We start from the raw sequence: 54,613 nt of genomic DNA, 5'->3' as shown, positions 1-54,613 counted from the left end.
GCACGACGTGGTCGTGCAGCTGGGAGCTGATCAGCTCCGCCGCGGTGCCTCGGGCGATGACGGTGCCGCGCACCACCACGGCCAGGCGGTCGCAGAGGCGTTGGGCCTCGTCCATGAAGTGGGTGACCAGCAGGACCGTCGTCCCCCGGGCCCGTACGGCGTCGACGAGGTCCCAGGCCACCCGGCGGGCGGCCGGGTCGAGACCGGTGGTCATCTCGTCGAGCACGACAAGCTTCGGGTCGGCGACGAGGGCCAGGGCGACGAACAGTCGCTGCTGCTGGCCTCCCGACAGGTCTCCGAACGCCGTGTTGCGCTGCGTGGCCAGCCCCCACTCGTCGAGCAGCTGCCGCCACGGCGGCCCGCCCGGACTGATCGCGGAGAACAGCCGCAGCGCCTCGGCCACCCGGAGCCGGTCGGGGAGCGCGGAGTCCTGGAGCTGGGTGCCGACGATCCGCCGCACCCGCGAGGTGTCCCTGCCCGGGTCCAGCCCGAACACCGAGATCCTGCCGTCGTCGGCCCGGCGCAGGCCCTGGACGCACTCGACCGTGGTGGTCTTGCCCGACCCGTTGGGGCCGAGCAGTCCGAAGATCTCGCCTTCGTCCACGCGGAACGACACGTCCGCCACCGCCAACGTGGCGCCGTACTGCTTGCGAAGGCCGGACACCTCCACGGCCGTGCCCATGCCCGCCATGGTCGTGACGGCGGGGGTACATGCCCCAGAGCCGAAGGTCCCGGTGCGGCCGGGACATCCCCGTCGGCGCCGCTCCGGGGAAGAACCGCGCGCGCACGTTGTTGGGGCAGGCATGAAGAAGATCGGCTTCCTGTCCTTCGGGCACTGGTCCGACTCGCCGCACTCGCAGACCCGGTCCGGCTCGGACGCGCTGCTGCAGTCGCTGGACCTGGCGGTCGCCGCCGAGGAGCTCGGCGTCGACGGGGCGTACTTCCGGGTGCACCACTTCGCCCGGCAGCTGGCCTCGCCGTTCCCGCTGCTCGCGGCGATCGGGGCACGCACCGGCCGGATCGAGATCGGGACCGGCGTGATCGACATGCGCTACGAGAACCCGCTCTACATGGCCGAGGACGCCGGTGCCGCCGACCTGATCGCGGGCGGCCGGCTCCAGCTCGGGATCAGCCGCGGGTCACCAGAGCAGGTCATCGACGGCTACCGGTACTTCGGCTACCAGCCGGCCGAGGGATCCGACCACGCCGAGATGGCCCGCCAGCACACGGCGGTCCTGCTCCGGGTGCTGGAGGGCGAGGGGTTCGCCGAGCCCAACCCGCGGCCGATGTTCCCCAACCCGCCCGGGCTGCTGCGGGTCGAGCCGCACTCGCCGGGCCTGCGGCGACGGGTCTGGTGGGGCGCCGGGTCGCGTCGTACGGCGGAGTGGGCCGGTGAGCAGGGCATGAACCTGATGAGCTCCACCTTGCTCACCGAGGACACCGGGGTGCCGTTCCACCAGCTCCAGGCCGAGCAGATCCAGCGGTTCCGCGATGCCTGGGAGGCCGCTGGCCACGACGGCGAGCCGCGGACCTCGGTCAGCCGCAGCATCTTCCCGATCGTCAGCGACCAGGACCGCACCTACTTCGGCCACGAGACCACCGGCCAGGACCAGGTCGGGTTCCTCGACGGCGGCACCGCCCGCTTCGGCAAGACGTACGCCGGCGAGCCCGACCGGCTGGTGGAGGAGCTGGCCGCGGACGAGGCGATCGCCGCCGCGGACACGCTGCTGCTCACGGTGCCCAACCAGCTCGGCGTCGACTACAACGCGCACGTCCTGGAGAGCGTGGTCACCCACCTGGCGCCGGCGCTCGGCTGGCGCTAGGCAGCAGCGGTGCGCGGCGCCGGCAGCAGCACCCAGGCGCCGAGCCAGAAGCAGACGGCGCCGAGGAAGGTTCCGGAGTTCACGATGGCGAGGTTCAGCACCTCGCCGGTGGTGTCCAGCGTGAACGCCGCGAGGGCGGAGGCCATGAAGAAGATCGACCCGACGTAGTTCAGGAGCGCAGACCACCAGTCCGGGTCCGCGCGGTCGACCGCCCAGAGCTTTCCGCAGGTCGCCACCCAGGCGAGGTGGCTGGCGACGAGGAACGCGATCGACCCGAAGAAGTCCGGCGCCCACACCAGCTTGTTCTCCTGCTGCACGGTGAAGGTCGTGACCATGGCGTCGATCGTGTTGATGTTGAACAGCACGGTGCCGACGAGCTGGACGGCACAGGCCCACCAGAGCTTCCCGTGGTCGGTCGGCGCCCACACGCGGATGCTCCCGGACACCTGCACCAGCTGGCTGAACCCTGCGCTGGTGAAGAACAGCGAGCCGACGACGAACGTGATGCCGACGGCGCGCGGGTCCATCAGCTGCGCGTACGGCGGGAACGAGCCGAGCGCGAACAGCGACGACCCGACGATGAACAGCATCGCCACCCGCCAGCCGAGGTCGCCCGGCTCCCACGCCACCTCCCGGCGCCAGTGCACGACGTAGGGCCGGGTCGCTCAGGTGTGGCTGAAGCCGGCCCGCGGTGCCGCCTTCGCCGGAGGGTTCGCGTCGAGGTGTGCGACGGCCGTCGTGATCGCCCCGAGCAGCAGGTCACCCAGATCGCGGCTGAACCCTTCGCGCACCACGATCCGCAGCACGGCGACGTCGGTCGCGTCGTCGGGCATGGTGTACGCCGGCACCTGCCAGCCGCCCTTGCGGAGCTCGTCGGAGACGTGGAAGACGGTGTACGCCGACACGTCGTCGGCCATCCGGAACGTCACCACCGGGATCGCGGACCCGTCGCTGACCACCGTGAACCGGTCGAGCGCGGCGATGCCCTCCGACAGGTGCAGCGCGGTGTCGCGCAGGCTCTCCATGATCCGGGTGTAGCCCTCGCGCCCGAGCCGCACGAAGTTGTAGTACTGCCCGATCAGCTGGTTGCCGGGGCGGGAGAAGTTCAGCGTGAACGTCGGCATGTCGCCGCCGAGGTAGTTCACCCGGAAGATCAGGTCCTCGGGCAGGTCCTCCTGGTCGCGCCAGACCACGAACCCGATGCCGGGGTAGGTCAGGCCGTACTTGTGGCCGGAGACGTTGATCGACTTCACCTGCGGCAGCCGGAAGTCCCACTCCAGGTGCGGGTGCAGGAACGGCGCCACGAACCCGCCGCTGGCCGCGTCGACGTGGATCGCCACGTCGGTTCCGTGCTCGGCGTTCCAGGCCACCACCCGGTCGTGGATCTCGCCGATCGGCTCGAACTCACCGGTGTAGGTCGTCCCGAGGATCGGCACGACCCCGATCGTGTTCTCGTCGACACGGGCCATCGCGTCGTCCGCGGCGACGGTGTACCGGTCGTGCGCGACCGGGACGTAGCGCGGCTCGACGTCCCAGTAGCGGCAGAACTTCTCCCACACCACCTGCACGTTCGAGCCCATCACCAGGTTGGGCCGGTCGGTCGACAGCCCGGCCGCCTCGCGGCGCTGCCGCCAGCGCCACTTCAGGGCCAGCCCGCCGAGCATCACCGCCTCGCTGGAGCCGACGGTCGAGACGCCCACCGCGTCGCCGTGCGGCGGCGCGTGGAACAGGTCCGCGACGATGTTGACGCAGCGACGCTCGATCTCGGCGGTCGAGGGGTACTCGTCCTTGTCGATCATGTTCTTGTCGAACGACTCCGCCATCAGCACCTGCGCCTCCGGCTCCATCCACGTGGTCACGAACGTGGCCATGTTGAGCCGCGAGCTCCCGTCGAGGAGCAGCTCGTCGTGGATCAGCCGGTACGCCGCGGGCGGCGGCGCCTCGGACTCCGGCAGCTTGTTCTTCGGGATCGGCCCGGTGTCGAACCGTCCCGCGTAGGCGGGCGAGAGCGAGTCGTCGTTCGTGACGTGCTTGTGGACCACGGGAGCCTCCCCACTGCGGCCGCCGGACAGGTTCCGGCGACGGGCCGTCCTACGCGGCATTCAAGCGTGCCGCCCGGGCGAGCGTCTTCACCCGGGAAGGGTGAGGGCCGGCCCGGACCGGTCAGGTCCCGGCGTCGAGGTCCGAGGTGCGGGTCGCGGCGTGCAGGTGCCAGCCGGCCCAGGCCAGCACGCCGACCGGGATCGGCAGCCAGAACGACACCAGCCGGTAGAGCAGCGTCCCGATCACCGCGGTGTCGGCGCTGACCCCGATCACCACCAGCAGCGCGGTGAGGCCGGACTCGACGAAGCCGAGGCCGCCGGGGGTGATCGGGATCATCGCGAGCGCCTGGGCCACCACGTAGGCCAGCAGCACCTCGGACGGGCGGGCGTGGGCTCCGAACACGGTCAGCGCGGCGACCAGGGCGGCGTAGTCGAACATCCGGTTCGCCGCGGCCGCGAACACCGCCCGCATCCAGCGTCCCGAGTACGTCGCCCTGACCCGGGCGCGCTGGACCAGCAGCTGGTCGGACACCGAGTCCGGCGTCAGCGACCGTTTCATCGGGTGCGCGATGCGCCCGGCGAGCCGCCCCACGAACGCGACCGAGCGCGGCCAGGTGAGCGCGGTGACCCCGAGTCCGACGATGACGACGGCCAGCACCATGGAGACCACCAGCCCGAGCTGGAGCTCGTGCGCGGGAGGGGGACCGATGACCAGCGCCGGGACGGTGATCACGGGCAGGGTCAGCAGCACCGCGGTGGTGAGCAGCCCGACCCCGGTGAGGGCGGAGGCGACCACGGCACCGGGCAGCCCGTCCGCGATCAGCAGCTTCCCCTGCACGACCCCGCCCGCGGCGGGGCCTCCCGGCACCACCTTGCTCGCGGCGTTGCCGGCCAGCTGAGCGGAGGCGATGGTCGCCCACCGGACCGGCGGCAGCGGGTCGCCCGGCAGCTCGGCCAGCTCGGGGTCGGGCTCCAGTGCCAGGCGGGTCAGCCACCACAGCGACGCGAAGCTCCCGAGCTCGAGCAGGGCCAGGAAGACGAACCAGCGCAGGCGTACGTCGGCCAGCCGCGGCCACGACCCGAACAGGGTGAGCAGGCTCGGCATCACGACGTACAGGCCGATGCCGGTCAGCGTCAGCGCGACCGCGCGGACGCCCCACCTGCGCACCCACGCCCCGGTGATCGCCGCCATGCCCTGCGTCCTCCCTCCGCTGCTGACGGTAGCGCCGCCGGGCCACCGTCGGGTCCTACGGTTCGGGTGGCCGCTCGGCCGCGGCGCGGACCCGCGCCAGCATCCGGCGTACGGCGAGCACGTGCAGCCGGGACCGGATGACCAGCGTCCGGTAGACCTGCCCGCTGACCCCGGGGAAGGCCGCGAGCGTGCGGGCCCGGATGCGGGTCCCTCCGGTCGGGGCGTCGTCGAGCACGAGCTCGAGGCGGTAGCGGGAGAACCGGTGCCGCCCGTCGAGCGCCAGCCGCCGACCCGGCTCGCGGACGGCCACCCCGAACCCGCCCGGCGGGTCGGTGCCGAGCAGGCGGGCGACGGTGCCGCCGGCGGCGTGCGCCAGCACCCGGTCGGCGTACTGCTCGAGGGCCGCCCAGACCCGGTCCGGAGGTGCGGCGGCGGTCGTCGCGTGCTCGTCGACGAAGGGCGGAGCGGCGTCGGTGCTCACCGGACACACGATGCCGTATCGGGCGACATGCTCGAATATCGGTGTGTCGTGCCCGATCTCGTGGGAAAGTTTGCCGCGCATGACTGAGCTTCCGGGATTGTGGGCCCGGGGGTCAGGCGGGGGTCGGGGGGACTCGATGCATTCACAGCTGACGATCGTGCTGGCCGGCGTGCCGCGAGCGGTGCGCGCAACCGAGCACGAGCCGATAGCCCGCGGGGACCGGGCGCCGCAACGGGCGATGCGGATCGACTTCGACGTGCCGCAGTGCGACCACGCGGCGTTGGGTCGACAGCTCCACCGGGCGATGGACGAGTCCTCGATCCTGGACGCGGACGGCACCGCGTGGACCGCGGTGACGATGTCCTCGACGCTGCTGGACGACAGCCTGGACACCCGCCGCTTCGTCGTGGAGCTGGTCGAGGCGAGCTGACCCGGTCGATCCCTCGCGCTCCGCCGCGGGTCCACGCGGCCGAAACATGGGGTGCCGCTCCCGATGTACCGGGACCGCGGGGACCGGAGTCTGGAGGGACAGCCGACGGCACCGGGTCGTCGGCCACACCGAAGGAGCAGCCATGCGTCGTTTCATCATCGAACGCGAGATCGAGGGGGCGAGCGAGCTCACCCAGGAGCAGCTGGCCGGGATCGCCTCGACGTCCAACGCGGCCGCCGCCTCGCTGGGGGTCCCCTACCACTGGGTGCAGAGCTACGTCGCCGGCGACAAGCTCTACTGCGTGCACGTGGCCGAGGACGAGGAGACCGTCCGGGAGCACGCCCGCCGCGGGGGCTTCCCGGCGAACCGGGTCACCGAGGTGGCCACGGACTTCGGTCCGCACACGGCCACGTCGGTCGCGGTCGCCGTACGCTGAGCGGGTGGACCTCCTGGAGCGGGACCACGAGCGCGGCGTGATCGGCGCCGCGCTCGTGTCCGCTGCCGCCGGACAGGGTGCCGGTGTGGCGGTGGTCGGCGACGCCGGTGCCGGCAAGTCCGCGCTGCTCGGGTCGACGTACGCCGCTGACGGGCTGCGGGTCCTGCGCGGCGGCTGCGACCCGCTCCGCACCCCGCGGCCGCTGGGACCGTTCCGCGACGTCGCGGGGGAGGCCGGGTTCGGCCCGCTGCTGCACGGCGAGGGCGCCTCGCTGGCCCACGTCTGCGACGAGCTCTACGACGCTCTCCGGACCCGGCCGACCGTGCTCGTCGTGGAGGACCTGCACTGGGTCGACGCGGCCTCCGTCGACGTGCTCCGGTTCCTCGCTCGTCGGGTCGGGTCGATGCCGCTCGCGCTGCTGGTCAGCTACCGCGACCACGAGATCGGCCTCCGGCACCCGGTGCGTCCCCTGCTCGGCGACCTGGCCCGGCTCGACGGCCTGACCACGCTCCACCTGTCGCCGCTCTCGGTCGCCGGGGTCGGCCAGCTCGTCGCCGGCACGGGCCTGGACGCCGACAAGGTGCACGCGATCACCGGCGGGAACCCGTTCTTCGTCACCGAGGTCGCCAAGGACCCGGGCCGGCCGCTGCCGGTGTCGGTGCGCGACGCCGTCCTGGCGCGCACCGTGGACGTCGACCCCGAGGACCTCGAGGTGCTGCAGCTGGTCGCCACCGCCCCCGACCGCCTCGACGACCGGGTGCTGCCCGCGCTCGGTGTCGACCTGCCCACGCTGCGCCGGCTGGAGGCGACCGGCCTCCTCGACCGCGCCCGGGGCGGCCTGGTGTTCCGTCACGAGCTGGCCCGGCAGGCGCTCGAGAGCACCATCCCGGGCGGCGGCGCCCCCCGCCTGCACGCCCGGGTCCTCGACGGGCTGGAGCGGATCGGTACGACGGAGCCTGCGGTCCTCACCCACCACGCGGTCGCCGCGCGCGACGCCGACCGGGCCGTCCGCTACGCCCGGGCCGCGGCCGAGGAGGCGATCCGGGCCGGGTCCCACACCGAGGCAGCGGACTTCTTCCGCACCGCGCTCGACCACCTCGACGATGCGCCACCCGCGGAGCGTGCCGAGCTGCTCCTGCGGCTCAGCTTCGAGCAGTACATGACCAGCCGGCTGACCGAGGCCATCGAGACCGTCCGCGCCACCTTCCCGCTGTGGCGGGACGCCGGCTCCGACGTGGGCCTGGCCGCGGCGCACGAGACCTGTGCGGTCTACGAGTACTACAACGCCCGGCGCCACCGGGCCGAGGCACTGGTCGATCGGGCGGCGGACATCGCGGCCGAGATCGGGAGGGGCACCGGCACCGGCCCGCCCACGGGCGCGGCGGCGGACCCGGCTCAGGGAACCGCCTGGGCGACGCGGGCCTTCCTCGCGTACATGCGCAACGACGTCGACCGGGCCCGGCGCGGGCTCGACGACGCGGCCCGGGTCGCCGCCACCGGCGACCACGCCCAGCTCGCGCTGCGCACCGACCTGGTCCGGTCCCTGACCGCGCTGGTGGAGGGCGACGTGACCGCCCGTGGTCGCCTCACCGACCAGGTGGAGGCGGCTCGGGCTCACGGGTGGGACGAGCTGGCCTCGACCGGCTACTCCCAGCTGGCCAGCCTCGACGTCGAGCAGCGCCGCCTCCGGGCCGCGGAGCAGGTGCTCGACGCGTCGCTGCCGTTCACGGTGGAGCGCGACATCCCGATCTGCCGGCACTGGCAGACGGCGGTCCGCTCCCGCCTGCACTTCGCGCAGGGTCACTGGGGCGCGGCGCTCGAGGACGCCGAGGACGTGCTGGAGCGTGAGGGGATGCCGGTGGCCCGGCTGTGGCCGCAGCTGGTCGCCGCGCTCGTGCCGCTGCGGGAGGGCGGCACCCCGCCCCGCCGGCAGCTCGACACGGCGTGGGAGCTCGCCTCCGAGATCGACGAGCCGATGCGCCGGCTGCCGGTGCTCTCGGCGCTGGCGGAGTCGATGTGGATGACGGGGGAGACGGATCCGCGCGTCACCGAGGACGCGGTCCGCGAGGTCGCCCGCGCCGCGGACACCACCGGGATGGAGTGGGGCGTGGGCGACCTCGCGGCCTGGCTGGTCCGGCTGGGCTTGCTCGACGCCTGGCCGGCGCAGGTTGCCGAGCCGTTCCGGATGTCCGCCGAGGGTCGGGCCGAGGAGGCGGCGTCGTGGTGGCAGCGGGCCGGTGACTCGTTCAACGCGGCGATGGCGCTCGGCGACTCGACGGACCCCGCGCACCGCACCCGCGCGGTGGAGATGCTCGACCAGCTCGGAGCCGGCGCGACCGCGGACCGGCAGCGCGTCGTGCTCCGCGCCGACGGTGTCGGCCAGGTCCCGCCGCGACCGCGCGAGAGCACCCGGGCCAACCCCTCGGGCCTGACCAACCGGCAGCTCGACGTGGCCCGGCTGGTCGCCCGCGGCTTCACCAACGCCGAGATCGCGGCGCGGCTCTACATCTCGCCGAAGACCGCCGACCACCACGTCTCCGCGGTGCTGGCCAAGATGGGCCTGTCCAACCGCCGTGCGGTGATGGTCCGCGCCGAGGAGCTCGGGCTGGTCTGAGCTCGGTCTGGGCTCGGTCCTGGGAGACGCCTCGTGCCCTCCTGCGTCACGCGGGCTCGAACGCCGAGGCCCACAGGTCGTTGTCGGCGTACAGGGCCCGGACCTCGTCCAGCTCGACGTCGGCACCGTGCGGGGCGCTGTCGGCGACCCACCAGTCCGCTCCAGGGAGTCCGGCGGACGCCCACACGCGCGACCCCGGCTCCTGGGACCGGTACGACGGTCGCGTGCGGGCGACGACCTCGCCGTGCGCCGGCTCCCACAGCCGGACGGAGCCGTCGCTCCCCGTGCCCAGCACGACCGCGTCGAACCACCGCCACACCACGACGTCGGCGCCGCCCGGACCGGTGGCGATCGCGACCAGGTGACCGGGAGACACCCGCTCGACGCGCGGGGTGGGGAACATCGGCGCGAAACCGACCGAGCCGTTCCCGTCCTCGCTCCACACGTCGCAGCGGTGTTCCTCGATCCGGGTCACGCGGGCGGTCCGGAGTCGGGGAGTGGTGAGGGCGTCAGGAGAGGAGGACATGTGGCGGAGTCTTCCGGATCGACGGCGCGCTGCGAAACCGGATTTCGCCGCGGTCATCGGGCGACGTACGACGGGTCCGCCTGCAGGTAGCCGTCCTCGAGCACGACGGGGATCGGGTCCATGATCTCGAAGGCCAGCACCCCCTTGGGCTCGGTGTTCCGGAACCCGACCAGCGCCCAGCCGCCGTCGCGACGGCGCACCAGCGGCGCCGCGAAGAGGTCGGGCTCGGCGAGGAACGGCCGGGCCCGGTCGATGTCCCACGGCCCGAACATCGAGTCGCCGGGCACCGACCAGGTGCAGAAGTCGCCCGTGCGCTCCCGGCGCTCGGCGGTCATCTCCTGCGGATGACAGGTGAACACCAGCACCCACTGGCCGTCGACCTGCTGGACCTGGGCCACCTCGAGCTGTCCGAAACCGGCGCCGGGCTCGCACAGCGGCGGCCCGCACTCCCAGGTGACCAGGTCCCGGCTGCGGGCATGGGCCAGGACGCCGTCGTCGTTGGCTGCGGCACCGGCCGCCCGCGCGCACACCAGCATGTGCCAGCCGTCGCCGTCGGGGTCGCGGAAGACCAGCGGGTCGCGCCACGTCTCGCTCGCGGACGGGTCCTCGTCGAGGGACTTGTACCAGCGGGTGTCGACGTCGAGCACGGGCCCGTCCAGGACCCGCCGCCACGAGGTGAGGTCGTCGGAGACCACCATCCCGACCCGCTGGTCCTTCAGGACGTGACCGCGGCGGGTGTTGATCGCGGTGTAGTACATCCGCCACAGGCCGTCGTCGTCGCGCACCACCGACCCGGTCCACAGCGCGAGGTCGTCCCAGCCGTCCGGGTCGGGGGCCAGCGCCTCCGGCTGCACCTCCCAGCTGACCAGGTCCGGCGAGGTGGCGTGGCCGATGGTCGCGTTCGTGTGCCGGAGGCCGGCGTCGCCCAGCGAGCGGGGCGCCCGGAGGTAGTAGAGGTGGTAGAGGTCGCCGTCGTCGGCGATCCAGCTGTCCCAGACCCAGTCGTCCTCCAGCCGCAGCATGCCGGCAGCGTAGCGAGGTCAGCGGGTGGTGCGCGCGTGCAGCCGCACGTGGGTGCCGGTCCGGTCGGCGCCCACGTCCACGGCCGTGCACAGCTGCCGGGCCAGCCACAGGCCGTAGCCGTGGTCGGCAGGCTCCACCGGCGGCAGCAGCCCCGCCAGCGGGTCCATCGGTCCGCGTCCGCCGTCGTGCACGTGGCACACCCAGGTCGGCCCCGCGTCGTACAGGTGGAGGCGGGCCGGTGGTGCGCCGTGCACGAGCGCGTTGGTGAGCACCTCGGTCACCGCGAGCGAGACGTCGTCGACGGTGTCGGGGTCCAGTCCGGCGGCGACACCGGAGGAGCGGACGAGACCCCGGGCCGCCGCGACGTCGGCGGGCTGCCGGCAGTCGAGGGTGGCGGCCCCGGCGGGTGGCGGTACGACGGCCGCGAGCGCGGTCAGCGAGACCAGCGGGTCGTGGAAGTGGTCGTTGGCGCACGGGTCGCCGTCCTCCAGCAGCACCCCGTGGTTGCGGAGCCCGATCTCGAGCAGGTCGTCGGCCAGACCGGCCCCGTCGTAGGGGCAGAGAAGGTCGACGGGGTGCGCGGCGAAGACCAGGTTGATCGCGGCCTCGAGCCGTCGGTAGTCGAGCACCTCGGCGGGGACGCGGGTGGCGAGCCGCTGCTCGGCGACCACGCAGCAGCGCACGCCCGGCGCCTTGGCCGCGAAGTCGAGGAGCACCCGGTAGCAGTTCCACTGGGGCGCGTAGCCGATGCTGTCGTCGACGAAGGTCACGGGGTCCGCCTCGGCGCCGAGATGGGCACGGAGCCGGGCGATCCGGTCGGACGGTGCGATCACCAGGGCACGGTGACCGCAGGCCAGGCCGTCGCGGAGGAACCCGCCGACCTCGCGCGCGTACTGGTCGGGGTCGTCGTAGACCAGCGCCGAGTGGGTGGCGGGCGCGGTCGTCGTGGTGAGGGCGGCGGTCATGGCTCGAGCCTCATCCGCTCGTGCCCGAGGCCGGCGACGGCCAGGGCCCGTCGTACGACGGGCGGGGCGTCGCCCAGCACCAACCACCCGTCACCGGGGAGGCCGGCCGCGACGCCGTGCAGCCGGGTGAGCGTGCCGACGTCCGCGAACGTCATCCCGGCCAGGTCGACGCGCAGGCGCGGGGCGACCACGGCCCGCGACCGCAGCACCCGCACCAGCGCGTCGCGGTTCGAGAGGTCGACCTCGCCGAGCACCCGGAGCCCCCACGGGTCGCCGACCGGGACGAACGTGGCGAGAGGTGCATCCGCCTGTTCCGGTGAGAGCCCGTCGTGCTCGCCGACCAGCAGCCCCACCAGCTCGTCGTCGGTCAGGCGCAGGTCGTAGTGGCAGACCGAGCTGACCCCGATCTCGCGCTGCAGCGCCGTCGACGCCCGCTCCCAGCGCAGGACCTCGGCGGGGGAGCCGAGCAGGTCGACGAGCCCGTCCATCCGGGCGGCCACGCGCAGCGCCGGGAACCCGTCCTCGCGGGAGCGCTCGGCGGCGGCCCGGAAACCGTCCGCGATCGCGACGAGGTCGCCGGGCCGCCGGGTGCCGTAGGCGTCGGCGAACGACCGGACCAGCAGCTGCCCGCTCGCCAGCGCGTCGTCGACCGGTACGTCGTCGGCGAGCGCGGCCAGCAGACCGTCGACCTGGTCGTCGGAAGCGACGTACAGGAGCTGGTCGCCCGCGGCCAGGGCCTGGCCGACGAACGTGCTCGACGACCGCACCAGCTGGCCGTCGTCGCGGTGGAACGCGCACAGGTGCGTGCCCGGCTCGAGCGAGCCGAGGTCGACCGATGAGTGCTGGGAGCCCGGACCCATGGGGTCACTGTAGGTCCGCAGGCCTGGCTCGGCCTACCCCTCGGGCAGAGCCCGGGGTGGGTCAGTAGTCGCCGCTCATGACGTTGGCCAGCGGCTCCCGGCCGGCGTACCGGTGCAGCTGGTCGCGGACCAGCCGGTGCGCACGCGGCCACATGGCGCTGGAGGCGCCCCCGACGTGCGGAGAGACGAGCAGCCCAGGCGCGTCCCAGAGTGGGTGTCTGGCAGGCAGTGGCTCCTCCTCGGTGACGTCGACCGCCGCGGTGATCCGCCCGGCGTGCAGGGCCGCGACCAGGTCGTCGGTCACCACGACGGCGCCGCGGGCGACGTTGACCAGCAGCGCGCCGTGCTTCATCCGGCCCAGGAACGTGGCGTCGACCAGGCCGCGGGTGGCGTCGGTCAGCGGCAGGACCAGCACCACCACGTCGGCGTCCGGGAGCAGGTCGGGCAGTTCGTCGATCGCGTGCACGCCGTCCCGGGCCCGGCGCGCCACCGGGACCACCTCGGCCTCGAACGGCCGGAGCCGGGCCTCGATCGCGGCCCCGATCGCGCCGTACCCGACCAGCAGCACCCGCTTGTCCGCCAGCGCCGGCCGCCAGGCGAACTCCCACGAGCCGCGGTCCTGGGCCCGCACGAACTGCGGGATCCCGCGCAGCGACGCCAGGATCAGCGTGAGGGTGAGCTCGGCGGTCGAGGTGTCGTGGATGCCGCGGCCGTTGCACAGCGTGACCCCGTCGGGCACCCGGCCGCGGACGTTGTCGACGCCGGCGGACAGGGTCTGCACGACCTCGAGCCGGCTCATCCGCGGGAGGACGTCGGCCACCCCCGGCCCGACGGCGTACGGCGTGACGTAGAAACGGACGTCCTCGACGGAGCCCGGGACGTGCGCGGTGGGGTCGACCACCTCGTAGCGCAGGCCCCCCGGCGGGTCGCCGAGCAGGGCCGGGTCGAAGGGCAGCCAGACCAGGGGATCGCTCACGGAGACGAGATTAGGGAGTGCGGCAACCCGGGCGTAACCCGTACGACATTGTCCCGCCATGAAAGTCGTGCATTCTTGTGGTGTTAGGACAGGTGGCCCGGAGGGACCGGGCCTCGGAGGAGGGGGAGAGCATGGAGCACATCGACCCGAGCGAGATCGAGCTGGACCGTCGACTCGAGCAGATCAGCAAGCGGAGCAAAGGGCTGACGGACCTGATGACCCAGCGTCAGGACCTGCACGGCGTGAGCGCGCGTGCGGACTACCTGGCCGAGTCCGTCAGCTGGAGCGTCTGAGCGGCGGCCGGGCCGGGCCGCGCCACCGTGTCCCGGCCCGGCTGCCATGATGCGGCCATGGACATCGCGCGGCCCATCGAGACCTGGCTGACCGACATGGACGGCGTCCTCGTGCACGAGGAGGACCCGATCGACGGTGCCACCGACTTCATCGAGGCGCTCAAGGCCTCGGGCAAGAAGTTCCTGGTCCTCACGAACAACTCGATCTTCACGCCACGTGACCTCCGGGCCCGGCTGCTCGGCAGCGGCATCGACGTGCCGGAGGAGGCGATCTGGACCTCGGCGCTGGCCACCGCGGACTTCCTCGACGACCAGCGACCGCACGGCACGGCGTACGTCGTGGGCGAGGCCGGGCTGACGACCGCGCTGCACGACATCGGCTACGTGATGACCGACCGGGACCCGGACTACGTGGTGCTGGGGGAGACCCGGACCTACTCGTTCGAGGCGATCACCCGCGCGATCCGGCTGATCGACGCCGGAGCCCGGTTCATCGCGACCAACCCGGACGCCAGCGGCCCGAGCATGGCAGGCAAGCTGCCCGCGACCGGATCCGTCGCGGCGTTGATCAGCACCGCGACGAACCGCAAGCCGTACTTCATCGGCAAGCCCAACCCGCTGATGATGCGCAGCGCGCTCAACCGGCTGGAGGCGCACTCGGAGACCACGGTGATGGTCGGGGACCGGATGGACACCGACATCATCAGCGGCCTCGAGGCCGGCCTGCGCACCATCCTGGTGACCACCGGCTCGACCCGGCCCGACCAGGTCGAGACGTTCCCGTACCGCCCGACCAAGGTGGTCGACTCGGTCGCCGAGCTCGTGGACCTCGCGGGCCGGCAGGACGAGGAGCGCCCCGACTAGCCCTGTGGCTCCGACGGGGGATCGGGCTCCTGGTCGCCCGACCGCTCGCGATGCGGGTGCCGGTGCTTCCGGAGCCAGTTGGGTGTGTCGACCTGCTGGACGTAGCCCTCGGGGGTCATGTCGTAGGTGTGCAGGTCCTCGCCGGTGGGGCGACCGTCGTCGTCCGGGTGGATCGGGGCGAGGTCGTGCAGGCGGGACGAGTAGTCGCCCGCCTCGGACGCGGTGCCGGACGGAGGCGGCTGGTCCGTCTTGCGGTGGAACCTCACTCCTCGACGGTACGGCGGGTGGCGGTGACGGTCCATGCCCCGGACGGGACCACCCACGGGCAGGTGGGCGGGCCCGACCGGTCGCAGCCGAGCTCAGCGTCGAGGAACGCCTGGGCCGGCGCGGGGTCGACGCGGAACTCCAGGTTCGGCCCGTCGCAACGGTGGCTGAACGTCCAGGCGTTGATGCCGACCACGGTGCCGTCGTGCAGCGGCAGGGTAGGCCGGGCCGCGGCCACGGCCATGGCGCAAACGGGGTGACCCGTCTGGACCAGCGCCCGAGTCCCCGGGTCCTGGCCGCCGGTGACGCTGACGTCGGTCACACGGCCCGAACGACCCGGGCCGGGTTGCCGACCGCCACCACGTTCGCCGGCACGTCCCGGGTGACCACGGCACCGGCTCCGACCACGGAGTTCTCGCCGATCGTGACTCCGCCCAGTACGATCGCGCCACCGCCGATCCACACGTTGTCCGCGATCGTGATCGGCGCGCCAGCCTCCCACTTTTCACGTCGCGTGGCAGGCTCGACAGGGTGGGTGGGGGTGAGGAGCTGGACGTTCGGGCCGATCTGCACGTCGTCACCGATGGTGATGGCGCAGACGTCGAGCGCCACCAGGCCGTAGTTGGCGAAGCAGCGCGCGCCGATCGAGACGTGCACGCCGTAGTCGACGTGGACCGGTGGCCGGATCGCCGTGTCCTCTCCCACCGAGCCCAGGAGCTCGCCGAGCAGCACCTGTCGCCGGTCCCGGTCGAGCGAGGCAGCGTTGTAGGCCTCCATCCGCTCCAGCGCCTGCACGTGCATCGCGATCAGCTCGGGGTCGTCGGCGAGGTAGGGGTCCCCGGCGAGCATGCGCTCGCGGGGCGTCCGCGCGTCGATGGCGTCCATGCGGGCCAGCCTAGGTGGGCCGTCCCCGGGGTGCCCCTGAGTCATCTCTGGGGTGGTTTCAGGGAAAATCCTGTTGTCCTCCTGTCGTCTCGCTGGGGAACCTAGAGCAGTGACCGCCATCGACCTGCCACCCCGGGCCTCCGTCCCCCCTCGCGGGGGTCGTGGGCGGAGCCGGGCTGCGCGGATCCGGACCGGCCTCGTGGAGGTCGCGCTGGTCCTGGCGCTCTACGTCGCCTACTCCTGCTCGCGGCTCCTCGCCAGCACCGACCTCGGTGCCGCGAAGTCCCGTGCGCACGGGCTGATGACGCTCGAGCAGGACCTGTTCCTCGACTGGGAGGGCGCCCTCAACCGGCTGTTCTCCCACGTGCCGCTGCTCGGCATCGGCGGCAGCTACTACTACGCGACCGCACACTACGTCGTCACCGCGGTGGTCCTGCTGTGGCTGCACCACCGCGGCCGCGCGGCGTACGTCCCGGCCCGCAACGGCCTGATCGTCGCCACCGTGCTCGGCCTGATCGGCTACCTGCTGTTCCCGACCGCGCCGCCGCGGCTGTCCGGTTTCGGGCACATCGACGTGCTCAAGGAGTACGCCGCCGCCGGCTGGTGGGGCGGCAGCGCGTCGGCGCCGCGCGGGTTCGGCCAGTACACCAACGAGCTCGCGGCGATGCCGTCGCTGCACGCCGGCTGGGCCCTGTGGGTGCTGCTGGCGCTCACCGCGGCCGGGGCGCCACTGCTGTGGCGCCAGCTGGCGATGGCCCACGTCCTGGTGACCGCGGTCGTCGTGGTCGGCACCGGGAACCACTGGGTCCTCGACGTGGTGGTCGGCTGGCTGGTCGTGCTCGCCGGCTGGTGGGTCTCGACCCGGCTGCCCGCCCGACTGGCGGGGCGGTTCCCCGGTTCGTCGCGCCTGCGCCGCTCCGTGGGCCGGGCGCCCGCACCGGAGAGCGTGCAGGCGCGGAGGTCCTGAGCCGGTGTCGTCGGTCGGTGTCGTCGGTCGGTGTCGTCGGTGGGCTGTGCCACGGTGGAACCATGCGCGGACGCACCAAGGCTGACCCGGGGACCGACCGCTGGTCCCGCAACGACTGGTGGGGGCCGGTCCTCCAGACCCCGGATCCTGCCGCCCTGGCCCGGTTCTACGCCGGTCTCCTCGACTGGGAGGTCCTGACCGACGAGCCCACGTGGTGGGTGATCGGACCGGGTGAGGGCGTGTGCACGCTGGCCTTCCAGAAGGAGGAGGGCTACGTGCGGCCCGTGTGGCCGTCGGCGCCGGGGGAGCAGCAGATGATGATGCACCTCGACTTCGAGGTGCTCGACCTGGCGGCGGCCGCGGCGGAGGCGGCCGAGCGTGGGGCGGTGCTCCACGACTTCCAGCCGCAGGACGACGTGCGGGTGTTCCTCGACCCCGACGGGCACCCGTTCTGCCTCTACCTCGGCAAGCCCCCGGAGGAGATCGCGTGACCACCGGCGGCTCGCGCTCACGGCGGTGGCACCACCACGCCGTACCGGTGGACGCCGGAGCTTCTAGAACTCCTCGTTGACGAGGTAGGTCCCGTCCTCGAAGACGAGGCCCAGCGTCACGTCGTCGGAGACCTTGCTGCCGTCCTTGCGGACGTACTCCACGTGGTAGCTCACGGTCATCGCCTGCGGGTCCGCCTGCACGTTGCTGGGCGTGGCGGAGGCGATCGTGCCCCAGTAGCCGGAGTAGGAACCGAACCCGCCGCTGGCCTGCTGGAACGACGGCGTCAGCTGCTTCCAGGTCGTGGCGGGGTCCTGGGTGACCGTGGCGAGGTAGGAGGTGATGAAGTCCTCCATGCCCTGGGCGGTGGCCTTGGCGGGCTTCTTCGCTGCCTGCGACGTCGGCTCGCTGGGGCCCGCACCGGAGCCGGACGCTCCGTTCGGCTCGTCGTCGCCGCGGGTCAGCAGCCAGCCCCCGAGGACCACGGCGAGCAGCAGCAGGACCGCGGCGGCCGCCACGATCGGCGTACGGCGGCCGCGGCGGGGCCCCGCCGGGGGTGCAGCCGGCACCGGCTCGCCGACCACCTGGGTCTGCGTCGCGGGCGGCGGGTCGTCGGGAGGAGCGGCTACGGCGGCGACGGGCACCGCCGGCATCACCTGGGTCCGGCCGGACGGCTCGTCCGCGAGGGGGTCGGCGGGCCCGTGGGCCAGGAACAGCGCCACCTGCTCGGCGGTCCAGCGCCCGGCGGGGTCGCGGTGCATGGTGGCCCGCAGCACCGGGTCGAGCCAGCCCGCCCGGTCGGTGCGCGGTGGCTCCTCGTGCACGATCCGGTAGAGGGTGCCCATGAGGTTCTCGGTCGCGTCGTACGGCGGATGGCCGGCGACAGCGTGGAAGAGCGTGGCGCCGAGCGACCACACGTCGCTGGCGGTCGTGGCGCCCTGCCCGGCAGCCACCTCGGGAGCGAGATAGCTCGGCGACCCGGTGACCAGGCCGGTCTGGGTGAGGGTCACGTCGGACTTCGCGCGGGCGATCCCGAAGTCACCCAGCTTGAGCAGCCCGTCGTCGGTGACCAGCATGTTGCTGGGCTTCACGTCGCGGTGCACGATCCCGGAGCGGTGCGCGACCGCCAGCGCCTGGGCCGCCTGGGCCAGCAGCGCAGCCGCCTCGTCGGGCGGGAGAGGCCCGTCGCGCCTGATCCGCTGCGCGAGGTTGAGGGACTCGAGGTACTCCATGACCAGCCAGTGCTGGTCGGCGGTCTCGACCAGGTCGAAGACGGCGACCACGTTCTCGTGGTTGAGCATCGCGGAGACCCGGGCCTCGCGGCGTACCCGCTCGCCGTCGGGCTGGTCGGCGCCCGGCATCCGCCCGATCTGCTTGAGCGCGACCTGCCGGTGGAGCACCGTGTCGCTGCCCAGCCAGACCGATCCCATCCCGCCGCGACCCACTTCGCGCTCGAGGCGGTAGCGGTCGGCGACCACTCGACTGCCGGCAGCCCGCGCCGCGTCGGTCCCTCCCGATTCGGTCATGCGATCCACACTAGGGCCTCTCCTGGATCTTGCCCCGCGGGGGACACTGAGATTGACTGTTCGCCCGTTGCGTACCCAACTCACCGGGTGAGCACAACCACGGAGGTACCGGATGCTGCGGTTCTCGGGTCGGGGAGAGACCGACGTCGGACGCGTGCGCGAGGCCAACGAGGACTCGGGGTTCCTCGGGCCGTACGTCGCGCTGGTGGCCGACGGCGTCGGCGGCGCCGCCGCGGGCGAGGTCGCCTCCGCGACCGTGGCCTACGTGGTGTCCGCGATCGCCCGGCTGCGGCGCGACCAGGACCCGGCCACCGTCCTCGCGGACGCGATCGAGGCGGCCCGCGAGAGCCTCCAGGTCGGCATCGACGCCGACCTGCAACGGGCCGGGATGGCGACCACGCTGACGGTGCTGGCCACCGACGGCCGGTCCGTCGCCCTGGGCCACCTCGGCGACTCCCGCGGCTACCTGTTCCGCCACGGCGGGCTGCAGCAGATCACCACGGACCACACCTACGTGCAGCAGATGGTCGAGGGCGGCCAGCTCACCCCGGACGCCGCCCGCCACCACCCGTGGCGCAACGTGGTGCTGCGCTCACTGCACGGCGGCCCGCTCGAGGTCGGCCAGGAGCCCGACATCCTCACCCTCGACCTGGTGCCCGGCGACCGGGTGCTGCTGTGCAGCGACGGGCTCACCGACCTGGTCGAGGACCGGCGGATCTCCGAGGCGCTGCACGTCCCGGACGCGGGGGCCGCGGCCGGCCGGCTGGTGGCCGCGGCGCTCGACGCCGGCGGCACCGACAACGTCACCTGCCTGGTGATCGACGTCGTCGACGGGCCCCCGGTGGTCGGGGACGGGCAGCTGCTGGGCGCGGTGGGCGACGTGGTGAACATCGTCGACCCGGCCGCCGTACGCGCTCCCTGACGACCGGGGCACGGCTGTATTCCGAATTTCTGGAATTCACCCGTCTCATGGGTCACAATGGCCGCACAACTACACATCTGTCATTCGTGAGGACCACATCTCGCTGATCGAGCTCGCTGGGGAAGGCGTATCTCGACGCCGGAGATGAGGAGGTCACGGTGACCACTAGCACTGCCACCCGCACCGCCACGAGGGGCGTCCTCTACGTCCACTCGGCGCCGTCTGCGCTGTGCCCGCACATCGAGTGGGCCGTGGGCGGTGTCCTCGGCGTCCCCATTTCCATGGACTGGATCCCCCAGCCCGCGCAGCAGGGGACCTACCGCGCCGAGCTGTCGTGGACCGGCGCGACCGACTCCGCCGCCGCGGTCGCCTCCGCCCTGCGGGGGTGGAACCACCTGCGCTTCGAGATCACCGAGGAGCCGACGCCCTCCACCGAGGGTGCGCGCTACTCCTACACCCCCGAGCTCGGCATCTTCCACGCCGTCACCGGCCTGCACGGCGACATCATGATCCCGGAGGACCGGCTGAAGGCCGCCGTGGTCAAGGCCGCGCTCGGCGACACCACCCTGCTGGTCGAGATCGACAAGCTGCTCGGCAAGCCGTGGGACGACGAGCTCGAGACCTTCCGTCACGCCGGAGACGGTGCCCCGGTGCGCTGGCTCCACCAGGTCGTCTGAGGCAAGAATGGTGAAGCACCCGGCGGGGTACACCCCGCCGGGGAGCGAGTCGATCTCGACCCACTCACGGCATCCATCTCACGCCCAGGAGGCAGCATGACCGACGAGCCGCTGAACGACGACGACATGACCACCGGGGGCGCGGGAGTCGGTGGCGGCGCGGCCGGCTTCGACGCCGACGCGACGGATGCCGACGGCACCGACGGCGACTCCACCGACGCCACGGACGGCGACTCCACCGACGCCGACGGCACCGATGCGGACGGCACCGACGGCGACTCGACCGACGCCGACGGCACCGACGGCGACTCCACCGACGCGACCGACGGCGACTCCACCGACGCCGACGGCACCGACGGGTCGGCGTCCTGAGCGCCCTCGACCTCCTCAGCGGAGACGCCCAGACCTTCCTGACCAAGGTCTGGGCGTCACGCGTCCACCTGCACCAGGGTGACGCCGAGCGACTCACCGACCTGTTCTCCCTCGACGACGCCGACCACCTGCTCACCTCGACGGCCATCCGCACCCCGCAGGTGCGCCTCGCGCAGGACGGTGGTGTGCTGCCGGAGTCGTCGTACACCCGGGGGGCGACGCTCGCCGGGCGCCAGCTGACCGGCCTGGTCGACTGCCGCAAGCTGCTGGCGCTCTTCGACGCCGGCGCGACCGTGGTCTTCCAGGGCATGCACCGCTACTGGCCACCGCTGGCCGAGCTGGTCGCCGAGCTCGAGCTGGACCTGGGCCACCCGTGCCAGGCCAACGCCTACCTCACCCCGCCCGGCTCGCAGGGCTTCGCGGTGCACGCCGACAGCCACGACGTGTTCGTGTTCCAGACCCACGGCACCAAGCGCTGGGAGGTGCACAGCGACGGCGAGGTGGACCATGTCCGGCTCGAGCCGGGGCTGTCGATGTACCTCCCCACGGGCACCCCGCACGCCGCCCGCGCCCAGGACCGCGCCTCGCTCCACGTCACCATCGGTGTCAACCAGCTGACCTGGCGCACGCTCGTCCGCCGAGCGGTCGACGCCGCGATGGACCGGGTCGACGACGGCCACCTGCCGGCCGGCTACCTCGACGACCCGAGCGCGCTGGCCGAAGGCCTCGGCGAGCACCTCGCCGCGCTCGCCGACGCACTGCGCGGCACCGACCCGGACGCCATCGCCGGGGAGCAGGTCGAGCGCTTCCTGAGCGGACGGCAGTCCCAGCTCCGCGGCGGCCTCAAGGACGTTCTCCAGGTCCGTTCGCTCGACGACGACACCGTCCTGCGGCGCCGCACCGGCAGCCCGTGCGTCCTGGTCGACCGTGGCGACACCCTGCGGGTGCTGCTCGGGGACCGCTGGCTCGACGTCCCGGCCCGGCTGCGCCCCGCCCTGGAGAAGATCCGCGCCCGCACCGACCTGACCCCGGCCGACCTGCCGCTCGACGAGCAGAGCCGCCTCGTGCTGTGCCGGCGCCTGGTGCGGGAGGGCCTGCTCGAGGTCCGCGGTTGACCGGAGCGTTCCGCTGCGCGACCGCCAGCCTCGGCCGGGCCGACACGCTGGCGGGCACCGCGTCGACGGTCCGCGCGTTCCTGCTGCTCGAGCACCCTGGCGGCTGGGGGCGGCGGGTCCCCCGCGACGCCCGGCTGCCGGAGGGGCTGGGGGAGCGGCTCACGGCGTCCGCCGCGGAGGCCGGCGTCCGGGTGCTCCTCGTACGCCGGCACGGCCGGACACCGCTGCCGGGTCCCCGCCGGGTCTTCGCGGCGTACGCCGACCCGGTGACGCCCTGGGTCGAGACCACCGAGGTCGAGGATCCCGGCCGGGTGCTCGACCTCGACCTCGCCGCGCTCGGCGCCGGCCGCTCGCCGGGTCTGCTGCCCCACGACGGTTCGCTGCTGTGCGTGTGCACCCACGGCCGGCACGACGTCTGCTGTGCCGAGCGCGGGCGGCCGGTGGCCACCGCGGTGGCGGCCGCCCACCCGCAGGAGGCCTGGGAGGTCTCCCACATCGGGGGAGACCGGTTCGCCGCCAATCTCCTGGTGCTGCCGCACGGGCTCTACTACGGCGGCCTCGACCCCGCGAGCGCGGTCGCGGTCACCGGCGGGCACCTCTCCGGCCAGGTCGACCTCGACCACCTGCGCGGCCGGTCCGGGCTGGCGATGCCGGTGCAGGCCGCCGAGGTGGCGTTGCGACGCCGGCTGGAGGAGACCCGGGAGGACGCGGTGCGGTTCCGGCGACAGGAGCGTGACGGTGCGACCACGCGGGCCTGGTTCGAGGTCGGCGCCGCGACGTACGCCGTCGAGGTCCGCACCACCCACGACGACGAGCCGCAGCGGCTCACCTGCGGGGTCGACCGGCCGAGCCGGATCCCGCGGCACGACGTGGTCGACGTACACCGGGCCTGAGGGCCGCGACGTCATCCGTCCTGGCTGCCGGAACGACTAGTTCGCATGACGTCCGGAGACGCCGACGACCCGGCCGCCCGTGCGGGCGACCGGGTCGTCGAGCGGTACGTCAGACCGTGCGGAAGGCGATCGCGACGTTGTGACCGCCGAAGCCGAACGAGTTGTTGAGCGCGGCCAGGTCGCCCTCCCCGAGCTCGCGCGGCTTGTCGGCGATGTCGAGACCGACGTCCTCGGGGTCCTCGAGGTTGATCGTCGGCGGCACCACCCGGTTGTGCAGCGCCAGGACGGTGGCGACCGACTCCAGGGCGCCGGCAGCGCCGAGCAGGTGGCCGGTCATCGACTTCGTCGAGGTGACCACGACCCGGTCGACCGCGTCGCCGAGCGCGGCCCGGACGGCCCCGGCCTCGGCCACATCGCCCTGCGGGGTCGAGGTGGCGTGCGCGTTCACGTGCGCGATGTCGCCGGCCTCGAGACCGCCCTCGCGCAGCGCCATCTTCATCGCCCGGGTGGCGCCGAGGCCCTGCGGGTCCGGCTGGGCGATGTCGTGGGAGTCGGCGGTGATGCCGGCCCCGGCCACCTCGGCGTACACCCGCGCGCCGCGGGCCTTCGCGTGCTCCTCGGACTCGATGACCAGCGCGGCCGCACCCTCGCCGAGCACGAAGCCGTCGCGGCCCTTGTCCCACGGGCGGGAGGCGCGCTCCGGCTCGTCGTTGCGCTTGGAGAGCGCCATCATCTGGGCGAACGCCGCCATCGGCAGCGCGTGCACGGCCGCCTCCGTGCCACCGACCACGACCACGTCGGCCCGGCCCATCCGGATCATGTCGACGCCGAGGGCGATCGACTCGTTGCCGGACGCGCAGGCGGAGACCGGCGTGTGCACGGCGGCCCTGGCTCCGATCGCCAGGCCGACGCTGGCCGCCGGGCCGTTGGGCATGAGCATCGGGATCGCCAGCGGCGAGACCCGGCGCGGGCCCTTCTCCTTGAGGACGTCGTAGTTGGACAGCAGCGTGGTCACGCCGCCGATCCCCGACGCCATCGCCACGGCGAGGCGCTCGGGGTCGACGTCGTCGCTGTCGGCCAGCCCGGAGTCGGCCCAGGCCTCGAGCGCAGCCACCATGGCGAACTGGCCCGAGCGGTCGAGGCGCCGGGCCTTGACCCGGTCCAGGACCTCCGTGGGCTCGACCGCCACCTCGGCAGCGATGCGGGCGCCGAGGTCGGCGGCCCACTCGTGCTCGAGCAGCGCCACGCCGGACTTGCCCTCGATCAGGGCGTTCCAGGTGGAGGAGACGTCGCCACCGACCGGGGAGGTCGCCCCGAGGCCGGTGACGAGGACGCGCTTCTGAGACATGGGTTTCCTTCGTGGGGAGGGGACGTCGGTCAGCTCTGGGCGTTCTCGATGAACGAGACCGCGTCGCCCACCGTCTTGAGGTTCTTCACCTCGTCGTCCGGGATGGAGACGCCGAACTTCTCCTCGGCGGCCACGACGACCTCGACCATGGACAGCGAGTCGACGTCGAGGTCGTCGACGAACGACTTGTCGAGCTGGACGTCGTCAGCAGGGACTCCGGCGACCTCGTTGACGATGTCGGCGAGGTCGGTACGGATCTCTTCGGTGGTGGCCACTTCTTCTCCTTGTGGTTGGGGTACTGCGTCGGTTCCGGGTGGGTCAGGGAACGGTGACGACCTGGGCGGCGTACGCCAGGCCGGCGCCGAAGGCGATGAACAGCGCGGTGTCGCCGCTCTTCGCGTCGCCCTCCGCGATCATGCGGTCGAGCGCGAGGGGGATCGAGGCCGCCGAGGTGTTGCCCTGCTCGGCGATGTCGCGGGCGATCTTGACCCGCTCGGGGAGCTTCATCGAGCGCGCCATCGCGTCGATGATGCGCATGTTGGCCTGGTGGGGGACGAACACGTCCAGATCCTCCACCTTGATGCCCGTCCGGTCGAGGGTGGCCTGCGCGATCTTGGCCATCTCGAAGGACGCCCAGCGGAACACCGGGTTGCCCTGCATGACCAGGTGTGGCATCTGGGGGTGCTCCTGCTGGAGCACGTCACGCCAGTCCTCGCGCTGCCGGATCAGGTCGAACTGCTCGCCGTCCGAGCCCCACACGACGGGGCCGATGCCTGGGGTGTCGGACGGACCGACGACCACTGCACCCGCGCCGTCGGCGAAGATGAACGCGGTGCCCCGGTCGCCGACGTCGGTGAGGTCGGAGAGCCGCTCCACCCCGATGACGAGGACGTGCGACGAGCTGCCCCCGCGCACCATGTCGGAGGCCAGCGCGACGCCGTGGCAGAAGCCGGCGCACGCGGCGGAGATGTCGAACGCGGCCGGTCGGTTGGTGCCGAGCTCGTGGGCGATGGCCGTGGCGACCGCCGGGGTCTGGAACATGTGGCTGACCGTGGCGACCACGATCGCGTCGACCTGCGAGGCCTCGATGCCGGCGTGGGCGAGCGCCTTGCGGGACGCCTCGACCGACATCAGGGTGATCGTCTCCTCCGGGGTGGCCCACCGGCGCTGCTTGATGCCCGAGCGCTGCTGGATCCACTCGTCGCTGGAGTCGATCGCCTCGACGATCTCGGCGTTGGGGATCACCCGGCTCGGCCGGTAGGAGCCGATGCCGAGGATCGCCGCGTGGCGCGAGCCGCCGGAGGGGTTGAGGGTCGTCATGGTCACAGGTCTCCTGCCGTGGACTCGGCGTGCTTGTCGACGAAGGCGCGGGCCTCGTCGAGCTGGTCGGGTGTCTTGAGAGCGAAGCTCTCGACCCCCTTCATCGCCCGCTTGGCGATGCCGGTGAGGGTGCCGGCGGGCGGCAGCTCGAGGACGCCGGTGACGCCGAGCTCGAGCATGGTCTCCATGCACAGGTCCCAACGGACGGGACGGCTGATCTGGGCCACGATCCGGGCCAGTACGTCGGCTCCGGAGGCCACCACCTGGCCGTCGGCGTTGCTGATGACGCGGGTGGCGGGGTCCTGCGGGGTGATGGTGGCGGCGAGCGCGTCGACCCGGGACACCGCGGGCGCCATGTGCTCGGTGTGGAAGGCGCCGGCCACCGACAGCGGGATCAGCCGGGCCCGGGCGGGTGGCTCCTCGGCGAACGCCGCGAGCTGGTCGACGGTGCCGGCTGCCACGATCTGGCCGGGGCCGTTGTCGTTCGCCGGGGTGAGGCCCTGCTTCTCGATCGCGGCCAGCACGTCGTCCCGGTCGCCCCCGAGGACCGCGGTCATGCTGGTCGGCGTGGCCGCAGCGGCCTCCGCCATGGCCTCGCCACGCTCGCGGACCAGCTGGACGGCCTCCTCGGCGGTCAGCGCACCGGACAGGCCGGCGACGGTGAGCTCGCCGACGCTGTGCCCGGCCAGCGCACCGACCCGGCCGAGCGCGTCGGCCGGGACCAGGTCGAGTCCGGCCAGCAGGCCGGCGGCGACCAGCAGCGGCTGCGCGATCCTGGTGTCGCGGATGGTCTCCGCGTCGGCCTCGGTGCCGTAGTGGCCGAGGTCGAGGCCGGCCACCTCCGAGAGCCGTTCGAGCCGCGCAGCACTCTGCGCGTCCTCCAGCCAGGGCTGGAGGAAACCGGGCGTCTGGGCGCCTTGACCGGGAGCGAGGATGACCAGCACGGTGTCCACTCTGCCGTGTCGGGACGACCCGGTGCGCCTCGGGGGCGCACGAAATACCGCCGCGTTCCTTTGTCAGGTTCCTACAAAAACGGCGACCGGTCGGTAACTGCGGGGTCGGCCAGCCGACCGAGCGAGAGCGCGACCGCGATCGTGTAGGCGTGCCGGGGCTGGGTGGGGGTCAGCCCGGTGAGGTCGCCGACCTGCCGGAGCCGGTAGCGGACGGTGTTCGCGTGCACGAACAGCACCCGCGCCGCGCCCTCCACCGAGGCGCCGTGGTCGAACCACGCGTCCAGCGTCTCGATCAGCGTGCCCTTGGCCTCGACCAGCGGCCGGTAGACCTCGAGCACCAGCTGCCGGCGGGCCGCCTCGTCGCCGGCCAGGGCCCGCTCGGGGAGCAGGTCCTCCGCCGACACCGGTCGCGGCGCGCCGGGCCAGGCCGCGGCCACCCGCATCCCGGCCAGCGCGGCGGTGGCGGAGCGGTGGGCGTGGGAGAGGTCGGCCGCGGGCGGCCCGAACACCACCGCGCCCTCCGCGAAGTGGTGCTGCACCGCGCCGGCGGCCCGCTCCGGGTCGGCGACGTTGCCGAGCACGACCACCATCTGGTCGCCCTGGGTGGCGCACAGCGCGTCGACGCCCGCCACCCGCGCCGACCGGCGTACGTCGTCGAACACGGCGTCGGACGCCGGGCTGGCCGGCGCCCGGCCCAGCACCACGACGACGTCGCCGTGCCCTCCCCAGCCCAGCGCGCCGGCGCGGGACAGCACGGTGGCGTCGGCGTCGGCCCGCATGACCGAGTCGACGACCAGGGCCTCGAGCCGCGCGTCCCAGGCGCCGCGGGCCTCGGCGGCCCGGGCGTAGACCTCGGCGGTGGCGAACGCGAGCTCGCGGCCGTAGCGGAGCAGGCCGTCGTGGACCGTGCGGGCCTGCTGGGCGCCGAGCAGCTGGTCGAGGTTCTCCTCGACCACGTCGATGGTCAGCCGGACCAGCTCCACGGTCTGCTGCAGGTTGATCACGCCGGCCAGGGCCCGTGGGGCGGCGCCGAAGACCTGGGCGGCGATCGCGGAGTCCGCGTCGGTGGCCACGGTGCGGGAGTCACCGTGGTCGCGGTACCACGCGACGAAGCCCCGGATGCCGGCCTGGACGATCATCCCGACCCAGGACCGGTCCTCGGCGGAGAGGTCCGCGAACCAGGCCTTCTCCGACTCCATCCGGGCCATCGCGGCGTTGCTCAGGGTGCCGACCTCGCGGAGCAGCTGCGCGGAGGCCTCCTCGCGGGGGGCGGACGGGGCTGCGGACACCCTCCGAGGCTATCCATCCGGACGGTTTCAGGTCTCGAAACCCCAACGAACAAGGGCGTCCCGGTGCATTCGCGGTGAACTTGTGGTGGGATGCAGCCACCTCGACCACCCGGCCGCGAAGCCCCCGGAGGCAGCATTGGTGCACCGATCACTGGAGGTCCAGTACGTCACGCTGCACGGGCACCGGCGGGCGTTCGTGAAGACCGGTTCCGGGCCGGTCCTGCTCCTGCTGCACGGCCTGGCCTGCGACCACACCACCTGGGACCCGGTGATCCACGACCTGGCCCGGCGCTACACGGTGATCGCACCCGACCTGCTCGGTCACGGGCTCTCCGACAAGCCCCGCGCGGACTACTCGCTCGGCGGCTACGCCAACGGCATGCGCGACCTGCTCACCGTGCTCGGCATCGACCGGGTGACCGTGGTCGGCCACAGCTTCGGCGGCGGGGTGGCGATGCAGTTCGCCTACCAGTTCCCCGACCGGACCGAGCGGCTGATCCTGGTCGCCCCCGGGGGCCTCGGCCCCGAGGTGAGCCCGGCGATCCGGGCGATCACCACGCCCGGCTTCACCCCGCTGATGCGGCTGCTGACCCTCCCCGGCGTCCGCCAGGTCGGCACCGCGGGCCTGCGGGCGCTGGCCGGCACCGGGCTCAACGCCACCCGGGACCTCGACGAGGTGGCCGCGATCGTGGACAGCTGGCGGGACCGCCGAGCGCTGGCGGCCACCAGGCACGTCACCCGTGCCGTGGTCGACCTGCGCGGCCAGATCGTCACCATGACCGACCGGGCCTACCTCACCGAGGCGGTCCCGATGTGCGTGATCTGGGGCGAGGACGACGCCGTGATCCCGGCTCGGCACGCGCGCACCGCGGAGGCGCTCGCCCCGGGCTGCCGGGTCGAGGTGGTCCCGAACGCCGGCCACTTCCCGCACAAGGACCACCCGCAGCGGTTCGTGAAGATCGTCCAGACCTTCCTGCGCACCACCCAGCCGGCCGTCTACGACCGCGACCGGCTCCGGTCCCTCCTCGAGCACGGGGGCGACGTACCCGTCCAGCAGGCCGAGGCCGGCCACGCCCCGGTCTCGCCGCTGCGCACGCTGTCCGGCGCCTGACGGGCGCTGCAGGATTCCCCGGTGGACCGGGGAATCCTGCTCTTGTCGGGCAGAACTTCGGCTGTCAACCGACGGATCTGCCCGTCAACCGCTGGACATGACACCGCCCGGGGTGCCGGCTGAGCCGACGACCCCGGGCGGACCGTGGACGAGGAGCTAGGCGTCCCCGCCCTCCTGCTTGACGTCGGCGACCGCGGTCGGGTCGTCGATGCGGTACTTCGCGAAGGCCTCGGCGACCTTCTCCCGCGGCACCTGGCCGGCGTCGGCCAGTGCCTGGAGCACCTGGACGACGACCGACTGGGCGTCGATGTGGAAGTAGCGACGGGCGGCCGGGCGGGTGTCGGCGAAGCCGAACCCGTCGGCGCCGAGCACCCGGTAGTCGCCGGGGACCCAGCGCGCGATCTGCAGCGGGACCGCGCGCATGTAGTCGGAGACCGCCACGACCGGGCCGTGGGCGCCGGCCAGCTTGTCGGAGACGTACGCCGTCCGCGGGGCCTCGCCCGGGTGCAGCAGGTTCCACTCCTCGGCCGCCACCGCGTCCCGGGCCAGCTCGTTCCACGAGGTGACCGACCAGGTGTCGGCGGCGATGCCCCACTCCTCGGCCAGCATCCGCTGTGCGTCGACGACCCAGGGGAAGCCGACGCCGGAGGCGAGCAGCTGGACCCGCGGGCCCTCGTGGTCGGAGGTGGAGACCTTGTGCATGCCGCGCAGGATGCCCTCGACGTCGACGTCCTCCGGCTCGGCCGGCTGCGCCACCGGCTCGTTGTAGACGGTCAGGTAGTAGATGACGTTCTGGGCGTCCTCGCCGTACATCCGCTCGAGGCCGGCCTGCATGATGTGGCTGATCTCGTAGGCGAACGCCGGGTCGTAGTGGACGACTGCCGGGTTGGTGGCCGCGAGCAGCGGCGAGTGGCCGTCGGCGTGCTGGAGGCCCTCGCCGGTCAGCGTGGTCCGGCCGGCGGTGGCGCCGACCAGGAAGCCGCGCGCGAGCTGGTCGGCCATCGCCCACACCGAGTCGCCGGTCCGCTGGAACCCGAACATCGAGTAGAAGATGTAGAACGGGATCATGTGCTCGCCGTGCGTGGAGTACGCCGAGCCGGCCGCGGTCGCGGACGCCATCGCGCCCGCCTCGGAGATGCCCTCGTGCAGCATCTGGCCCTGCGGGGACTCCTTGTAGGCGAGCAGCAGCTTGCGGTCGACCGACTCGTACTGCTGGCCGCCCGGGTTGTAGACCTTCGCGGTCGGGAACATCGAGTCCATGCCGAAGGTGCGGTACTCGTCGGGTGCGATCGGCACGACCCGCTTGCCGATCTCCGGGTCCTTCATCCAGTCCTTGAGCAGGCGGACGACGGCCATCGTGGTGGCGATCTTGTTCTTGCCCGAGCCCTGCTTCAGCTCGGAGTAGACCTCGTCGCCGGGGAGCTTGAGCGCCTTGGACCGGTCGAGACGACGCGGCAGCGAGCCGCCGAGGGCCCGGCGCCGCTCCATCATGTACTCGATCTCGGGAGCCTCGTTGCCGGGGTGGAAGAACGGTGCGGCACCGGTCTGCTCGTAGGACTGCTCGAGGTCCCGGTCGCCGATCGGCAGGTAGAGCCGGTCGCGGAACTTCTTGAGGTCGTCCATCGTGAGCTTCTTCATCTGGTGCGTCGCGTTCTTGCCCTCGAGCGCGTCGATGGTCCAGCCCTTGATGGTCTTGGCGAGGATCACGGTCGGCTGGCCGACGTGGCGGTGCGCGGCGTCGAACGCGGCGTACACCTTGCGGTAGTCGTGGCCACCGCGCGGCAGCTTCACGATCTGCTCGTCGGTCATGTGCTCGACCATCTTCCGCAGCCGGGGGTCGGCGCCGAAGAAGTGCTCGCGGATGTAGTCGCCCTTCTCCGTGGAGTAGGTCTGGAACTGGCCGTCCGGGGTGGTGTTCATCCGGTTGACCAGGACGCCGTCGACGTCGCGGGCCAGCAGCTGGTCCCACTCGCGGCCCCACACGACCTTGACGACGTTCCAGCCGGCGCCGCGGAAGACCGACTCCAGCTCCTGGATGATCTTGCCGTTGCCGCGGACCGGGCCGTCGAGCTGCTGCAGGTTGCAGTTGACGACGAACGTGAGGTTGTCGAGCTCCTCCCTTGCGGCCAGCGAGATCGCGCCGAGCGACTCGGGCTCACCCATCTCGCCGTCGCCGAGGAACGCCCAGACGTGCTGCTCGGAGGTGTCCTTGATGCCGCGGTTGGAGAGGTAACGGTTGAACCGCGCCTGGTAGATCGCGTTGAGCGCGGTCAGGCCCATCGACACCGTCGGGAACTCCCAGAAGTCCGGCATCAGCCGGGGGTGGGGGTACGACGGGAGGCCGGCGCCGGGCCCGTGCTGGACCTCCTGCCGGAACCGGTAGAGCTGGTCCTCGGTGAGCCGGCCCTCGAGGAAGGCCCGCGAGTAGATGCCGGGGGAGGCGTGACCCTGGATGAAGATCTGGTCGCCGCCGCCGGGGTGGTCCTTGCCGCGGAAGAAGTGGTTGAAGCCGACCTCGTAGAGGCTGGCCGAGGACTGGTACGTCGCGATGTGGCCGCCGACCTCGAGCCCCTTGCGATTGGCGCTGGAGACCATGACCGCGGCGTTCCAGCGGAGGAACGCGCGGATCCGGCGCTCCACCTCCTCGTCGCCCGGGAACCAGGGCTCACGCTCCGGCGGGATGGTGTTGATGTAGTCGGTGCTGCGCAGGGCGGGGACACCGACCTGCTTCTCCCGGGCACGCTCGAGCAGCCGCAGCATGACGTAGCGCGCGCGCTCGCGGCCACGGTCGTCGATCATCGCGTCGAACGAGTCGATCCACTCGTTGGTCTCGTCCGGGTCGATGTCGGGGAGCTGGGTGGGCAGGCCCTCGTGGATGACGGCCGGCGTGGGGGGAGTCGAAGCACGAGAAGAGTCGTTCACGTGCCTCATCGTCGCACGCTCGCAGGCGCCGGAAAATCTACCGGCCAGTACGTCCGCGCCCGACGGCCGGCGGACGCGGAGGACGCAGGTCGCCGGTCAGCCGCACGGCGTACCCGAGTGCCACGAGAGCGGCCACGACAGCCGCGCTGAGCCACTGACCGACGCCGCCCCACCCACCGGTCCCCGTGTCCAGCGTCTCCACCGCCAGGGCCGCCGCTCCCAGACCGAAGACGACCACCCCGGCGACCGCGACGTACCCGGAGGGGAGGCGTCCCCGCTGCGGCAGGAACCGCCACACCACCAGCAGGACGAGCCCGAGCACCCCGGCGGCGACGCGGTACTCCACGACCTCGCCCCAGTGGTGCCGGGCCGCTGCGGACAGGCAGCCGTGGCCGGGGAAGTACTCCTCGAGCTCGGCGCAGCGGGCCGGGGTGTACGTCGCCCCGGGCAGGTCGCCGGCCACGAACCCGGCGCCCCAGACCCGTCCCATGACCTCGGACACCAGCCCGCTGACGCCGATCGCGACGAGGCCGACGGCGGCGAACAGGACAGCCGGCCGGAGGAGCGACCGCAGGTCGAGCACGGCCGGGGTGTCCGCCACCACCTCGGGGGCGCCGAACGCGGCCACCGCGGCCCGCTCGGCGGCGGTCCGCTCGAGGCCCGTCACCTCGAGCGCGGCGGCGGAGTCCAGCAGGTGCGCCTCCACCTCGGCCAGGGTTCGGTGTACGGCGCGGGGCGGGCCGGAGCGTCGGGAGCAGTGCGTCGAGGTACTCCTCGATCGGCTCCTCCGGGCCGGGCCCGTGGGCGTGCGGGCTCACGGCGTCACCGTCGCCCGGGGGACCCCCGGGTCGATCACGGCGCGCACGCCCCGGCTGAAGTCGTGCCACGAGCGACGCTTCTGCTCCAGTGCCCGGTGGCCGTCCTGGGTGAGGGCGTACGCGCGGCGGCGGCGGCCGGACCCGCGGTCCCAGCGGCTCGTGAGCAGCCCGTCCCGCTCGAGGCGGTGCAGGGCTGGGTAGACGGTGCCCTCCGGCAGGTCGAAGGCGCCGTCCGATCGTTCGCGGAGCCGCGTGATCACGGCGTACCCGTGGGCCTCCCCGGCGGTCAGGACGGAGAGCAGCAAGAGGTCGAGGTTGCCGCTGAGCTGGTTGCTCGCCATACCTAGACAATCTAGGTATGGGGCGGTGTCCGGTCAAGGCCCGGGCGGGTCGTCCGGTGCGGGACGAGCACAACCCGGAGATCGTGCGGCACGATGTCCGACATGGTGGAACAGGTTGCGGGAGGGCACGAACTCCGCTGGACTACTCCCCACCGGACGCCCGGAGACGGGCCGTCGTCCAGACGATGGAGGAGTCAGTGAGTTCGACCACGGGTGGGGACGCCGCCCAGCAGAGTGCCGCGGAGCGGCTGGGGTTCACCAAGGGCCTGGTGGTCCAGGAGCTCGGGTGGGACAGCGACACCGACGACCAGGTCCGGGTGGCGATCGAGGACGCGATCGACGCGGACCTGGTGGACGGTGACTACGGCAACGTCGTCGACGCGGTCCTCCTCTGGTGGCGCGACGACGACGGCGACCTGGTCGACGCACTGGTCGACGCGCTCACCGACCTGGTGGGCGGCGGTGCCATCTGGCTGCTGACCCCCAAGGTCGGCCGCTCGGGCGCCGTGGACCCGGCCGACATCGCCGAGGCCGCGCCGATCGCCGGTCTCTCCCAGACCACCACCGCCGCCGTCAGCAAGGACTGGGCCGCCACCCGGCTGGTGGCCCCCAAGTCCAACCGCTGACCGAAAGGACCCCCCGCTTTCATGAGCAAGGCCGCTGCACGACTGTCCTCGGGAATCACGTCGGCGGCGGTGCTCGCCAGGTCGGGAGTGATCCGTCCCTACTCGCCGCGCACGCTGGCCAGGCTGGCCACGACGCTCCGGGAGTGGGGCACCGGCCCTGCGGGTGGTTTCACCACGCTCGCAGTGCGCCACCCCGACCGGACCGGCCTCATCGACGACCTCGGCCCGCTCACCTTCGGCGAGGTGCACCGGCGCAGCAACGCGCTCGCCTCCTCGCTGCGGTCCCGCGGTCTCGGCGAGGGTGACAGCGTCGCGGTGATGTGCCGCAACCACCGCGGCTTTGTCGACATCAGCCTGGCCGTGGCCAAGCTCGGCGCCGACGTGCTCTACCTCAACACCGCGTTCGCCGGACCGCAGCTGGTCGACGTGCTGGAGCGTGAGAAGCCGGTCCTCGTGGTGCACGACGAGGAGTTCACCGGGCTGCTCGACGGCGCCGACGTCGCGGCCCGGGTGCTCGCCTGGACCGACGGGGAGCCCGCCGAGGACCAGGACACGCTGGAGAAGCTGATCACCGCGGGGTCCGCCGACGACCTCACGCCCCCGAAGCGGCACGCGCGGATCGTGATCCTCACCTCCGGCACCACCGGCACGCCCAAGGGCGCACCGCGCAACGAGGCCGGCATCGACGCCGCGGTCTCCCTGCTGTCGCGGATGCCGCTCAAGCACGGCTGGAAGACCCACATCGCCGCCCCGCTCTTCCACACCTGGGGGTACGCCCATCTCGCGCTCGGCATGCTGCTCGGGTCGACCGTGGTGCTCACCCGGAAGTTCGACCCCGAGAACGCCCTCGCGGTCACCGAGCGCAACCGGTGCGACTCGCTGGCGGTCATCCCGGTGATGCTGCAGCGGATCCTCCAGCTCCCCGACGAGGTCCTCGACCGGTACGACCTCTCCACGGTGAAGGCCGTCGCGGCCTCGGGCTCGGCGATGCCCGGCGACCTGGCAACCACCTGGATGGACCGGTTCGGGGACACGCTCTACAACATCTACGGCTCCACCGAGGTGGCCTACGCGTCGGTGGCCACGCCGCAGGACCTCCGCGAGGCCCCCGGTACGGCGGGCAAGCCGCCGCACGCGACCGTCGTACGCATCCTCGACGACGCGGGCAAGGAGGTGCCCGCCGGGCAGGCCGGCCGGATCTTCGTGGGCAACTCGCTTCTCTTCGAGGGCTACACCGGCGGCGGCCACAAGGACATGGTCGACGGGCTCATGTCCAGCGGCGACGTCGGCCGCTTCGACGAGGACGGCCGGCTCTTCGTGGAGGGCCGCGACGACGAGATGATCGTCTCCGGCGGCGAGAACGTCTTCCCCAAGGAGGTCGAGGACTGCCTGGCCCGTCACGAGAAGGTGGTCGAGGCGGCCGCGGTCGGGGTGGACGACGACCAGTTCGGCACCCGGCTGCGGGCGTTCGTGGTCACCACGGGCGGTGTCGACGAGGACGACCTCAAGGCCTGGGTGAAGTCCAACCTGGCGCGCTACAAGGTGCCGCGCGAGATCGTCTTCCTCGACGAGCTGCCGCGCAACGCCACCGGCAAGGTGCTCAAGCGCGAGCTGGCCGAGCCCGATGAGCCCGCGGACGGCTGAGCCGGCGCCGGGTCACCCGGCGGTGAGCTTGTAGCAGTTCATCTCGCGGTCGCCGTTGTCCCAGCCGGGCTCCAGCGGCCAGGTGACCCAGTAGGCGCCGTTGTCGGTGAACTCGTAGCAGCCCTTGCCCTGCTTCTCGAAGGCCTTCCGTGACGGGTACGACGCCCCGCCCCTGGCCTGGAAGTAGCCCGCCCAGCGGTAGTCGTGCTTCTGGTCGCAGGTGACGTACCTGCCCTGGTCGTTGCGGTTGTCGACGCAGCGGAAGTAGGCGTCGGGGACCCCGTCGGTCAGGATCGGCGAGCTGCCGGCCGGCAGCAGCTTGAGCCGGCCACCGGTCTCTGCCTTGGCGTCGCAGCGGAACCACCGGGCCCCGGCGCTCCACTGGCTGGTCGTCGGCTCGAACCAGATCCAGCTGAAGACCGAGGACCTGAGCTCCTTCTTCGAGAGGCCGAGGCCCTCGGCGAGGTGGGCCGTGCAGTCCTTGCGCACCTGCACCGGGTCGGAGGCGGCCGCGTCGTCGGGGAAGGTGCCGACGTAGTAGGTGATCGTGGTGTGGTCGTCGTAGCAGTTGACCGGGGCGGAGCCGTTGGTCGCCGCCTGCGACCTGGCGTAGGTCATCTTGTAGCAGGCGTCCACGGTGGGCGCTCCTGCCAGCGGGTCCGGGGTCGGCGAGGCGGTGCTGCTCGCCGGGGCTCCCATGGCTGCGTCGCCGGCACCGGTCTCCTCGCTGCACCCGCTGACCAGAACCAGCAGCCCGGCCGCGAGCGCAGCCATGGTGGTGCGAAGATGACGGTGATGGACAGTCATGGAAACCCCCTGGTCGAGAACGTCGCCGATCCTAAGGCAGGCGGTCTGGTCCAGGCCCTCGAGACCGGTGCTGCTGCGCCGGACTTCTGCCTGCGCGACCAGTTCGGGCAAGACGTCGCCCTCTCGTCGTTCCGTGGGCGGAAGGCCGTGGCGATCTTCTTCTTCCCGTTCGCGTTCTCGGGTGTGTGCACGGGGGAGATGGCGGGCATCCGGGCCCGGCTCGACCAGTTCCTGACGTTCGACACCGAGGTGCTCGCGATCTCGTGCGACCCGGTCTACGCGCTGCGCGCGTTCGCCGACTCCGACGGGCTGAACTTCCCGCTGCTCTCCGACTTCTGGCCGCACGGCGAGGTGACGCAGAAGTACGGCGTCTTCGACGAGAAGCGCGGCTGCCCGCGGCGCTCGTCGTACGTCCTGGACAAGGAGGGCGTGGTCCGCTGGTCGGTGCACCACGCCAACCCCGAGGGTCGCGACCTCGACGAGCACCTGTCCCGGCTGCGCTCATTGGCCTAGACCCAATGACCCGTTGGTACCGGATTTCGCCAGTTTTCCGGGGAAGGGGCAGACAAGTTTGGAGCGGTGGTACACACTTGTACTTGTTGCGACCGCTGGTGACCCGAGACGCCGGCGGTCGCAGCCTTTATAAGCGCTCGCGGCCCGCACACACCCCCGTTCCGGCGACTCCCCGGGACGGATTCCGGTGCCGGCCGGCGCCTCGCGTAGTCTGTGCCGCGCTTCGGGGCGTATAGCTCAGCGGTAGAGCTCTGGTCTTACAAACCAGCGGTCAGGGGTTCGAATCCCTTTGCGCCCACCCTCACCCGTCTCCCCACGCCCCGGGCCCCGTGGGCTCGCCGTCGGGACCAACGACCGTCCGCCCGGGACCCACGGCACTGGTCGCCGGAGGGACTCCCTCCCCACGCTGGAAGGCACAGAGGGCGGTGTCGCCCCGGCGCCGCCCGGCCGGCCCCGGTCGGGGCCCCGGAGTCGAGGAGGGTAGTCATGCTCGCAGCAGGGATCCTGCTCGTGGTGGCGCTGGTCCTCATCGTCGCGACCGCTCTGCTCCTGCGCTCCTGGGGGCGGGCCGAGTCGCAGACCGAGGAGCGCCTGCACGACCCACAGGTCCACACGATCGTCTACGCCATCCCCAACGGCGTCGACCCCGTCGTCTTCAAGACCGCCTTGAGCCACGCGGGGTTCACCAGCGTCACCGAGCTGGTCGGCGGCAACGAACGGCTGCTCGTGGAGTGCCCCGAGCCGCAGCGTGCCCGCCTGCGCAGCGTGCTCGAGTCGGTGCACCCTGCCGGCCTGAGCAGTGCCGTGGCTGGCTCCGACCACGTCGTGTTCGAGGACGAGCGCTGACCTCGCTCCGGCTCAGCCGAGGTCCTGGGTGAGGTAGCGCTGGATCGTCGGCCCGACGTCGGCGAGCACGTCGTCGGCGGGGCGGTCCGCGATGCCGGGCAGCCGCAGGAGGTAGCGGGTCAGGGCCAGGCCGAGCAGCTGGCTGGCGACCAGGCCGGCGCGGCGCCCGGCGTCCCGACGCGGCGCGAGGGCGCCGATCGTGGAGGCCACCTGCTCGCTGAAGACCGCACGCAGCCGGTCGGCGGCCTGCTCGTTGCTCACCGCCGAGCGGAGCAGGATCACCAGCACGTCGTCGCTCAGGCCGCCCTCCCAGCGCTCGAGGAAGTGGCGGGTGAGGCGCGCACCCAGCTCGCCCCGGGGGACGGACGCGAGGTCGGGCAGCATCAGGTCGACGTCCACCGCGGCGGCGAACAGCGCCTCCTTGCTGGAGAAGTATCGGATCACCAGGGCCGGGTCGACCGAGGCCTGCGCCGCGACCGATCGCACGGTCGTCCGATCGTACCCGTCCCGCGCGAAGTGCTCCCGCGCGGCGACGAGGATGGCGGCCTTCGTGCGTTGCGACTTGGTCGGCCGCGGGTCGTCCCGGGTGCTGGTCATGGCGTCACGCTCCCACACGCAGGACCAGAATTCAACAGGTGTTGACTTTCTGGGGGCGGGCGGGCACAGTGGGCAGGACCATGATGTCAACACGTGTTGACTTCTAGCTTCCAGCCGAGGAGAGACCGCGATGCCTGCTCACGACCCGACCACGCAGAGCCGGGGGGTGCTTGCCGTCGTCCTGCTGTCGCTGGGGCTGGTGGTGGCCGCCGTCCCCGCGCTGAACGTCGCCCTGCCCGACCTGGCGGCCGACACCGACGCCTCGATGAGCCAGCTCCAGTGGATCGTCGACGCCTACGCCCTGGTCTTCGCTGGCCTGCTGCTGCCGGCCGGCGCGCTGGGGGACCGCTACGGCCGCAAGCCGGTGCTGGTCGCCGGGCTCGTGGTGTTCGCCGCCGGCGCCGCGCTCGCCGCCCTGACCTCGAGCCCGGAGGTGCTGATCGCGCTGCGTGGGCTGATGGGAGTCGGGGCGGCGCTGGTCATGCCCACCACGCTGTCGATCATCACCAGCTCCTTCCCGCGCGAGCAGCGCGGCAAGGCGGTCGGGGCCTGGATCGGCGTGGCCGGCGCCGGTGCCGTGCTCGGGCTCCTCGCCTCCGGCCTGCTGCTCGAGGTGTGGGGCTGGCAGTCGGTGTTCTGGTTCAGCGCCGTGGTCGGCCTCGCGGTCGCCGCCCGCGCCGTACGCCGGATCCCGGACTCGCGCGACGAGGGCGCCCCCCGCGTCGACCACGTGGGTGCGGTGCTCTCGGTGCTCGCCCTGGCCGGGATCGTGTTCGCCGCCATCGAGGGGCCGGTGCGGGGCTGGACCGACCCGCTGACCCTGGGAGCGCTCGGGGTGGGTGCCGCCGGCCTGGTCGCCTGGGTGGTGTGGGGCCTGGTGGCCGAGGAGCCGCTGCTCGACCCGCGGCTGTTCGCCCGGCGGGACTTCAGCTCAGGTGTCCTGTCCATCACCCTGCAGTTCTTCGTCTTCTTCGGCTTCATCTTCCTGGTCGTGCAGTACGTCCAGCTGGTGCTCGGGTACTCGCCGCTCGAGGCCGGGCTGGCGCTGGTGCCGATGGCGATGGTCCTCGGCGGGCTGTCCCGCCGGGTGCCCCACCTCGCTGCGCGGGTCAGTCGGCGCCCGCTGGCCGTGGCCGGCCTCCTGCTCATGGCCACCGGCATGCTGGTGGTCTCGCAGCTCGACACCGGGTCCTCGTACTGGCTGCTGCTCGCGGGGCTGGTCCCGGTCGGGGCCGGGATGGCGCTGGCCACGGCCCCGGCGACGACGGACATCGTCTCCGCCCTCCCGGCGAGCAAGCAGGGCGTCGCCTCCGCGGTGAACGACGCGGCCCGCGAAGTCGGCGGCACGCTCGGCATCGCGGTCCTCGGCAGCCTGCTCAACCAGCAGTACCGCGCCGGGGTCGCGGACGCAGCGCCCGCCGGGGCGCCGAGCCACCTCGTCGACGCCGCCCGGGAGTCGCTCGCGGCAGCGCTCGGGATCGCCGCCCACCTGGGGGAGGCGGGCAGCGGCCTCGCCGCCGGTGCCCGCGCCGCGTTCGTGGACGGGATGGGCCTGGCCTACCTGACCTCCGCCGGGCTGCTGGTGGCCGCGGCGGCGGTGCTGCTCGTCGCGATCCCGGGAGGCCGCCGCACTGCCCCCGTGCAGCAGGACCGGAGCCGTTCCGAGGTGGACCGGACCGACCCCGGCGCCGACCGCGACGCCGACTCCGAGGCCGACACCGAGGCCGACACCGTGGGCGCGTCCCGCTGACGCGCTCGTGAGCGGGGGAGCGGCAGGGCCCTAGAGTCGGGTCATGTCGCCCCTCCGGCTCGAGGCCTCCCGCTCCTACCCCTGCCCCGTCGAGCACGCCTACGACACCACGATCGTTCACCCGCTGCCGCACCTGTTCCGGCACCGCTACGGGCTGCTGCCCCCGATCAAGGCGGTCACCGGTCCCGAGCCGTGGGGGACGCTCGGCCAGTCCCGACGCATCGTGCTCTCCGACGGGGGCACGCTGCGCGAGACGCTGACGATCGTCGACCGGCCCTCGGTCTTCGGCTACCGCATCGACGAGATCACCGGGCCGCTCAAGCCGCTGGCCGCTCAGGTGGACGGCGCCTGGCGGTTCGTGCCTGCGGGCACCGGCTGCCGCGTGACCTGGGCCTGGACCGTGCACCCGGCGTCGCCGGTCGCAGCCCGGCTGGTGCCCGTGCTCGGGCGGCTGTGGCGCGGTTACGCGCGGCAGGCCCTGGAGAACCTCGAGGGGATCCTGCTGGCCTGAGGCTTCAGGGCCCGGTCGGGGTGGCCCGTCCGGACCGGATCCGCCCGCCCGGCGCACCCGCCGTACCGCTGGGCGAACCCCCCGATCGGTCGGGTCCGGGGCCGTGCGCGCGTGGCTAGGGTGGTTCCGACCGTCGATGTGAGGGAGACCACTCATGCACGTCCCGTTCAGCGCCTCGGACTTCATCAACCGTGCGGAGGCCGTGTACGGCGACCGCCCCGGCATCGTCGACGAGCCTGCCCAGCCCGCCGAGTCCCTCGGCGCGCTGACCTACCGGGAGGTCGCGGACCGGGCCCGTCGCCAGGCGGCGCTCCTCGACGACCTCGGGATCGGCTTCGGGGACCGGGTCGCGGTCGTCTCGCACAACAGCGCCCGGCTCTTCAACTCCTTCTTCGGAGTGGCCGGCTCCGGACGGGTGCTGGTGCCGGTGAACTTCCGGCTGCGCCCCGACGAGGTCCGCTACATCGTCGAGCACTCCGGCGCCCGGGTGCTGCTGGTGGACCCCGAGATCGACGAGTCGCTCGCGTCCGTCACCGCCGAGCACCGGTTCACGCTCGGCGACGACGAGCACCTGTACGCCCCCGACGGCGCGACGCCGAAGCCGTGGGATCCGGACGAGACCACGACCGCCTGCATCAACTACACCTCCGGCACCACCGCCCGGCCCAAGGGTGTGCAGATCACCCACCGCAACATCTGGACGAACGCCGTGACCTTCGCGATGCACGCCGGGGTCACCGACCGCGACGTCTACCTGCACACGCTGCCGATGTTCCACGCCAACGGTTGGGGCATGCCGTTCGCGATGACCGGCCTCGGCGTCAAGCAGGTCGTGATCCGCAAGATCGACGGAGCCGAGATCCTGCGCCGGGTCCAGGAGCACGGAGTCACCGTGATGTGCGCGGCGCCGGCCGTGGTCGCCGCCGTGCTCGAGGCCGCCCAGACCTGGGAGGGCGAGATCCCCGGCCGGGACCGGGTGCGGATCATCGTCGCCGGCGCCCCGCCGCCCACGAAGACCGTGGCCCGGGTGGAGTCGGAGCTCGGGTGGGAGTTCATCCAGATCTACGGCCTGACCGAGACCTCCCCGCTGCTCACGATCAACCGCAGCCGGGCCGAGTGGGACGACCTGAGCGTCGAGGAGCGGGCGTCGAGGCTGGTTCGCGCCGGCACCCCTGCGCTGGGCGTCACCCTCAAGGTCGATCCCGAGGGCGAGGTGCTGGCCCGCTCCAACGTGGTGCTCGAGGGCTACTGGCAGCAGCCCGAGGAGTCCGCCAAGGCGCTCGACGGTGGCTGGTTCCACACCGGGGACGGCGGGACCATCGGCGACGACGGCTACCTCACGATCAGCGACCGCAAGAAGGACGTGATCATCACGGGCGGCGAGAACGTCAGCTCGATCGAGGTCGAGGACGTGCTGTTCAGTCACCCGGCGGTCGCCGAGGTCGCCGTGATCGGGGTGCCCAGCGAGAAGTGGGGCGAGACGATCAAGGCGCTGGTGGTGCTGGCCGAGGACCAGCAGGCCACCGAGGAGGAGCTGATCGCCTGGTGCAAGCAGCGGGCGGCCGGCTACAAGGCACCGACCAGCATCGAGTTCCGCGACGAGCTGGCCCGGACCGCGACCGGCAAGCTGCAGAAGTTCAAGCTGCGCCAGCCGTACTGGGCGGGGTACGAGCGCCAGGTGAACTGACGCCGGCCCGTCCGGCACCGAGCCCGGCCCCCGAGGCGGCGAGCACGCCGAGCACGATCAACGCCTGCCCGAGCGTGTACGTCGTCATCACCACGGCGCCGTCCGCGGGCACGCTGAGCCGGTCGGACAGCGAGGTGGCGGCAAGCACCGAGTCGGAGGCCACGAACAGCAGCGCCCCGATGGTGGTCCAGCGGTGCACGCCGGTGGCCAGCGCGGCCATGGTGCACAGCACCGCGCCGTAGACCGCGACGGGGACGACCATCCCGCCGAGGTCGGGCCCGAGCACGACCAGCAGCAGCAGCCACCACGCGACATACGGCGCGACCAGGGCGCGACGCCGGCGCAGCGGGCTGTCGGAGAACCGGGTCGCGAAGCCGATGCAGTAGCAGACCTGTGCGCCGAGGAAGGCGGCCAGCCCGAGCAGGAACCAGGTGTCGCCGCCGGGCATGAGGAACAGGTCGCCCAGCCACGAGAACACCAGGGCCGCGGCCGTGGCCCGGAGCAGCCGGGTCCCGAGGCGGGCCGAGGCGAGCAGGACCCCGAGCAGCAGGGGCATCAGCAGCGGCTTGGTCGCGGTGTCGAGCGCGGTGCCGTCGACGAGCTGGCCGGCGATGTTGAGCACCGACGCGACGGCGTACGCCGCGAGGAGCACGCGGGCGGTCATCGCGCACCGTCCAGCGCGGCACCGTCCACGACGTCCGCGGTCGCCGGCGTCCAGCCGGGCTTGTGCACCAGCAGCCCGAGCCGCTCCCGCCAGCCGTCGGCGGCCCGCAGGTCCTGCCCGATCGAGGCGTACTCGTGGAACGCGACCCGCACCGGGTTGTAGGTGTCGATGTTGGTGGTCAGGCCGTACGCGCAACGCTCGCCCTCGGGCTCGAAGGTGCCGAACATCCGGTCCCAGACGATCAGCATCCCGGCGAAGTCGCGGTCGAGGTAGCTGCCCTGCGAGGCGTGGTGGACCCGGTGGTGGGACGGGTGTTGAAGACCGCCTCGACCGGGCGGGGGAGCCGGTCGATCCGCTCGGTGTGGATCCAGAACTGGTAGACGAGGTTCACCGACTGGCAGAACGCCAGCACGCCGGGGTGGACCCCGGCCGCCACCATCGGGATGTAGAACACGAACGACGTGAAGCCGGTCCAGGTCTGCCGCAGCGCCGTCGACAGGTTGAACCGCTGGCTCGAGTGGTGCACGACGTGCGAGGCCCAGAGGATGCGGATCACGTGGTGGCTGCGGTGCGACCAGTAGTAGAAGAAGTCCTGCGCGACCAGCAGCAGCGGCAGCGTCCACCAGGTCAGCTCGACGCGCAGCGGCGTCAGCTCGTAGACGAGGACGTAGACCGCCAGCGCCGGGATCTTCCAGAGGATGTCGAAGGCGATGCTGCCCAGTCCCATGGTCAGGCTGGTGGCGGTGTCCCGGGAGTCGTAGCCGAGCTCGTCGTCGTCGCCGTGGAAGCGGAACGAGACCACCTCGACCACGATCAGCAGCAGGAAGCCCGGGATCGACCAGGTCACGACGTCGGGCAGGTGGGGCACGCTCGACTCCCTCCACGGCCCGCGTCCGCGGCCGGTCTCCGCGCACCGCCGCGCGCGGTGCGGCGTGATGCTAGCCGGACGCAGGTGTCCGGGCGGGCAATTGCTACCGGCGGGTCACAACGGTCCAGACCCCGCGGGTCAGAGCCCGGCCACGCCTTCGACGACCAGCAGCGCGCCGAGCCCCACCAGTACCACCGCGACGATGGTGGCGTTGTGCGACCACGGACCCCATGCGTGCCTCCTCGTCGTCGGACCGGTGCTGGCCCCGGATCGTCCCACGGCGCCGGTCCCGGTGAGAGGCGTCTCATGCGGCCCTCATGGACCACTCACGGCCGCTCGGCAGGGTCGTCCTCGACCGCACCACGAGAGTCCAGAGAGGACACCGTCATGAGGAAGACCGTCACCACAGCCCTGCTGGCCCTGGTCGGACTGGTTGCCGTCGGCCTGCTCTCCCTGCAGACCGCCGGCACCAGCCAGGCCGACGACCGGCCGAACGACCAGGTGTCGAAGCGCGACGACGACACCCCCGACCTCGTGCTCGTCGCCGACGACGATGACGACGACACCAACGACGACACCAACGACGACACGGGGACCAGCACCCGGAGCCGCCACACGGGCGTCAGCCGCTCGACCCGCGACCACACCAACAGCCGGTTCGCCGCCGTCAGCCGCGACCGGGACCTGAGTCGGAGCGACAAGACCCGCGACTGGACCCGCGACGGGAACGGCAACGTGAAGCGCGACTGGTCCGCCGACCGCACCAACGACCGCTCGCGGAACGACACCCGCCGCTGACCGCCGTACGACGGCACGGGACCGGGAGGGAACCGGACATGGAGACGTGGGACTTCGGCGAGGACGGGCAGATCGCCCCCGGGCTGACCGCGGTGCGGCTGCTCGGCGGGGGAGCGGCGTACGAGGCCTGGCTCGCCTTCGACGAGATCACCTACGCCCCCGTGGTGGTCAAGGTGCTCCGCCCCGGGCAGGTGCACGACGCCTCCAGCCTCCGCGGCCTGCGCCGCGAGGTCCGGGCACTGGCCGAGGTCAACCACCCCGTGGTCGTCCGCTCGCTCCGGCACGACGTGAATGGCCCGCGCCCCCACGTCGTGCTGGAACACGTCGACGGGCCCCGGCTCTCGACGCTGCTCCGGCGCTACGGCCCGCTGCAGGAGCAGCAGTACCTCCCGCTGGCGGTCGACCTCGCCTCGGCGCTGCACTACCTCGCGCACGTCGGCCACGTGCACCTCGACCTCAAGCCCAGCAACGTGATCATGGGCGCCCCCGCCCGGCTCATCGACCTGTCGGTGGCCCGCACCGTGGAGGAGGCGGCCGGGCTGCGGCACCCGGTCGGCACCGACGCCTACCTGGCTCCCGAGCAGTGCGACCCGCCCGCCACCGGCGCCCCCGGACCGGCCAGCGACGTGTGGGGGCTGGGCGCCACCCTGTTCGAGGCGGTGGCCGGCCACCGGCCGTTCGACGACGGCGACCCGGACGCAAGCGCGCTCGTGGACCGCTTCCCGCAGGTGGCCGTGCTCGACGGCGGGGCGCCGTACGCACTGCCGGACCGGGTGCCCGAGGAGGTCGCGAAGGTCGTGCACGCCGCGCTGGCGCCGCTGCCTCGGGACCGTCCGCGCCCGCGCGAGATCGCGGAGGCGCTGCAGCCGGTCCTCGAGCGGCAGCCCGTCGGCCACCTGGCCGGGTTCCGGGTCAGGCGCTGAAGCGGTACCCCATGCCCCGCACCGTGGCCACGGCGTCGGAGCCGAGCTTGCGGCGGAGGTAGCCGACGTAGACGTCGACCACGTTGGACCCGGGGTCGAAGTCGAAGCCCCACACGTGGTCGAGGAGCTGCTCCCGGGACAGCACCTGCCCCGGGTGGCGCATGAAGATCTCCAGCAGCGTGAACTCCCGCGCCGACAGGTCCACCTCACGGCCGTCGACCCGCACCCGGCGGGTGCGCAGGTCGAGCCGGAAACCGCCGGCCTCCAGCACGGTCTCGGCCGTGGCGGCGCCCTCGCCCGCCTGGCGCAGCCGTAGCCGGACCCGGGCAAGCAGCTCGGCGAACCGGAACGGCTTGGGCACGTAGTCGTCCGCGCCACCGTCGAGGGCGGTGACCGTGTCGGACACCGAGTCGCGCGCGGTCAGCACGATCACCGGCACCCGGGAGCCCTGGGAGCGGAGCCGGTCGAGCAGGTCGAAGCCGTCGAGCGAGGGCAGCCCGATGTCGAGGATCACGAGGTCGTGGACTCCGCTCAGGGCCTCGTCCAGCCCGACCCGGCCGTCGCCCACCGCCGTCACGACGTGGCCCTCCGCCCTGAGCCCCTTCGCGACGAACGCGGCGATCCGCTCCTCGTCCTCGACGATCAGGATGCGGGCCACGTCTCGCCCTTCCCGCTCGGCAGCCCGGTCGGCAGCGTGATCTCGAAGCGGGCGCCCCCGCCCTCCGCGTCGGTGACGGCCACGGTGCCGCCGTGCGCCTCCGCGATCGCCCGGACGATAGAGAGGCCGAGCCCGAACCCGTCGTCGTCGGGCATGGTGGCACCGCGGCCGAACCGCTCGAAGACCACCGCCCGGTCCTCGGGCGCCACGCCCGGCCCGGAGTCGCGCACCCAGAGCCGCGCCGACCCTTCGTCGTACGCCGACCCGACCGCGACCACGTCGCCCGGCACGGTGTGCTTCACGGCGTTCTCGGCGAGCTGGAGCAGCGCCTGGGTGAGCCGCTGGTGGTCGGCGCTCAGGCTGCCCACGCCGACGCCGTCGGAGCGCCAGTCCCGGTCACCGAGCGCCCGGGCCTTGGCCAGCACCGAGGTGGTGAGCTCGTCGAGGTCGACCGGCTGCCGGGTGATGAATCCGGGGCGCCCGGCCTGGGCCAGCAGGATCAGGTCGCCGACCAGCCGCGACATCCGGTCCACCTCGTCGGCGAGCAGGGCCCGGGTGCTCGCCACCTCGGTGGGGTCGGAGGCGTCGAGCAGCTCGAGGTGCCCGGCCAGCACGGTCAGCGGCGTGCGCAGCTCGTGGCCCGCGTCGTCGAGGAACTGGCGCTGCCCCGCGAACGCGGACTCCAGCCGGTCGAGCATCTGGTTGAAGGTGCGGGTGAGCGCGGTGATGTCGTCGTTGCCGGTCTCGGGCAGCCGGCGGGACAGGTCGGTGGCGGTGATGTCGCGGGCCGCGTCGTTGAGCCGGCGCAGCGGCGCCAGCAGCCGGCCCGACTGCCAGAACGCGACCGCCGTGATCGCGCCCAGCGACAGCAGGGAGACGATCGCGTAGGTGCGGACCAGGCTGGTCAGCTCCGAGCGGGCGTCGTCGAGGAACGTCACCACCACCAGGCCGCCGTCGGTGTCCCCGGTCACCGGCTGCATGGTCACCAGCAGCTCGCCGGCCTCGCTGTCGGTGCGCATCGACCGGCCGTCGGCGAGGTTCTCGCGGACCAGGTTGAGCAGGTCGAGGTCGGTGGAGACGTCGTGCCGCGACGTCGACTGGAAGCGCGGCCGGCTGCCCAGCCAGCCGATGAACAGCTCGTCGTCGCTGGGCACGTTGCGCTCGAGGAAGACCCGCAGCAGGCGTTGGGTGCTGGCGAAGGGCTGCCCGGTCTGCGGGTCGGTGCCCCGCTGCTGGAGCTGGAGGAACTCCGCGATCTCCTGGTCGGCCTGCTCGGCGGCCGCCGACTCCACCCGGGCCGACTCGATCGCGTAGATGATGACCCCGGCCAGGGTCAGCGCGAGCGCCACCAGCAGCGCCACCGTGGCGGTGATCCGGACGCGCACGGAGACGCCCGGCCGGTGCGGCCGGGCGTCCTGCGTGGAGGCCTTGTGCCCCCGGTCCCGGTCAGTCGTCGTCGTGCCCGTCGTGCCCGTCGTCCTCGCGCTCGCCGTGCCCGGGCCCGCTGTGGTCGTCGTCATCGTCGCGGCCCTCGTCGTCGTCGTGGTCGTCCAGGTCGTCGGGGCTGGGGGTGATGACCTCCGGTCCGTCGTCGTCGAGGTCGTCGTCAGCCTCGTCGTGGTCGTCGTCGCCGGCCGGGGACCGCGTGGGCGTCGGCGTGCTGCCCGGCCCCGGCGTGGGGGAGCCCTGCCGGGTCGCGTCCTCGATCACCACGGGCGCCCGCTGCCCGGGCTCGTCGCCGGTCGCGGCGAGCGTGCCCGCGACGTACGCCAGCATCGGGAGGGCCACCGCCGCCCCGACCAGGACCGTCCACCACCTGCGCATGTCAGGCACGATCCTGCCCCATGGTGGGGCCGGGGTGAGAGGTCGATGAGAGACCTCTCATCGCATAACCTCTCCGCATGCCCGCGCTCCAGGACGTCGTCGACCTGATCCACGGGTGGTACCCACCCGCGACCGCCGAGGACTGGGACGCGGTGGGCCTCGTGTACGGCGACCCCGCGGCGCCGGTCGCCAAGGTGCTGCTCGCGGTCGACCCGACCCAGGAGGTCGCCGAGGAGGCGGCGGACTGGGGAGCCGACCTGCTGGTGGTCCACCACCCGCTGTTCCTGAAGCCGGTGCACGGGTTCGCCGCCACCACCCCGAAGGGCCGGACCCTGACCACGCTGGCGAAGGCCGGCTGTGCGCTGCTCACCGCGCACACGAACGCCGACCAGGCCGAGGGCGGTGTCTCCGAGGCGTTCGCCCGGGCGCTCGGGCTCGACGACCTCGCCCCGATCCTGCCGCTGCCCGGCGAGCCGACCGACAAGCTCGTCGTCTACGTCCCGGCCGACGCCGCCGCCCCGGTGCGGGCCGCGATCTCCGAGGCAGGGGCAGGAGCCGTCGGCCACTACGACCACTGCACGTTCACCAGCGAGGGGCACGGCCGGTTCCGCCCGCTCGAGGGAGCCGACCCCGCGATCGGCACGGTCGGCACCGTCGAGGTGGTCGGCGAGCACCGCATCGAGACCGTGCTGCCGCGCCGGCTCCGGGCCGACGTGGTCCGGGCGCTGCGCGCAGCCCACCCCTACGAGGAGCCGGCCTTCCAGGTGCACGAGATGGCCGACCCCGGTGACGGCGGCACCGGCACCGGCCGGGTCGGCACCGTGCCCGGGACCACGCTCGAGGAGTTCGCGGCCACGGTCGCCACCGCGCTCCCGGCCACCGCACACGGTGTGCGGGTGGCCGGGGCGCCATCCCGCGCCGTTCGACGCGTGGCGGTGTGCGGGGGTGCCGGCGACTTCCTGCTCGACCGGATGGCCGGCTCGGACGTCGACGTCTACGTCACCAGCGACCTGCGCCACCACCCGGCGGCCGAGTTCGCCGAGCGCGGCGGGCCGGCCTTGGTCGACGTCGCGCACTGGGCCGCGGAGTGGACGTGGCTCCCGGTGGTGCAGGCGCGGCTCGCCGATGCGCTGGGCGCTACGGTGGAGTCGCGCGTGAGCACCATCGCCACCGACCCCTGGACCTTCCGGATCTGAGGGGACCCCTCCCGCCGTGCACCCGAGGAGCCGACGCTGAAAGCCGACCCGTTCGCCCAACTCAAGCTGCTCGACGTCCAGGAGCTCGACTCCCGGATCGACCAGCTGAGGCACCAGCTCGCCTCGCTGCCCGAGCACGAGCAGATCTCCGCGCTGCAGGCGACGCGCGGCACGCTCGTCGACCGGGAGCGGGACGCCCGGATCCTCGTCGACGACCTCATACGGGAGCAGAAGAAGGCCGACGCCGACGTCGAGCAGGTCAAGGCGCGCCGCGAGCGCGACCGCACGCGCATGGACCAGGGACTGGTGACCAACCCCAAGGACCTCGAGCGGATGACCCACGAGCTGGCCACGCTCGAGCGCCGCATCGGCGACCTCGAGGATGTCGAGATCGACGTCATGGAGCGCCTCGAGGAGGCCGAGGGCGCGCTGGCTGCGACGACCGAGGAGCTCGGCCGCACCGACGAGCTGCTCGCGGCGACCACCAGGACGCGTGACGAGCGGGCCACCGAGATCAACGAGAGCCTCGGCAGCGTGCAGGCCGAGCGGGCCACCGCCGTGCAGGGGCTGCCCGAGGACCTGATGGGCCTCTACGACAAGCTCCGGGCCAGCAAGCAGGGCGTGGCTGCGGCGGCCCTCCGGGCCCGCCAGTGCGGCGGCTGCCGGCTCACCCTCAACCCGTCCGACCTGGCCGTCATCGCGAAGGCGCCGGTCGACGAGGTCGTGCGCTGCGAGGAGTGCTCGCGCATCCTCGTCCGGACCGCCGAGTCGGGACTGTGAGCGGCGCGCGCACCGGCGTCACATCGGTCATCATCGAGGCGGACGGCGGCTCCCGCGGCAACCCCGGCCCCGCGTCGTACGGCGCGGTGCTGAAGGACGCCCGCACCGGCGCGGTGATCGCCGAGGACGGCACCACGATCGGGGTGGCCACCAACAACGTCGCGGAGTACTCCGGCCTGATCGCCGGGCTCCGGCTGGCCGAGGAGCTCACCCCCGACGCCGACATCGAGGTCCGGATGGACTCCAAGCTCGTGGTCGAGCAGATGTCGGGGCGGTGGAAGATCAAGCACCCCGACATGCGGCCGCTGGCGATGGAGGCGAACCGCCTCGCGCCGTTCGGCACGACGTACACCTGGGTGCCGCGGGAGCAGAACAAGCACGCCGACCGGCTGGCCAACGAGGCGCTCGACGGCAAGCGTTCCGGGGTGACCGTGGTCGGGGAGTCCGACGACTACCTGGTCGAGGTCGAGGAGGAGGTCGCGCGGCACGAGCTCGGCGCCGGAGAAGGGGCCGGGCACGACACGGCCACCGAGAAGGGGCTCGGGCACGGGCCGGACCGCGGCTGGTCGCCGCCGTCGGGTCCGCCGACCACGCTGATCCTCGTCCGGCACGGCGTCACCCCGCACACCGTCGAGAAGCGCTTCTCCGGCGGGCTGGCCAGCGCCAACCCCGGCCTCAGCGAGGACGGCCGCGACCAGGTGCGGGCGACCGCCACCTGGCTCGCCCCGCTGGCGCCGTCGGTGGACGCGGTGATCACCTCGCCCGTCCGCCGTACCCGCGAGTCCGCGGAGATCGTCGGCGCCACCCTCGGGCTGCCCGTCGGCGAGGAGCCCGGCTTCGCGGAGATGGAGTTCGGCCGCTGGGACGGGATGACCTTCGCCGAGGTCGCCGAGAAGCACCCCGACGAGCTCGAGGCGTGGATGGGCTCGATGGACGTCGCCCCCGGTGGTGGCGAGTCCTTCCGGCAGGTCGAGGAGCGGGTGCTCACCGCGCTCGAGCGGGTGCTCAAGGAGCACGAGGGCAAGACCGTCGTGGTGGTCAGCCACGTCACGCCGATCAAGACCCTGGTCGCGCACGTGCTGCGGGCACCACTGGAGTCCCTCTACAGAATGGAGCTCACGCCCGCGTCGGTGACCGTGCTGTCGTTCTACGGCGACGGCCCCGACGGCACGCCGATGACGTCGATGCGGCTCTACAACGCGCGTCCCGGCGACGAGGTGCTGCCGCCGCCCCGGTTCTAGGCCAGGTTGAACGCCTCGAGGGTCAGGTCGCCGTGGAGGTCGAGGCCGATCGTCGTCAGGGCTGCGTTGGCCACCGGCATCCGCAGCCAGCTCGCGGGGCCGGCGTCGAGGACGCGGGTGACGAACCAGGACAGGACGAACGCATGCGTCACGAGCACGACCTCCCTGCCGGCGGTCGCGTCGAGGAGCTCGTGCCAAGCCTCGGTCATGGCGCGACCGTCCTCGTCGCGTTCGGCGGGCGGCACGGCGTCCAGCCACGGCCAGCCGTGCCGGGGGTAGTCGTCCCTCCATCCCTCGGACGGCACCGCGGTCCGGTCGTCGAGCAGGGCCGAGGGGACGAGGGCCGCGTCGAGGAGGTCGGCGATCAGCGCGGCGGTCTCCGCTGCACGGCGACGCGGGCCGTGCCACACCTCGGTGACGGGGCGACCGGCCAGCCGCTGGGCCAGCGCCCCGACCTGACGGCGGCCGAGGTCCGAGATGCCGGGGTCCGCGTCCTCGTGCCCGGCCGCGTCGGCGTGGATCCGGGTCACGCCTACAGCTCCGCGGCGACGACGTCCAGGCGGGTGCCCTGCGCGGTCGGGTCACCCTCCTCGACCTTCCAGCCGAGGTCGCGCAGCAGGTCGGCGAACGCCGCCGGGGTCCGCGGGTTGCCGCCGTCCTCGAGGATCGCGCGCACGATCCGTCCCTTGGTGGCCTTGTTGAAGTGGCTGACCACCTTGCGGGTGCCCTCGTGCTCGTGCAGCACCCGGACCGTCGACACCCGCCTCGCGAGGTCGGGAGCGGGCCGCCAGAACGCGGCGTACGTGCCGGAGCGGAGGTCGACCAGCAGCCCGGAGCCGACCGCCTCGCGGACGGCGGGGTCGAGGTGCTCGCGCCAGTGGCCGGCAACCGTGCCGAGACCGGGGAGGGTGGCGTCGCCGGAGAGACGGTACGCCGGGACCCGGTCACCCGGGGAGAGCAGGCCGAACAGCGCGGAAGTCACCGCGACCCGGGTCGCCGAACGGCGCTTGGCGGCGGTGGTGAGGGTGTCGAAGCCGAGGGCGTCGTACAGCACGCCGGTGTAGACCCGGTCCGCCCGGGCGGTGGGAGCGGTGCGCAGCCCGGCGTTCCGGCGTACCAGCTCCAGCTGGGTCGGCCCCAGCCCCAGGACCTCCGCGGCCCGCTCCTCGTCCGACGAGCAGAGCCCGACCAGCGCGTCGAGCACCCGGGAGCGGGCCTCGGTGAGCGCGGCGGAGGACAGGGCGTCGAGGGCGACCGGGGCGCCCCGGCGGGCCGCGGTCTTGCCCTCGCTGGGCGGCAGCAGGATCAGCACGCCACGAGGGTAGGCGACGACGTGCCCTCTCTTGATGGCCGAGGTGCCCCTTCTTGAGGGTCGAGGTGCCCCGAGTCGTCTCCCGCGGGCAGGAAGGCAACGCGAGGTTGCGCAACACGGGGCACCTCGGCGCGCAATTCCGGGCACCTCGGCGGGGGTGGGGGCGGCTAGGGTGGCGGGCATGGCGAGCAGGGTTGTCCGGGTCCGCTCCACGGACGACGGCGTCGCGGCGCACGAGCTGCGGGAGGGGATCGCCGCCATCCAGGCCGAGCTGACGGTGTCCCCGGACTTCCCGCCCGAGGTGGAGGAGGCGGCGGCGAAGGCGACGGCATCGCCGCGGCTGCCGGACCTCGACCGCACCGACATCCCGTTCGTCACCATCGACCCGGACGGCGCGCGCGACCTCGACCAGGCGCTGCACCTCGAACGCGCGGGCGAGGGGTACGTCGTGCACTACGCGATCGCCGACCTCGCCGCCTTCATCACCCCGGGCGACCCGGTGGACGCGGAGGCCAACCGCCGCGGCGAGACGCTGTACGGCGCCGACTCCAAGGTCCCGCTGCACCCGACGGCGATCTCCGAGGACGCTGGCAGCCTGCTGCCCGACCAGGAGCGGCCGGCACTGCTCTGGACGATCACCCTCGACGCCACCGGCGAGGGCACCGACGTGACCGTCGAGCGGGCCCGGGTCCGCTCCCGCCGCCAGCTGTCGTACGACGAGGTGCAGCGCCAGATCGACGACGGCACCGCCGACGGCCCGTTGAAGGAGATGTCCGGGCTGCTGCGCGAGGTCGGCGAGCTCCGCCTCCAGCGCGAGGCCGACCGCGGCGGCGTCTCGTTGCCGCTGCCCGAGCAGGAGGTCGACGTCGACGGCGACCGCTGGACGCTGGAGTTCCGGTCGATGCACCCGGTCGAGACGTGGAACGCCCAGATCTCGCTGCTCACCGGCATGGCCGCGGCCGAGCTGATGATGCGGGGGCGCACCGGCCTGCTCCGCACCCTCCCGCCCGCCGACCCCCGCGACGTACGCCGGCTCCGGCGGACCGCCCGCGCCCTCCACGTCGAGTGGCCCGACGACATGGACTACCCCGAGCTCATCCGCTCGCTGGACCCGCGCCAGCCGAGCCACGCGGCGATGGTGGTCGCCTGCACGCGGCTGCTCCGCGGCTCCGGGTACGTCGGGTTCCACGGCGACCTGCCGGCCCAGCCGCGGCACGCAGCACTGGCTGCCGAGTACGCCCACTGCACCGCGCCGCTGCGCCGCCTCGTCGACCGGTACGCCGGCGAGATCTGCGTGGCGCTCAGCGCGGGGGAGGCGGTCCCCGACTGGGTGCTGGACCGGCTGGAGGCGCTGCCCGAGGTGATGCGGGAGTCGGGGCGCCGCGCCAACCAGTACGAGAACGCCGTCCTCGACCTGGTCGAGGCCGCCGTCCTGCGCAGCCGGGTCGGTGACCGGTTCACCGGTGTGGTCGTGGAGGTCGAGGAGAAGGACACGAAGCGCGGTGAGGTGACCGTGCAGGACCCTGCCGTCGAGGCCGCGGTCACCGGCAGCCACCCGCTGCCGCTCGGGGAGGAGGTCGAGGTGGTCCTCGCCACCGCCGACCCGGTCAGCCGGAAGGTGGAGTTCACCCTGGGCTGAGTCAGGCGTATCTGGCCCGGAGGTACGAACTCCTCGTCCGCAGGGCTCCCGGTTCGGCGGGAGCCCACCACACGGAGCGAGGGAGCAGATGACAGACGCACCGGAGCCGCGCCATGGCCGCGAGACCTTCTTCATCGAGGGCGAGGGGGTGGTCGGCGCCGAAGCGTCCGACCTGGGACCTGCGCCCGCACCGCCCACCACCCCGGCCGCGGGACTCACCGCGCCCCGCACGGCGGCGGCCGCAGACGCGGTGCCGGACTTCCGCTTCTCCCGGCTGGGCCCCAAGGGCGTGAAGACCAGCGTGGGCATGCGCCGCAAGGTCGCGCTCGCGATGACCAGTGCCCCGCCGACGGCGGGAGGGATCCCGGCCGGTTACACCTACCTCGGCCAGTTCGTCGACCACGACCTCACCTTCGACGCCACCAAGGTGACCTTCGGCGACCTGGTCTTCCCCGCCCACCTGGTCCAGGGCAGGTCCCCGGCGCTCGACCTCGACTCGCTGTACGGCGCCGGGCCGCTCGACCCGGTGTCCGAGGCGTTCTACGACCCAGACGGCCAGCACCTGAAGACGGGCAGGACCGTGGCCGCCGGCGACCCGGCGATGGACGGGTTCGACCTCCCCCGCAAGGGCACGGGCACGGCGGCACAGAAGCGCAAGGCGCTGATCCCCGACCACCGCAACGACGAGAACCTCGCGGTGGCCCAGACCCACCTCGCGTTCATCCGGTTCCACAACCGGGTCCTCGACAGGCTGCACCCGAACACCCCACCGGCGGCGAGGTTCGAGAAGGCCAGGCGCCGGGTCGTGCTCCACTACCAGTGGATGCTCAGGACCGACTACCTGCCGCGGATCTGCGACAAGGGCATCGTCGACGACGTCTTCACGAACGGGCGCAAGGCGTTCGAGGTCGGCGCCAGCCCGCTCAGCGTCCCGACCATGCCCGTGGAGTTCTCCGTCGCGGCGTTCCGGTTCGGCCACTCGATGGTCCGCG

60 protein-coding genes and 1 tRNA gene (1 of these 61 cut by a window edge) are annotated in these 54,613 nt (G+C 72.9%); 29 read left to right on the top strand and 32 right to left on the bottom strand.

Annotated elements, in window-relative coordinates:
- On the bottom strand, window positions 1-682 hold the 5' portion of the coding sequence (locus EKO23_RS11140; protein WP_134717216.1) for an ABC transporter ATP-binding protein. The gene continues 242 nt to the left of window position 1, outside the view; the window shows 682 of its 924 coding nt (coding positions 1-682); the start codon lies at window positions 680-682; its stop codon lies off the left edge, out of view.
- Window positions 683-803: 121 nt separating this feature from the next.
- Here EKO23_RS11140 and EKO23_RS11135 point away from each other — a divergent pair, with 121 nt between their 5' ends.
- Window positions 804-1,823: an LLM class flavin-dependent oxidoreductase gene (locus EKO23_RS11135; protein WP_134717214.1), complete on the top strand. Its 1,020-nt coding sequence runs from the start codon at window positions 804-806 to the stop codon at window positions 1,821-1,823.
- Here the strand turns inward: EKO23_RS11135 and EKO23_RS11130 are convergent.
- The 4 genes from EKO23_RS11130 to EKO23_RS11115 all read right to left on the bottom strand — a co-directional run bounded on the left by EKO23_RS11130 (window position 1,820) and on the right by EKO23_RS11115 (window position 5,538).
- Window positions 1,820-2,470, bottom strand: coding sequence for a hypothetical protein (locus EKO23_RS11130; protein ID WP_217702576.1), 651 nt, complete (start codon window positions 2,468-2,470; stop codon window positions 1,820-1,822). The genes EKO23_RS11135 and EKO23_RS11130 overlap by 4 nt on opposite strands.
- Before the next feature lie 18 nt (window positions 2,471-2,488).
- Entirely contained in the window at window positions 2,489-3,865 is a 1,377-nt protein-coding gene (gene gad / locus EKO23_RS11125; RefSeq protein ID WP_246051027.1) for a glutamate decarboxylase, read from the bottom strand.
- A 121-nt stretch (window positions 3,866-3,986) separates the two neighbouring features.
- On the bottom strand, window positions 3,987-5,057 hold the full coding sequence (locus tag EKO23_RS11120; RefSeq protein WP_134717210.1) for a lysylphosphatidylglycerol synthase transmembrane domain-containing protein: 1,071 nt from the start codon (window positions 5,055-5,057) through the stop codon (window positions 3,987-3,989).
- 55 nt (window positions 5,058-5,112) lie between these two features.
- On the bottom strand, window positions 5,113-5,538 hold the full coding sequence (locus EKO23_RS11115; protein ID WP_134717208.1) for an SRPBCC family protein: 426 nt from the start codon (window positions 5,536-5,538) through the stop codon (window positions 5,113-5,115).
- A 136-nt stretch (window positions 5,539-5,674) separates the two neighbouring features.
- Here EKO23_RS11115 and EKO23_RS11110 point away from each other — a divergent pair, with 136 nt between their 5' ends.
- The 3 genes from EKO23_RS11110 (at window position 5,675) to EKO23_RS11100 (ending at window position 9,018) form a co-directional block, all read left to right on the top strand.
- Window positions 5,675-5,968, top strand: coding sequence for a hypothetical protein (locus EKO23_RS11110; RefSeq protein ID WP_134717206.1), 294 nt, complete (start codon window positions 5,675-5,677; stop codon window positions 5,966-5,968).
- 142 nt (window positions 5,969-6,110) lie between these two features.
- Window positions 6,111-6,404 carry a DUF4242 domain-containing protein gene (locus tag EKO23_RS11105; RefSeq protein WP_134717204.1) on the top strand — a complete coding sequence of 98 codons (294 nt, stop codon included), beginning with the start codon at window positions 6,111-6,113 and terminating at the stop codon, window positions 6,402-6,404.
- A 4-nt stretch (window positions 6,405-6,408) separates the two neighbouring features.
- The gene (locus tag EKO23_RS11100) at window positions 6,409-9,018 is read left to right on the top strand and encodes an ATP-binding protein (protein WP_134717202.1); all 2,610 of its coding nucleotides are present in this window, start codon (window positions 6,409-6,411) and stop codon (window positions 9,016-9,018) included.
- A gap of 46 nt (window positions 9,019-9,064) precedes the next feature.
- On the opposite strand, the gene EKO23_RS11095 is transcribed toward EKO23_RS11100, so the two are convergent.
- The 5 genes from EKO23_RS11095 to EKO23_RS11075 form a co-directional block, all read right to left on the bottom strand.
- Complete coding sequence (locus EKO23_RS11095; protein ID WP_134717200.1) at window positions 9,065-9,544, bottom strand: hypothetical protein; 480 nt, start codon at window positions 9,542-9,544, stop codon at window positions 9,065-9,067.
- Between the two features lie 53 nt (window positions 9,545-9,597).
- On the bottom strand, window positions 9,598-10,566 hold the full coding sequence (locus EKO23_RS11090) for a glycoside hydrolase family protein (RefSeq protein ID WP_134717198.1): 969 nt from the start codon (window positions 10,564-10,566) through the stop codon (window positions 9,598-9,600).
- A gap of 18 nt (window positions 10,567-10,584) precedes the next feature.
- Window positions 10,585-11,532 carry a sensor histidine kinase gene (locus EKO23_RS11085; protein WP_134717196.1) on the bottom strand — a complete coding sequence of 316 codons (948 nt, stop codon included), beginning with the start codon at window positions 11,530-11,532 and terminating at the stop codon, window positions 10,585-10,587.
- Window positions 11,529-12,392: an MEDS domain-containing protein gene (locus EKO23_RS11080; protein WP_134717194.1), complete on the bottom strand. Its 864-nt coding sequence runs from the start codon at window positions 12,390-12,392 to the stop codon at window positions 11,529-11,531. The genes EKO23_RS11085 and EKO23_RS11080 overlap by 4 nt, the downstream gene beginning before the upstream one ends.
- A gap of 61 nt (window positions 12,393-12,453) precedes the next feature.
- Window positions 12,454-13,368, bottom strand: a complete 915-nt coding sequence (locus EKO23_RS11075; RefSeq protein WP_217702575.1) for a 2-hydroxyacid dehydrogenase — start codon at window positions 13,366-13,368, stop codon at window positions 12,454-12,456.
- 131 nt (window positions 13,369-13,499) lie between these two features.
- Between EKO23_RS11075 and EKO23_RS25225 the strand changes: the two genes are divergently transcribed.
- A complete protein-coding gene (locus EKO23_RS25225) occupies window positions 13,500-13,661 on the top strand; it encodes a hypothetical protein (protein WP_167880423.1) in 162 nt (53 codons plus the stop codon).
- A gap of 57 nt (window positions 13,662-13,718) precedes the next feature.
- The gene (locus EKO23_RS11070; RefSeq protein ID WP_134717190.1) at window positions 13,719-14,525 is read left to right on the top strand and encodes an HAD-IIA family hydrolase; all 807 of its coding nucleotides are present in this window, start codon (window positions 13,719-13,721) and stop codon (window positions 14,523-14,525) included.
- On the opposite strand, the gene EKO23_RS11065 is transcribed toward EKO23_RS11070, so the two are convergent.
- The 3 genes from EKO23_RS11065 to EKO23_RS11055 form a co-directional block, all read right to left on the bottom strand.
- Entirely contained in the window at window positions 14,522-14,791 is a 270-nt protein-coding gene (locus EKO23_RS11065) for a hypothetical protein (protein WP_134717188.1), read from the bottom strand. The two genes, EKO23_RS11070 and EKO23_RS11065, sit on opposite strands and share 4 nt — an antisense overlap.
- Window positions 14,788-15,033, bottom strand: coding sequence for a hypothetical protein (locus tag EKO23_RS11060; protein WP_134717186.1), 246 nt, complete (start codon window positions 15,031-15,033; stop codon window positions 14,788-14,790). Before EKO23_RS11060 ends, EKO23_RS11065 begins: the two co-directional genes overlap by 4 nt.
- A 74-nt stretch (window positions 15,034-15,107) precedes the next feature.
- Window positions 15,108-15,674: a sugar O-acetyltransferase gene (locus EKO23_RS11055; protein WP_246051026.1), complete on the bottom strand. Its 567-nt coding sequence runs from the start codon at window positions 15,672-15,674 to the stop codon at window positions 15,108-15,110.
- A gap of 109 nt (window positions 15,675-15,783) precedes the next feature.
- Between EKO23_RS11055 and EKO23_RS11050 the strand changes: the two genes are divergently transcribed.
- The gene (locus EKO23_RS11050) at window positions 15,784-16,641 is read left to right on the top strand and encodes a phosphatase PAP2 family protein (RefSeq protein WP_134717184.1); all 858 of its coding nucleotides are present in this window, start codon (window positions 15,784-15,786) and stop codon (window positions 16,639-16,641) included.
- Window positions 16,642-16,703: 62 nt separating this feature from the next.
- On the top strand, window positions 16,704-17,132 hold the full coding sequence (locus EKO23_RS11045) for a VOC family protein (RefSeq protein WP_134717182.1): 429 nt from the start codon (window positions 16,704-16,706) through the stop codon (window positions 17,130-17,132).
- Window positions 17,133-17,195: 63 nt separating this feature from the next.
- On the opposite strand, the gene EKO23_RS11040 is transcribed toward EKO23_RS11045, so the two are convergent.
- The gene (locus EKO23_RS11040) at window positions 17,196-18,656 is read right to left on the bottom strand and encodes a serine/threonine-protein kinase (protein WP_134717180.1); all 1,461 of its coding nucleotides are present in this window, start codon (window positions 18,654-18,656) and stop codon (window positions 17,196-17,198) included.
- Between the two features lie 112 nt (window positions 18,657-18,768).
- Here EKO23_RS11040 and EKO23_RS11035 point away from each other — a divergent pair, with 112 nt between their 5' ends.
- The 5 genes from EKO23_RS11035 to EKO23_RS11015 all read left to right on the top strand — a co-directional run bounded on the left by EKO23_RS11035 (window position 18,769) and on the right by EKO23_RS11015 (window position 22,635).
- Window positions 18,769-19,578, top strand: a complete 810-nt coding sequence (locus EKO23_RS11035; protein WP_134717178.1) for a PP2C family protein-serine/threonine phosphatase — start codon at window positions 18,769-18,771, stop codon at window positions 19,576-19,578.
- 158 nt (window positions 19,579-19,736) lie between these two features.
- Entirely contained in the window at window positions 19,737-20,255 is a 519-nt protein-coding gene (locus EKO23_RS11030; RefSeq protein ID WP_134717176.1) for a DUF3145 domain-containing protein, read from the top strand.
- 96 nt (window positions 20,256-20,351) lie between these two features.
- On the top strand, window positions 20,352-20,627 hold the full coding sequence (locus EKO23_RS11025) for a hypothetical protein (protein ID WP_167880422.1): 276 nt from the start codon (window positions 20,352-20,354) through the stop codon (window positions 20,625-20,627).
- Window positions 20,628-20,788: 161 nt separating this feature from the next.
- Window positions 20,789-21,742, top strand: a complete 954-nt coding sequence (locus EKO23_RS11020; protein ID WP_342773586.1) for a cupin domain-containing protein — start codon at window positions 20,789-20,791, stop codon at window positions 21,740-21,742.
- Window positions 21,739-22,635: a ferredoxin family protein gene (locus EKO23_RS11015; RefSeq protein WP_167880421.1), complete on the top strand. Its 897-nt coding sequence runs from the start codon at window positions 21,739-21,741 to the stop codon at window positions 22,633-22,635. Before EKO23_RS11020 ends, EKO23_RS11015 begins: the two co-directional genes overlap by 4 nt.
- Before the next feature lie 109 nt (window positions 22,636-22,744).
- On the opposite strand, the gene fabF is transcribed toward EKO23_RS11015, so the two are convergent.
- From fabF to EKO23_RS10990, 5 genes are all read right to left on the bottom strand, one after another.
- Window positions 22,745-23,983, bottom strand: coding sequence for a beta-ketoacyl-ACP synthase II (gene fabF / locus EKO23_RS11010; RefSeq protein ID WP_134717168.1), 1,239 nt, complete (start codon window positions 23,981-23,983; stop codon window positions 22,745-22,747).
- Window positions 23,984-24,012: 29 nt separating this feature from the next.
- The gene (locus EKO23_RS11005) at window positions 24,013-24,258 is read right to left on the bottom strand and encodes an acyl carrier protein (protein WP_134717166.1); all 246 of its coding nucleotides are present in this window, start codon (window positions 24,256-24,258) and stop codon (window positions 24,013-24,015) included.
- Window positions 24,259-24,301: 43 nt separating this feature from the next.
- On the bottom strand, window positions 24,302-25,303 hold the full coding sequence (locus tag EKO23_RS11000) for a beta-ketoacyl-ACP synthase III (RefSeq protein ID WP_134717164.1): 1,002 nt from the start codon (window positions 25,301-25,303) through the stop codon (window positions 24,302-24,304).
- Between the two features lie 2 nt (window positions 25,304-25,305).
- Window positions 25,306-26,247, bottom strand: coding sequence for an ACP S-malonyltransferase (locus EKO23_RS10995; RefSeq protein WP_134717162.1), 942 nt, complete (start codon window positions 26,245-26,247; stop codon window positions 25,306-25,308).
- A gap of 80 nt (window positions 26,248-26,327) precedes the next feature.
- Window positions 26,328-27,545 (bottom strand): PucR family transcriptional regulator, encoded by a 1,218-nt coding sequence (locus EKO23_RS10990; protein WP_246051025.1) that lies wholly within the window; start codon window positions 27,543-27,545, stop codon window positions 26,328-26,330.
- Between the two features lie 139 nt (window positions 27,546-27,684).
- Here EKO23_RS10990 and EKO23_RS10985 point away from each other — a divergent pair, with 139 nt between their 5' ends.
- Entirely contained in the window at window positions 27,685-28,656 is a 972-nt protein-coding gene (locus tag EKO23_RS10985) for an alpha/beta fold hydrolase (protein ID WP_246051024.1), read from the top strand.
- A 156-nt stretch (window positions 28,657-28,812) separates the two neighbouring features.
- Here EKO23_RS10985 and aceE read toward each other — a convergent pair whose 3' ends face one another.
- The 3 genes from aceE to EKO23_RS10970 all read right to left on the bottom strand — a co-directional run bounded on the left by aceE (window position 28,813) and on the right by EKO23_RS10970 (window position 32,737).
- A complete protein-coding gene (aceE, locus tag EKO23_RS10980; RefSeq protein WP_246051023.1) occupies window positions 28,813-31,578 on the bottom strand; it encodes a pyruvate dehydrogenase (acetyl-transferring), homodimeric type in 2,766 nt (921 codons plus the stop codon).
- A gap of 37 nt (window positions 31,579-31,615) precedes the next feature.
- Window positions 31,616-32,284, bottom strand: coding sequence for a hypothetical protein (locus tag EKO23_RS10975; RefSeq protein WP_134717158.1), 669 nt, complete (start codon window positions 32,282-32,284; stop codon window positions 31,616-31,618).
- Between the two features lie 108 nt (window positions 32,285-32,392).
- Window positions 32,393-32,737 carry a PadR family transcriptional regulator gene (locus tag EKO23_RS10970; RefSeq protein WP_134717156.1) on the bottom strand — a complete coding sequence of 115 codons (345 nt, stop codon included), beginning with the start codon at window positions 32,735-32,737 and terminating at the stop codon, window positions 32,393-32,395.
- 197 nt (window positions 32,738-32,934) lie between these two features.
- Between EKO23_RS10970 and EKO23_RS10965 the strand changes: the two genes are divergently transcribed.
- Both EKO23_RS10965 and EKO23_RS10960 read left to right on the top strand, forming a co-directional pair.
- Window positions 32,935-33,363 (top strand): DUF3052 domain-containing protein, encoded by a 429-nt coding sequence (locus tag EKO23_RS10965; RefSeq protein WP_425464391.1) that lies wholly within the window; start codon window positions 32,935-32,937, stop codon window positions 33,361-33,363.
- A gap of 21 nt (window positions 33,364-33,384) precedes the next feature.
- Window positions 33,385-35,007, top strand: a complete 1,623-nt coding sequence (locus EKO23_RS10960; protein WP_134717152.1) for an AMP-binding protein — start codon at window positions 33,385-33,387, stop codon at window positions 35,005-35,007.
- A gap of 12 nt (window positions 35,008-35,019) precedes the next feature.
- On the opposite strand, the gene EKO23_RS10955 is transcribed toward EKO23_RS10960, so the two are convergent.
- Complete coding sequence (locus EKO23_RS10955) at window positions 35,020-35,814, bottom strand: septum formation family protein (protein WP_134717150.1); 795 nt, start codon at window positions 35,812-35,814, stop codon at window positions 35,020-35,022.
- Between EKO23_RS10955 and EKO23_RS10950 the strand changes: the two genes are divergently transcribed.
- The 3 genes from EKO23_RS10950 (at window position 35,803) to EKO23_RS10940 (ending at window position 37,173) form a co-directional block, all read left to right on the top strand.
- On the top strand, window positions 35,803-36,327 hold the full coding sequence (locus EKO23_RS10950; RefSeq protein ID WP_134717148.1) for a peroxiredoxin: 525 nt from the start codon (window positions 35,803-35,805) through the stop codon (window positions 36,325-36,327). The two genes, EKO23_RS10955 and EKO23_RS10950, sit on opposite strands and share 12 nt — an antisense overlap.
- Before the next feature lie 226 nt (window positions 36,328-36,553).
- Window positions 36,554-36,625, top strand: a tRNA-Val gene (locus EKO23_RS10945).
- Between the two features lie 188 nt (window positions 36,626-36,813).
- Entirely contained in the window at window positions 36,814-37,173 is a 360-nt protein-coding gene (locus EKO23_RS10940; RefSeq protein WP_134717146.1) for a hypothetical protein, read from the top strand.
- A 12-nt stretch (window positions 37,174-37,185) separates the two neighbouring features.
- Here the strand turns inward: EKO23_RS10940 and EKO23_RS10935 are convergent, their stop codons facing one another.
- A complete protein-coding gene (locus EKO23_RS10935; RefSeq protein ID WP_134717144.1) occupies window positions 37,186-37,770 on the bottom strand; it encodes a TetR/AcrR family transcriptional regulator in 585 nt (194 codons plus the stop codon).
- A 130-nt stretch (window positions 37,771-37,900) separates the two neighbouring features.
- On the opposite strand from EKO23_RS10935, the gene EKO23_RS10930 reads away from it, so the two are divergent.
- From EKO23_RS10930 to EKO23_RS10920, 3 genes are all read left to right on the top strand, one after another.
- A complete protein-coding gene (locus EKO23_RS10930) occupies window positions 37,901-39,520 on the top strand; it encodes an MFS transporter (RefSeq protein WP_134717142.1) in 1,620 nt (539 codons plus the stop codon).
- 43 nt (window positions 39,521-39,563) lie between these two features.
- Window positions 39,564-40,031, top strand: coding sequence for an SRPBCC family protein (locus EKO23_RS10925; RefSeq protein WP_134717140.1), 468 nt, complete (start codon window positions 39,564-39,566; stop codon window positions 40,029-40,031).
- Between the two features lie 154 nt (window positions 40,032-40,185).
- Window positions 40,186-41,718, top strand: coding sequence for an AMP-binding protein (locus EKO23_RS10920; protein ID WP_134717138.1), 1,533 nt, complete (start codon window positions 40,186-40,188; stop codon window positions 41,716-41,718).
- Here EKO23_RS10920 and EKO23_RS10915 read toward each other — a convergent pair.
- The 3 genes from EKO23_RS10915 to EKO23_RS10910 are packed head-to-tail and all read right to left on the bottom strand — an operon-like array spanning window position 41,669 to window position 43,250.
- Window positions 41,669-42,382 carry a lysoplasmalogenase gene (locus EKO23_RS10915; RefSeq protein ID WP_134717136.1) on the bottom strand — a complete coding sequence of 238 codons (714 nt, stop codon included), beginning with the start codon at window positions 42,380-42,382 and terminating at the stop codon, window positions 41,669-41,671. The genes EKO23_RS10920 and EKO23_RS10915 overlap by 50 nt on opposite strands.
- Entirely contained in the window at window positions 42,379-42,630 is a 252-nt protein-coding gene (locus tag EKO23_RS25820) for a hypothetical protein (RefSeq protein ID WP_217702573.1), read from the bottom strand. The genes EKO23_RS10915 and EKO23_RS25820 overlap by 4 nt, the downstream gene beginning before the upstream one ends.
- Entirely contained in the window at window positions 42,624-43,250 is a 627-nt protein-coding gene (locus tag EKO23_RS10910; protein ID WP_217702572.1) for a sterol desaturase family protein, read from the bottom strand. Before EKO23_RS10910 ends, EKO23_RS25820 begins: the two co-directional genes overlap by 7 nt.
- Window positions 43,251-43,637: 387 nt before the next feature.
- On the opposite strand from EKO23_RS10910, the gene EKO23_RS10905 reads away from it, so the two are divergent.
- Both EKO23_RS10905 and EKO23_RS10900 read left to right on the top strand, forming a co-directional pair.
- A complete protein-coding gene (locus EKO23_RS10905; protein WP_134717134.1) occupies window positions 43,638-44,048 on the top strand; it encodes a hypothetical protein in 411 nt (136 codons plus the stop codon).
- Between the two features lie 38 nt (window positions 44,049-44,086).
- On the top strand, window positions 44,087-44,971 hold the full coding sequence (locus EKO23_RS10900; protein ID WP_134717132.1) for a serine/threonine-protein kinase: 885 nt from the start codon (window positions 44,087-44,089) through the stop codon (window positions 44,969-44,971).
- Here EKO23_RS10900 and EKO23_RS10895 read toward each other — a convergent pair.
- From EKO23_RS10895 to EKO23_RS10885, 3 genes are all read right to left on the bottom strand, one after another.
- The gene (locus tag EKO23_RS10895) at window positions 44,961-45,629 is read right to left on the bottom strand and encodes a response regulator transcription factor (protein WP_134717130.1); all 669 of its coding nucleotides are present in this window, start codon (window positions 45,627-45,629) and stop codon (window positions 44,961-44,963) included. The two genes, EKO23_RS10900 and EKO23_RS10895, sit on opposite strands and share 11 nt — an antisense overlap.
- Window positions 45,614-47,014, bottom strand: a complete 1,401-nt coding sequence (locus EKO23_RS10890) for a sensor histidine kinase (RefSeq protein ID WP_246051022.1) — start codon at window positions 47,012-47,014, stop codon at window positions 45,614-45,616. The genes EKO23_RS10895 and EKO23_RS10890 overlap by 16 nt, the downstream gene beginning before the upstream one ends.
- Before the next feature lie 61 nt (window positions 47,015-47,075).
- Entirely contained in the window at window positions 47,076-47,453 is a 378-nt protein-coding gene (locus EKO23_RS10885; protein ID WP_134717126.1) for a hypothetical protein, read from the bottom strand.
- A gap of 77 nt (window positions 47,454-47,530) precedes the next feature.
- Between EKO23_RS10885 and EKO23_RS10880 the strand changes: the two genes are divergently transcribed.
- The 3 genes from EKO23_RS10880 to EKO23_RS10870 are packed head-to-tail and all read left to right on the top strand — an operon-like array spanning window position 47,531 to window position 50,670.
- Window positions 47,531-48,649, top strand: coding sequence for a Nif3-like dinuclear metal center hexameric protein (locus EKO23_RS10880; protein WP_134717124.1), 1,119 nt, complete (start codon window positions 47,531-47,533; stop codon window positions 48,647-48,649).
- A gap of 36 nt (window positions 48,650-48,685) precedes the next feature.
- Window positions 48,686-49,429, top strand: coding sequence for a zinc ribbon domain-containing protein (locus EKO23_RS10875; RefSeq protein ID WP_134717122.1), 744 nt, complete (start codon window positions 48,686-48,688; stop codon window positions 49,427-49,429).
- The gene (locus EKO23_RS10870; protein WP_134717120.1) at window positions 49,426-50,670 is read left to right on the top strand and encodes a bifunctional RNase H/acid phosphatase; all 1,245 of its coding nucleotides are present in this window, start codon (window positions 49,426-49,428) and stop codon (window positions 50,668-50,670) included. The genes EKO23_RS10875 and EKO23_RS10870 overlap by 4 nt, the downstream gene beginning before the upstream one ends.
- On the opposite strand, the gene EKO23_RS10865 is transcribed toward EKO23_RS10870, so the two are convergent.
- Together EKO23_RS10865 and yaaA are read right to left on the bottom strand one after the other, a co-directional pair.
- Window positions 50,667-51,200, bottom strand: a complete 534-nt coding sequence (locus tag EKO23_RS10865; RefSeq protein WP_134717118.1) for a histidine phosphatase family protein — start codon at window positions 51,198-51,200, stop codon at window positions 50,667-50,669. The two genes, EKO23_RS10870 and EKO23_RS10865, sit on opposite strands and share 4 nt — an antisense overlap.
- 2 nt (window positions 51,201-51,202) lie before the next feature.
- Window positions 51,203-51,982, bottom strand: coding sequence for a peroxide stress protein YaaA (gene yaaA, locus EKO23_RS10860; RefSeq protein ID WP_134717116.1), 780 nt, complete (start codon window positions 51,980-51,982; stop codon window positions 51,203-51,205).
- Between the two features lie 181 nt (window positions 51,983-52,163).
- On the opposite strand from yaaA, the gene EKO23_RS10855 reads away from it, so the two are divergent.
- Window positions 52,164-53,621: an RNB domain-containing ribonuclease gene (locus tag EKO23_RS10855; protein ID WP_134717114.1), complete on the top strand. Its 1,458-nt coding sequence runs from the start codon at window positions 52,164-52,166 to the stop codon at window positions 53,619-53,621.
- Window positions 53,622-53,709: 88 nt separating this feature from the next.
- Window positions 53,710-54,613: peroxidase family protein (locus tag EKO23_RS10850; RefSeq protein ID WP_217702571.1), on the top strand; the 904-nt coding region annotated here is incomplete at its 3' end.

The organism is Nocardioides guangzhouensis, assembly GCF_004519545.1.
Taxonomy (GTDB): domain Bacteria; phylum Actinomycetota; class Actinomycetes; order Propionibacteriales; family Nocardioidaceae; genus Nocardioides; species Nocardioides guangzhouensis.
This window is presented reverse-complemented; position numbering and strand designations above follow the sequence as displayed.

Coding starts and splice junctions, on each gene's coding strand:
- EKO23_RS11135 (WP_134717214.1), top strand. CDS start 804: ATGAAGAAGATCGGCTTCCTGTCCTTCGGGCACTGGTCCGACTCGCCG.
- EKO23_RS11120 (WP_134717210.1), bottom strand. CDS start 5,057: ATGGCGGCGATCACCGGGGCGTGGGTGCGCAGGTGGGGCGTCCGCGCG.
- EKO23_RS11110 (WP_134717206.1), top strand. CDS start 5,675: ATGCATTCACAGCTGACGATCGTGCTGGCCGGCGTGCCGCGAGCGGTG.
- EKO23_RS11105 (WP_134717204.1), top strand. CDS start 6,111: ATGCGTCGTTTCATCATCGAACGCGAGATCGAGGGGGCGAGCGAGCTC.
- EKO23_RS11095 (WP_134717200.1), bottom strand. CDS start 9,544: ATGTCCTCCTCTCCTGACGCCCTCACCACTCCCCGACTCCGGACCGCC.
- EKO23_RS11090 (WP_134717198.1), bottom strand. CDS start 10,566: ATGCTGCGGCTGGAGGACGACTGGGTCTGGGACAGCTGGATCGCCGAC.
- EKO23_RS11085 (WP_134717196.1), bottom strand. CDS start 11,532: ATGACCGCCGCCCTCACCACGACGACCGCGCCCGCCACCCACTCGGCG.
- EKO23_RS11080 (WP_134717194.1), bottom strand. CDS start 12,392: ATGGGTCCGGGCTCCCAGCACTCATCGGTCGACCTCGGCTCGCTCGAG.
- EKO23_RS25225 (WP_167880423.1), top strand. CDS start 13,500: ATGGAGCACATCGACCCGAGCGAGATCGAGCTGGACCGTCGACTCGAG.
- EKO23_RS11070 (WP_134717190.1), top strand. CDS start 13,719: ATGGACATCGCGCGGCCCATCGAGACCTGGCTGACCGACATGGACGGC.
- EKO23_RS11060 (WP_134717186.1), bottom strand. CDS start 15,033: ATGGCCGTGGCCGCGGCCCGGCCTACCCTGCCGCTGCACGACGGCACC.
- EKO23_RS11055 (WP_246051026.1), bottom strand. CDS start 15,674: ATGGACGCCATCGACGCGCGGACGCCCCGCGAGCGCATGCTCGCCGGG.
- EKO23_RS11045 (WP_134717182.1), top strand. CDS start 16,704: ATGCGCGGACGCACCAAGGCTGACCCGGGGACCGACCGCTGGTCCCGC.
- EKO23_RS11040 (WP_134717180.1), bottom strand. CDS start 18,656: ATGACCGAATCGGGAGGGACCGACGCGGCGCGGGCTGCCGGCAGTCGA.
- EKO23_RS11035 (WP_134717178.1), top strand. CDS start 18,769: ATGCTGCGGTTCTCGGGTCGGGGAGAGACCGACGTCGGACGCGTGCGC.
- EKO23_RS11025 (WP_167880422.1), top strand. CDS start 20,352: ATGACCGACGAGCCGCTGAACGACGACGACATGACCACCGGGGGCGCG.
- fabF (WP_134717168.1), bottom strand. CDS start 23,983: ATGTCTCAGAAGCGCGTCCTCGTCACCGGCCTCGGGGCGACCTCCCCG.
- EKO23_RS11000 (WP_134717164.1), bottom strand. CDS start 25,303: ATGACGACCCTCAACCCCTCCGGCGGCTCGCGCCACGCGGCGATCCTC.
- EKO23_RS10970 (WP_134717156.1), bottom strand. CDS start 32,737: ATGGCGAGCAACCAGCTCAGCGGCAACCTCGACCTCTTGCTGCTCTCC.
- EKO23_RS10960 (WP_134717152.1), top strand. CDS start 33,385: ATGAGCAAGGCCGCTGCACGACTGTCCTCGGGAATCACGTCGGCGGCG.
- EKO23_RS10950 (WP_134717148.1), top strand. CDS start 35,803: ATGGACAGTCATGGAAACCCCCTGGTCGAGAACGTCGCCGATCCTAAG.
- EKO23_RS10955 (WP_134717150.1), bottom strand. CDS start 35,814: ATGACTGTCCATCACCGTCATCTTCGCACCACCATGGCTGCGCTCGCG.
- EKO23_RS10940 (WP_134717146.1), top strand. CDS start 36,814: ATGCTCGCAGCAGGGATCCTGCTCGTGGTGGCGCTGGTCCTCATCGTC.
- EKO23_RS10935 (WP_134717144.1), bottom strand. CDS start 37,770: ATGACCAGCACCCGGGACGACCCGCGGCCGACCAAGTCGCAACGCACG.
- EKO23_RS10930 (WP_134717142.1), top strand. CDS start 37,901: ATGCCTGCTCACGACCCGACCACGCAGAGCCGGGGGGTGCTTGCCGTC.
- EKO23_RS10925 (WP_134717140.1), top strand. CDS start 39,564: ATGTCGCCCCTCCGGCTCGAGGCCTCCCGCTCCTACCCCTGCCCCGTC.
- EKO23_RS10920 (WP_134717138.1), top strand. CDS start 40,186: ATGCACGTCCCGTTCAGCGCCTCGGACTTCATCAACCGTGCGGAGGCC.
- EKO23_RS10915 (WP_134717136.1), bottom strand. CDS start 42,382: ATGACCGCCCGCGTGCTCCTCGCGGCGTACGCCGTCGCGTCGGTGCTC.
- EKO23_RS25820 (WP_217702573.1), bottom strand. CDS start 42,630: ATGCTGATCGTCTGGGACCGGATGTTCGGCACCTTCGAGCCCGAGGGC.
- EKO23_RS10905 (WP_134717134.1), top strand. CDS start 43,638: ATGAGGAAGACCGTCACCACAGCCCTGCTGGCCCTGGTCGGACTGGTT.
- EKO23_RS10900 (WP_134717132.1), top strand. CDS start 44,087: ATGGAGACGTGGGACTTCGGCGAGGACGGGCAGATCGCCCCCGGGCTG.
- EKO23_RS10885 (WP_134717126.1), bottom strand. CDS start 47,453: ATGCGCAGGTGGTGGACGGTCCTGGTCGGGGCGGCGGTGGCCCTCCCG.
- EKO23_RS10880 (WP_134717124.1), top strand. CDS start 47,531: ATGCCCGCGCTCCAGGACGTCGTCGACCTGATCCACGGGTGGTACCCA.
- EKO23_RS10855 (WP_134717114.1), top strand. CDS start 52,164: ATGGCGAGCAGGGTTGTCCGGGTCCGCTCCACGGACGACGGCGTCGCG.